The following is a 52,572-nucleotide window of genomic DNA, read 5'->3' as shown; positions in this document are numbered from 1 at the left end:
CCAGCGCATCGTGGTGCGCAACGGGCTGAGCCGCGACCTGGCGGCCAGCCTGCTCGGCGACATCCGGACGGAGATCGCGTTCCTCGACGCGCTCGAGTCGCCCATGCCGGTCGAGGCCGTGAGCAAGGGGTTCCACCACTGAGGTGCGCGTGACCGGAGAGGTCAGGTCGACGCGGGACGCGAGGTAGAACGCGCTGAGCGACGTGGTGCTCGGCGGGTTCTACCTCGCGCAGCACGTTCTACCTCGGGCCGGGTGGGCCGGCCCGCCCGGCCCACCTCACGGGTCAGTCCGCGAAGCGCTCGCCGCGCTCCACGACCCGGCCTGCGCCGCGCCCACCGGCCGCCGCGCGGTCCCACGTGTAGACCTCGGTGCCGGTCACGAACACGTTCTCGGCGCGCGAGGTCACGTCGAGCGGGTCGCCGGACCAGATCACGACGTCGCCGTCGAGCCCGGGGCGCAGCGAGCCGATGCGGTCGTCGAGCCCCAGGAACGCGGCCGGGTTGGTCGTGAGCGCCTGGATCGCGACGTCGCGGTCGAGACCCTCCTTGACCGCGAGCGACGCCTGGTGGACCAGGAAGTTGATGGGCACCACGGGGTGGTCGGTCGTGATCGCGACGCGGACCCCGGCCCGTGCGAGCGCCCCGAGGCTGGCGATGTTCCGGTTGCGCAGCTCGATCTTGGAGCGTGACGTGAACAGCGGGCCGAAGATGACCGGGACGTCGCGCTCGGCGAGGACGTCGGCGACCGCGGCGCCGTCGGTCCCGTGGTTGATGACGAGCTGGTAGCCGAACTCGTCCGCGAGGCGCAGCGCGGTCGCGATGTCGTCGGCGCGGTGCGTGTGCTGGTCCCAGTAGAGCTCGCCCGCGAGCACGCGGCCCAGGGTCTCCTTGGCGAGGTCGCGGTCGAACGGCTCGCCCTTCGCCTCGGCGGCGTCGCGCTTGGCGACGTAGTTCTGCGCGTCGACGAACGCCTTGCGGATCACGTTCGCGACGCCCAGGCGCGTGGACGGGAGCTTCTTCTGGTCGCCGTAGACGCGCTTGGGGTTCTCGCCCAGCGCCGACTTCACCGACACGGCCTCGCGGATGACCTGCTCGTCGACGGTCCGCCCGCCCCAGGTCTTGATCGCGACGGTCTGGCCGCCGATCGGGTTGCCCGAGCCGGGCTTGATGACGGCCGACGTCACGCCGCCCACGAGCGCGTCGCGGAATCCCTCGTCCTCGACGTTGATGGCGTCCAGCGCGCGCAGCGCGGCGCCGTTGGGGTCGGTCATCTCGTTGGTGTCGTTGCCGGCCCAGCCCTCGGCCTCCTCCATGACGCCCATGTGGCCGTGCGACTCGACGAACCCGGGCAGGACCCAGCGGCCCCCGGCGTCGAGCGTGCGGACGCCGTCGGGCACGACGACGTCCTGGCCCACGGCCGTGATGACACCGTCCTCGACGAGGACGGTCGCGTTCTCCAGGGGTGCGGAGGCGACGGGGACGACGTAGCCGTTCGTGATGGCGATGCTGTTGCGTGTGGTCATGCGCTCTATCCTCTCCCCGACCGGGCGGGCCCAGTACTCGGGGACGGGCCGTGCGCCCACCGAAAGCAGGATCAGACGCCGCGTCATGTCCCGCTAGGGTGGTCCCCGTGCTCACCCAGGTCGCCGGTCCGTTGCGCGTCGCGCGCGCCGGTCTCGTCGCGACCCTGGTGCTCGCCCTCGCGGCGCTCGCGCACCGCGTCGGCGGTGGCACGCTCCCGGACCCGCTGATCCTCGCGGCCCTGGCCGCGTTCACGATGGCCGGCGCGACGTTCGCGGCCCGCTTCCGCCTCACGTTCGCTCGACTGGTCGCGGTCCTCGGCACGGGCCAGGTCGCGCTGCACTACGGCCTGGGGTTCGGCGCGGGCGTCACGTGCGCCCCGGCGGCGGGCGCCGCGGCGGGGCACGCGGGGCACGGGGCAGCGGCTCAGGTGTCGGCGTGCGCCGCGGGCGCGCCCCTCCTGCCCGACGGCGTCGCGCACCTCCCGCACGAGACGCCCGCGGGAGCGTGGATGGTCCTGGCGCACGTGCTCGCGACCTTGGTCGTGGCCCTGGTCGTCGCCCACGGCGAGCGGGCGCTCGGCCTGCTGCTGGCGTGGCTCGCCCCGCGGACGGCGCTCACGGACATGCTGCCGGCGCTGCCCGTCGCGCACCGGCTCCCGACCCCGGTCGTGGCGCCGTCCCGCGCGACGACGGTCCACCTGCGGATCCCGACGACGCGCGGGCCACCGCTGCTCGCCCGGCCCGTCGCCCTTCCTTCCTGACCCCGTCCGCGCTCGCGCGCGGACCATCGACGAGGCCGGCCGCCCCTTGGGTACCCCTTGCGCGAGCTCGTGCCGCGCCTCATCGAGAGCCTGTTCCATGCCTTTGCAGACCGACCAGTCCCACCCGTCCACGCCCACTTCACGCCGAGGGCGAGCGGTCGCCCTCGCACGCCCCGCACCCCTCGCCGGCCCGGCCCGTCTCCTGGTGGCGGTCCTCGCCGCCCTCGCGACGCTCGCAGCGACCCTGCTGCTCAGCGTCGGCGGTGCCGTCCCGGCCCAGGCGCACGACCGCATCATCAGCTCCGACCCGGCCGACGGCGCGCAGCTTGCCACGGCCCCCGCGGCACTGACCATGACGTTCAGCACCGAGCCGCTCGCGGTCGAGCCCCAGGTCGTCGTGACCGACTCCGCGGGGACCGTCGTCGCGCAGGGCAGCCCCACGATCGAGGGGACCTCCGCGACGTTCCCGTGGCCCGCCGAGCTGACCGGTGACACGTACACGGTCGCGTGGCGCGTCGTCTCGTCTGACGGCCACCCCATCGAGGGCACGTTCTCGTTCGCGGTCGCGGCGGCTCCCGAGCCTGCCCCGACCACGGCGAGCGAGGAGCCCTCGGCCGTGACGCCGTCGGCCACCGAGGACACGACGACCGAGGCGACCACGTCGGCAGTGCCCGAGGAGACCGGTGACGAGGGCCGCTCGATCGCCCCGCTGCTGATCGGCATCGGGGTGCTCGCGGCCGCGGCCGTCGTCGTCGCGGTGCTGATCGTGCGCCGCCGCCAGCAGGACTGACAGACCCTCCACCCACTTCCCGGCGACTCGTCGCCCGGGCGTTCCCGCGACCCGTCGGTCGTGCGTCCCGTCCTGCCCCGGACCGCGCACGACCCGCGCCGCGGGCCGCCCTCGCGCGCCACGACGCCGGGCCTCTCGAAGGAACCACCATGACTGCACGCACCACCACCCACCCCTCGCCCCGATCCGCTTCCGCCCGCCCGCGGCGTACGGCCCTGCTCGGCGCGGCCGTCACGACGCTCGCGCTGCTCGCGGTCGCGGGATGCTCGACGACCTCGGCCGACACCTCGTCCGGTGCGCCCGCGCCGAGCGCCTCGTCCGGCAGCGCGCCGACGGGCACGGCAGCCGACCACCTGACCGCGACCGACCCCTGGATCAAGGCGGCCGACTCGGGGATGACGGCGGCCTTCGCCGTCCTGCACAACGACAGCGACCAGGACGTCACGGTCGTCGGCGCGACGTCCGACCTGTCCCCGGTCCAGATCCACGAGATGGCGACCGACGACTCGGGCGCCATGGTCATGCGCGAGAAGCAGGGCGGTCTGACGATCCCCGCGGGCGGCGAGCGCGCGTTCGAGCCGGGCGGCGACCACCTCATGCTCATGGAGCTCTCGTCACCGGTCGAGCCCGGGGCCGAGTACGACGTCACGCTCGAGCTGAGCGACGGCTCGACGCTCGTCGTCACGGCTCCGGCCCGCACGTTCGCGGGGGCCAAGGAGGACTACGACGAGGGTCACGAGGGTCACGACATGAGCCACGATGGCTGACCGCGCGTCCCGTACGGGCCTCGGTTCCGCCCCCGATCAGGAACCGACGCCGCCCGCCGACCCCACCCGGCGGGCCAGGGTCTCGCGCCGGGCGTTCCTGGTCGGCGGGGCCGCCGCGGGTGCGGTCGCGGTCGCCGGTGCGGGAGGTGCGTGGGCCGGGAGGGCCACGGCCCCCGCGACGGGAGCGGCGTCGTCGGGCACCGCAGGAGCCCTCGCGCTGCACGGTGACCTGCGCGTGCCCTTCCACGGCCCGCGCCAGGCGGGCGTCGAGACGCCTCCCCAGGCGTACCTGACGCTCGTCGCGCTGAACCTCGCCCCCGGCACCGACCGGGACGCGCTCGTGCGGCTCATGCGGATCTGGACCGACGACGTCGTGCGTCTCACCGAGGGGCGCCCGGGCCTGACCGACACCGAGCCCGAGCTCGCCGAGGTGCCCGCGCGCCTCACGGTCACGGTGGGCTACGGGCCCGCGGTCTTCACGGCCGCGGGCCTCGACGACCGGCGTCCCGCCTGGCTGGGTCCGCTGCCGGCGTTCGCCGTGGACCGGCTCGAGGACCGCTGGAACGACGGTGACCTGGTGCTCCAGGTCTGCGCCGACGACGAGGTCACGGTCTCGCACGCGGTCCGGATGCTGCTCCGCGAGGCGCGGGACTTCGCGTCGGTGCGGTGGCTGCAGAAGGGCTTCCGGCGGTCGGTCGGGAGCGAGCCCGCGGGCCGGACCATGCGCAACCTCATGGGGCAGATCGACGGGACCCGGAACCTGGACCCCGTCGCGGACGCCCCGCTCGTGTGGTCGGACGGCACGGACGGGTGGCTCGCGGGCGGCACGTCGATGGTCGTGCGGCGCATCCGCATGGAGCTCGACACGTGGGACGAGGTCGACCGTTCCACGCGCGAGGCCGTCATGGGGCGTCGCCTCGCCGACGGCGCGCCGCTCACGGGCGAGAAGGAGCACGACGAGCCGGACCTCGAGGCGGTCGGTCCGCACGGGTTGACCGTGATCGGGCCGGCGGCGCACGTGCGGAGGGCGCGGACCAGCGACCCGGCCGAGCGGTTCCTGCGGCGTGCGTACAGCTACGACGACGCACCCGACGTCGCGGCGGACCCTGGCGCGCTCAGCAGCTCGGGCCTGGTGTTCGTGACGTTCCAGGCGGACGTCGACCGGCAGTTCGTGCCGGTCCAGCGGCGGCTCGACGAGGTGGACCTGCTCAACGAGTGGACGACGCCGATCGGTTCCGCGGTCTTCGCGGTGCCGCCGGGCTGCGCCGAGGGCGAGTTCCTGGGACAGGCGCTGCTGGGCTGAGCGCGGCCGACCGGACGGCCCGTGCAGGGCGCCTCGTGGCGCTCGGCACGGGCCGCTCCGCTGCGGATGGTGACACCCGATGTCAGAATGTGATGCGGGTCACGTCGGCGTTCTGTATCAAAGGAGGAGGCCCCTCCTCTGAGTCATGTGAGTGCTCGGTCGTCGATGGGGGTCGTGACGAGCGCGAGGGTCGGAGGCGGCCCGTGGTGTGAGCGCTGCAGGGGGGCGCTCACGCGACGGGCCGCCTCCGGCGCGTCCGGGGTCGGAGGGTGGACCTTCGGCAGAGCGGGCTCGTTTGAGACAGCTGACCTGTGTCGCATTCCTCGGCCAAGCCCCCGTTGGCGATGCCTCGTCGCCACACGATGTCAAAAGGGTGCCACTGGCGGTACCCTTTTGACATGCCGCACGCTCGCGACCGCCTGCTCGAAGGGGCTTTCGACAGCCACGGGTTCGTCCGCCGCGTCGACGCGCTGCGCGAAGGGCACAGCCCGCACGCGCTCAAGCAGCTCGTCGCGCGCGGCTACCTGGAGAAGGTCGCTCATGGCGTCTACCGTGTGACCGTCGTCCCGGTGAGCGAGTACGACGACCTGCATCTGGCAGTGCTGTGGACTGGTGTCGACGAAGCCGCGTTGTCTCACGAGACCGCCCTCGATCTCTACGGGCTCAGCGATGTCAACCCCGACAGGATCCACGTCACCGTGCCCAGGCGTTGCCGAATCCGGCGTGCCGGCGCCGACGGGATCGAGGTCCACCACCAAGACCTCGATACCCGCCAGATCGGATGGTTCGAACAGATCCCGACGGTGACAGCCGCGACAGCGATCGCCCAGTGCATCGACACGGGCACCCCGACCTACCTTCTACGCCAGGCCCTGACGGCGGCCCGCGAGACAGGGCGCGTCACCCCGAGCGAGAGCGCTGACCTGCGAAGGAGACTGGCGAACCGTGACACAGCAGAGCGCTGATCTGCCCCAAGGTCTTGCCGAACTGCCTGCCAAGAACAAGGAACCCGCGTCGGTCACAGTGCTCAACTCTTGGCTCCTGCAGGCCGAGAAGCGCCTGGGGGGCCGCGGCGGCCGCCTGGCCTGGCTCGTTGCATCCACAGTTGTCATCGCGGCGCTACAGCGAGCCCTGGACACAACCGGCCAGCCGCTCTTCCTGCTCAAGGGCGGTACTCTGCTGCAGCATCGGCTTCCCAGCGCGCCCAAGCGCGCGACCAAGGACGTGGACGGGCTCATCCGCGGTGATATCGATGACTTCCTTGCCAAGCTCGATGACGAGTTCGCCGAACCCTGGGGCCCGCTGACGCTGCGACGGGACGCCGTCGAGGTCATCCAAGCTCCTGCCCGCGTCGTCAAGCCGCGCCGCTTCGACGTCGTCGTCGAGCTCCGGGGGAAGACGTGGCGCAGGATCCAGGTTGAGATCGCGCCTGACGAAGGTAGTGCTGGCGCTGAGCCTGAACCGTTCACGCCGCCTACATTGGCAGGCCTCGGGCTTCCGGACCCTACCGCGATGGTGGGCATTGCGATGCGCTACCAGGTCGCGCAGAAGATCCACGCCTGCACTGACCCCCACGACCCGCCGACTGCGGTCAATGACAGGGCACGCGACGTCGTCGACCTGCTGCTGCTTCGCGACCTCGCCGAGATCGGCCAGGACCCCGCCGTCGTGCGCGCAGCCGTCGTCGACCTCTTCGTCGCGCGTGCACGCGATGCCCAGGCCCTGAGTCGCGCTGTGCGTACGTGGCCGTGCGTCGTGGTCGCTCACCCGCACTGGCCGACCGACTACGCGCGCGCCGCGGCCGATGCGCAGATGGACCTTACGCTCGACGAAGCAGTTGCGGAGCTCAACGCGTGGCTGGCGCAGATTGACGCAGCTGTGTCCCCGGCCAACGGTTCGGACGGTGACGACAGCGATGATGACGATGAAGATGACGAAGACGACGAGTGTGGCGACGGGGAACTGAAGGGAGAGCACGCCCAGTAGTCGCGTGCGCCTCACGCGTTGAATCTGAGCCTGTCGTCGCCGACGCAGCCGACATCCAGAGGGCGTACTTGGCCATTCGTTCGATCACCAAGGCCTCGTCCCGCCCATGGCTCAGCGCGGCGGCGCCGTGCTGAGGCGCACCGCGAGCTCTGGCAGCACGACCTCGGGCTCGTGCACCGTCGTCGGGTCCGCGATGAGCGCGATCACGTGCTCGACCGCGAGGCGACCGGTCAGGTGGAACGGCTGGCGGACCGTGGTGAGCGGGGGAGCGCAGTACGCGGCGAGCGCGATGTCGTCCATGCCCACGACCGACACGTCCTCGGGCACGCGCCGACCCATCTCGGTCAGTCCGCGGATCAGCCCGAACGCCATCTCGTCGCTCGCGACGAACACCGCCGTGACCTCGGGCAGGCGGCCCAGGACCAGGCCGTTGCGGTACCCCGACTCGGGGCTCCAGTCGCCGTAGAGGACGGGGGGCTCGGTGCACCCCGCGTCCTCGAGCGCGGCCCGCCACCCGGCCGTGCGTCCGTTGGCGTCGTTCCACGACGCGGGGCCCGCGAGGTGCCACACGGTCTCGTGGCCCAGCTCCAGGAGGTGCTCGGTCGCCGCGCGCCCGGCCGCGACCTGGTCGACCGCGACGACCTCGGTCGCCGACGACTGCATGCCGTCCACGACGACCGTCGGGGTCCCGTGGATGAGGTCGCCGAGCGACTCGTCGTCGCGCACGGGCACGGCGATGACCAGGCCGTCGACGCCCTGGTCGAGGAGCCGCTCGACGGCCTGCGCGATCGACGCGGGCGAGAGCGACGCGGTGCTCGCGGTGCTGACGAAGTAGCCGCCGTCGCGGGCCGCGCGCTGCATGCCGAGCATCATGGCGCTGCCCGAGTAGAAGTCGGTCTCGTGCGTGATGACGCCGATGGTCTTGCTGCGCCCGGTCACGAGCGCGCGAGCGAGGCTGTTGCGGCGGTAGCCGGTCTGCTCGACGGCGGCACGCACCCGGTTGCGGGTGGTCTCGTTGACGTTGGGGTGCCCCGACAGGACGCGCGAGACGGTCTGCGCGGACACGCCTGCGACGCGGGCGACGTCGGCCATGGCGGGGCCGCGGCCTCGCGGGGGAGCGACCGTGGTGGTGCTCTGCGCCGGCTCCGACCGCTCGGACCGTGACGGTGGTTCCACGTGCTCTCCTTCGGGCGTGAGGGCCGCTCGCGGAGCGTCGGGCACCTCGGTGTGCGTGGCCACGGATGTGCTCCGCAGCGTAGTGGACGTCAACACCGCAGGCCTGCCTGGCCCACGTCGCCGTCACCCAACTGTTACCTGTGTTGACCATAACAGTCAGAACATGCAGCGAAAAGTGACGGATTCACGCAGACCGAGCATCCAGATGTTGCAAGGGTTGTGATCCATATCAACGGTGTGTCAGAGTGTGCCCCACGCAGACCGCGGCGCCGTCGCCGCTCCATCCTCAGCACAGTGTGGTCAGAAGGAGAGTCATGAAGTCATCGATCATCAAGGCAGCCGGGGTCGCGTCGATCCTCACCCTCACGGTGGGCGGCCTGACCGCCTGCTCGTCCGACTCGACGTCCGGCAGCGGATCGGCCGAGGGCGACGGCAAGGTCAAGGAGGTCGAGGTCTGGACCTGGGCCGCCGGGTACGACGAGGCCGCGAAGGCGTTCAACGCCGCGCACGACGACATCCAGATCAAGTACACGCAGATCGAGCCCGGCAACAAGGGCGGCTACGACAAGATCCGCAACTCGATCACCGCGGGCAACGCCCCGTGCCTCGCCCAGGTGGGCTTCGAGACCCTCCCCAGCTTCGTCGCCGAGGGCAACGTCGTGGACGTCACCGAGTTCGCCTCGGCCGACAAGGACCTCTATGCCCCCGCAGGCTGGGCCGGCGTCTCGGTGGGCGACAAGATCTACGGCGCCCCGCAGGACCAGGGCCCCATGGTGATGTTCTACAACAAGACCGTCTTCGAGGCGAACGGCGTGGCCGTGCCGACCACGTGGGACGAGTACCAGGCCGCGGGCGAGCAGCTCAAGGCCGCGGGCGTCAAGCTCACGGGCACCTACGAGGACTACGACTACTCGGGCTTCGCCTGGCAGGCCGGCGCCCCTTGGTACGAGATCAAGGACGGCGCCTGGTCCATCACGCCCGACTCGCCCGAGAACCTCGAGGTCGCGAGCTACTGGCAGGGCCTGATCGACGCCGACCTGATCGGTGCGGGCATCTGGAGCGACGAGTGGTCCGCGGGCCTCGGTGACGGCTCGATCGCCACGATCGTGGGCGCGGCCTGGTTCTCCGGCATCCTCAAGGACTCCGCGGCGGCCTCGGCCGGCGACTGGGCCGTGGCCGAGCTCCCGCAGTGGGAGGCCGGCGACGCCAAGACCGGCAACGTGGGCGGCAGCCTCTCCGCGGTCCTCAAGGGCTGCGACGACCCCGAGGCCGCCTGGACCGTGGCCAACTGGCTCAGCACCGACCCGGGCTCGGTCGACTCGCTCATCGAGGGCGGCGGCGTCTACCCGGCCTCGGTCGCGGGCCTCGAGTCCGAGCTCCTCACCTCGGGTGACGACTACTTCGGCGGACAGGTCGTCGCCGACGTCTTCAAGACCGCCTCGGGTCAGGTCAACGAGGACTGGGCCTGGGGCCCCGGCGTCTCGACCCTGGTCGGCACGCTCGCCACGGGCATGAAGCAGGCCTACGCCAAGGAGGGCGGCGCGACCGTCGCGACCGCGCTCACGGGCGCCCGCGAGGCGACCGAGTCCGAGCTCAAGCAGCAGGGCATCGCCGTCAACGAGTGACCTGACGGTCCCGCACGAGCGGTGCGACCCGGTCTCGACGGCCGGGTCGCACCGACCGGCACAGCATCACCCGAGCATCACCGCATCACCGCAGCAGAAGGCCCGACGACGCCACGCACCTCCGAGCACCGGTGCACCCTGGCGCGTGACGTCGTCGGGCACCACGACGCATCCCCCTGAGGAACCCACCATGACCACGAGCCTGACGTCGGCGGCACCGCCGCCGGTGGAGACCAAGCCCACGGCGGCCACGCCGCCCAGGCGGCCGCGCAGCCGGACCAGCCGGTACGCGATCTGGTTCGTCGGACCGTTCGTGGTGCTGTTCGTCGGGATGTACGTCGCACCGATCCTCTTCGCGCTCTACAAGAGCCTGTTCCGGATCCAGCGCGACGCGCTGGGCCTGGGCGGCACGCAGGAGATCTTCGACCCCCTGTTCAACTACGCGTACGCGCTGGGTGACGAGAAGTTCATCAGCTCGATCGGGCGCGTTCTCCTGTTCGGCGTGGTGCAGGTGCCCGTCATGCTGGTCCTCGCGCTCGGGATCGCGCTCCTGATCGACTCGGCCTCGGCCCGGGCCAAGGGGTTCTTCCGGCTCTCGAGCTTCGCGCCCTACGCGGTGCCGACCGTGGTCTCGGCGCTCATGTGGTCGTTCCTCTACTCGCCCACGAACGGTCCCATGGGTCAGGTGCTCGGGTGGTTCGGGATCGAGGTCAACTTCCTCAGCCAGGACCTCGCGCTGTGGGCCGTCGCCAACGTCGTGACGTGGGGCTGGACGGGCTACAACATGATCATCATCTACGCCGCGCTCCAGGGGGTCCCGGGCGAGGTGCTCGAGGCCGCCAAGCTCGACGGGGCCTCGCCGTGGCGCACCGCGTGGAGCATCAAGATCCCGCTCGTGCGGCCCGCGATCCTCCTCACCACGATCTTCTCGATCATCGGCTCGGCGCAGCTCTACAACGAGCCGTTCGTGCTCAAGCAGAGCACCGGGGCGATCGACGCGAGCTACACGCCGATCATGGCCGCGCAGGCCTCGCTCCAGTCGGCCAACTACCCGTACGCCGCAGCCCAGTCGGTGCTCCTCGCCGTCGGCGTGGCCGTGCTGTCCGTCCTCTTCTTCCGTCTGACGTCCAGGAGGTCCTCGTGACCACGAGCAGCGTGCCCGTCGTGGCCGAGAAGACCGCGGGCAACCGCCTGCGCCGCAAGCGCTCCACCCCGAAGGGGACCCCGGACGGCCTGCGCAAGGACTCGATCGAGACCACGGCCACGAGCCGCATCGCGGTCACCGCGGTGCTCGCGCTGACCGCCGTGTACTTCCTGTTCCCGCTGTGGTGGCTGTTCGTCGCGGCGACCAAGGACGCCGGGTTCACGTTCGCGGGCAGCCCCCTGTGGTTCTCGAACTTCGACCTCTTCGGGAACATCCAGGACCTGTTCGCGTACAAGGACGGGATCTTCGCCATCTGGATGGCGAACTCGGCGCTCTACTCGATCGTCGGTGCGGGGCTCGGGACGCTCATCGCGGTCGCGACCGGCTACGCCCTGGCCAAGTACGAATTCCGCGGCAAGGGCCTGCTGTTCGGCGTGGTCCTCGGCGCGGTCCTCATCCCCAAGGTGCTGTTCACGCTCCCGCTGTTCCTCATGTTCTCCGCGACGGGCATCGTCAACACCTACTTCGCGGTGCTCCTGCCGAGCATCGTGAGCCCGTTCGGTGTCTACCTGGGCCGCATCTTCGCTGCGAGCTCGGTGCCCGACGAGGTCATCGAGGCCGCGCGTCTCGACGGCGCGAACGAGGGCCGCATCTTCTTCGGGGTCAGCCTCAAGATGATGGCCCCCGCGCTCGTCACGATCTTCCTCTTCCAGTTCGTCGAGATCTGGAACAACTTCCTGCTCCCCTCGCAGGTCCTCATCTCCGAGAACCTGCGGCCCGTCACGGTCGGGCTGGTGAGCTGGAACGCCCTGGTCCAGGCCGGCCAGATCGAGCGGCACATGGTCATCATCGGCGCGTTCGTGGCGGTCGTCCCGCTCATCGTCGCGTTCCTCTCCCTCCAGCGCTTCTGGCGCTCCGGACTTGCAGCGGGGGCTATCAAGTGAGCCAGCACGACCCAGCCGACCGGGCCTCGAGCCCGGCCGGCGGCCAGACCCTGCGCGCCGACGGCGCGTTCCCGTCGACCCTGCGCGCCGACGGCGCGACCCTCGTGCGCGACGGCGTGCCCCACCGGATGCTCTCGGGCTCGGTCCACTACTTCCGGGTCCACCCGGACCTGTGGGAGGACCGCCTCCTGCGCCTGCGCGCCATGGGCCTCAACACGGTCGACACCTACGTCCCGTGGAACTGGCACGAGGCCGCGCGCGGCACGTTCGACTTCACCGGGTGGCGCGACGTCGAGCGGTTCGTGCGCCTCGCGGGCGACCTGGGACTCGACGTCGTCGTGCGCCCCGGGCCGTACATCTGCGCCGAGTGGGACAACGGCGGCCTGCCCGCGTGGCTCACCGCGACGCCCGGGATCCGGCTCCGGTGCAGCGACGAGGCCTACCTCGCCGCGGTCGCGGCCTGGTTCGACGAGCTGCTGCCGCGCATCGCGGCGCTCCAGGCGAACCGCGGCGGCCCGGTCGTGGCCGTCCAGGTGGAGAACGAGTACGGCAGCTTCGGCGACGACCACGCCTACATGGCGTGGGTCCACGACGCGCTCGTGGAGCGCGGCATCGACGAGCTCCTGTTCACGGCGGACGGCCCCACGGACCTCATGCTCGACGGCGGTTCGCTCCCCGGCGTGCTGGCGGCGGCCACGTTCGGCAGCCGTCCCGGACAGGCGCTCGACAAGCTCACGGCCCGCCGCGGGGAGCAGCCGTTCGTGTGCGCCGAGTTCTGGAACGGCTGGTTCGACCACTGGGGCGACCCGCACCACGTGCGCGGTGCGGACAGCGCCGCGGCCGACGTGCGCGACCTCCTCGACCTCGGCGGCTCCGTGAGCCTCTACATGGCGCACGGTGGCACCAACTTCGGGCTCACGGCCGGAGCGAACCACGACGGGACCCGCCTGCAGCCCACGGTCACGAGCTACGACTCGGACGCCGCGGTGGCCGAGGACGGGAGCGTGACCCCCAAGTTCTTCGCGCTGCGCAAGGTCTTGTCCGAGCACGCCGCGCACGGGACCCGGATCCCCGAGGACGCCCAGGACGACCGGTGGATCGCGCCGTCGCCCAAGCTCGCCGCGCGCGCCCTGCCGCCCGTGAGCACGCGCCCGCTCCTGCCCGCGCTGCGGGCGTCGGGCGCTGCGGTCGTCCGGTCGTCGCCCCTGACGTTCGAGGAGCTCGGACAGAACGCCGGGCTCGTGCTCCACACGGCCACGCCCGTGCTCCCTCCGGGGGACAGCACGCTCTCGGTCCTCGGGCTGCACGACCGCGCGACGGTCTACGTCGACGGCCGGGAGGTCGGCGTGCTGGAGCGCGAGACCTCGCACCGCGGGCTCACGGTCCACGGGGAGGGCGTGCCCGTGCGGCTCGAGATCCTCGTGGAGAACCTCGGCCGCATCAACTACGGCCCCCGGCTCGGTGAGCACAAGGGGATCCTGGGCGACGTCCTGGTCGAGCGCCGGATCGTGCACGGCTGGACCTCGCGGTCGCTGCCGCTCGACCTGCTGCCCGTGGACGGACTGTGGGCGGCGGGTGAGCCCGACGCCGCGGACGCCCCGAGCGTGCCCCGCGACGCCGTCGGGCCCCAGGGCGTCCTGGCCCGGACGGCCCTCGACCTCGACGAGCCCGCCGACACCTTCCTGACCCTGCCCGGCTGGACCAAGGGCTTCGTGTGGGTCAACGACGTGCTGCTCGGCCGCTACTGGGAGCGCGGCCCCCAGCACACCCTCTACGTCCCCGCGCCGCTGCTGCGCGCGGGGAGCAACACCGTCACGGTCCTCGAGCTGCACGCGGTCGGTTCCGACCTCGAGCTGACGGACGAGGCCGTCCTCGGCGAGCCCGAGGAGTACGTCGAAGAGCTGTGACGCCCGTCGGTCGGGGGACGGCCGATGAACTGCTATCGAAGGAGATCAGCACATGGTTCGACATTCCCCTGGCCCTCGGGCCGGTTCCCACCCGGGTGGCGCCTCGCGCCGTGCCCGCAGCCTCGTGGCGCTCGCGACCGCGGTGGTGGTGCCGTTCGCGGCGCTGCCCGCCGCGGCCGCGGCGGTCCACACCCCGGCGAGCAGCGCGACGTCGCTCTCTGCCCTCGGCCTGACGGCCGAGCAGGTCGCGGCCGCGAGCGTCGAGGGCGCGGCCACGCTGCGCTCGGCGCAGCTCGACGTCCAGGTCGCCGCGGACTTCCCGCGGGTCCTGAGCTACACCGACCGCGCGTCGGGTGCCTCGCTCGCGGGCAGCACCGCGACCGTCACGAAGGTGCGCCTCAACGGCACCGACCGGGCCGTCGCTGTCGAGGCGGGCGAGCCCGGCGAGACGAGCCGGGACTACCGCCTGACGTTCCCCGACCTCGCGGGCGTCAGCATCGACACGCGCCTCGAGGTCGAGGGCAGCGCCGTGACGTTCCGCGTCACGGGCGTGACCGACACCGAGGCGTTCCGCGTCGGGACCATCGAGGTCCCGGGCCACGACCTGCTCTCGGTCTCGTCGGCCGACCCGTCGGCCGTGGTCGCCTCGGCGGTCATCAGCCCGGACCGCGGCAAGGTCGGCGACACGTTCACGTCCGTCACGGGGCAGACCCCCGTCAACGCGAACCCGGTCGGGTCCGCGTACGCGATCGTGAGCACGAGCGCGCTGTCGGCCACGATCGTGACCAACAGCGTCTACGACGAGGCCAACGGCAAGGCCGCCGCGGACGGCAACCGCCTGCAGCGCCAGGCGCGCGCGGCCGACGGCGGCGTGCGCGTGGGCGTCTGGAGCGGCGCGTGGACCTACCGGGCCCAGGGCTCGCCGGTCACCGAGGAGCTCCCGTACGCGACCGTCGTCGTGACGGCCGACGCCAACGCCGACGACAAGGTCGACTGGCAGGACGGCGCGATCGCGTTCCGCGCGACCGCCCCCAAGGCGCTCGGCGCCGACCAGGTCGCCGACCGCGTCGTGACCCACATCCCGTTCAACTTTGCCTCGCAGGCCACGCACCCGTTCCTGCGCACGCTCGACGACGTCAAGCGCATCTCGCTCGCGACCGACGGCCTGGGCCAGATGGCGCTGCTCAAGGGCTACGGCTCCGAGGGGCACGACTCCGCGCACCCCGACTACGGCGGAAACTACAACGAGCGCGCGGGCGGCCTCGAGGACATGAACACGCTGCTCGCGCAGGGTGGCGACTGGAACGCCGACTTCGGCGTCCACATCAACGCGACCGAGGCCTACGCCGAGGCGAACGCCTTCTCCGACGAACTCGTCGACCCCTCGGCCAAGGGCTGGAACTGGCTCGGCCAGTCGTACTACATCGACCAGCGTCGCGACGTGAACAGCGGCGACCTGGCCGCGCGCATCGGCCAGCTCGCCGACGAGACCCAGGGCAACCTGGACCTCCTCTACGTCGACGTCTACTACAACTTCGGCTGGCAGGCCCGCGCCCTCGCGGACGCGGCCCGCGCCAACGACCTCCAGATCGCGACCGAGTGGTCCGACAAGTTCGAGGCGAACTCGCTGTGGAGCCACTGGTCCGCCGACGAGAACTACGGCGGCGCCGCGAACAAGGGCCTGAACTCCCAGATCGTGCGCTTCATCGACAACGCCGAGAAGGACACCTGGAACCCGCACCCGCTGCTCGGCAACGCGCGGCTCGTCGAGTTCGAGGGCTGGACCGGGCAGACCGACTGGAACGCGTTCTACAAGAACATCTGGACGACCAACGTCCCGACCAAGTTCCTCCAGCACCAGGAGATCGTGCGCTGGGGCACCGACCGGATCGACTTCAGGGGTGACGTCTCGGCCCGCGGCACGACCGCGGCCGACCGGCAGATCCTCGTCGGGGACGCCGTCGTCGCCCAGGGCGGCACCTACCTCCTGCCGTGGAACGCGTCCGACGCCCCCGGGCTCGAGGGAGAGGCTGCCGAGGGCAGCAAGCTCTACCACTACAACCCGGCCGGCGGCTCGACCACGTGGACCCTCACGGACGAGCTCGCCGGGGCCACGAGCCTGACCATGTACAAGCTCACGACCACGGGCCGCGAGAAGGTCGCGGACGTCCCGGTCACGGGCGGCAAGGTCACGGTCGACGCGACCGCGGGCCAGCCCTACGTGCTGTACCCGCAGGGCGTCGCGACCCCCTCGGCCGAGGACGTCGCGTGGGGCGCCGCGAGCGGCATCGTCGACCCCGGCTTCAACGCCGCGACGCTCGACGCGTACGAGACGACCGGCACCACGGGCATCGAGACGCTCGCCAACGGGCAGCGCGTCGCGACGCTCGGTGCGGGCGCCTCGTCGCTGAGCCAGCAGCTCGGTGAGCTCTCGACCGGGACCTACGCCGTGAGCGCGTGGGTCGAGGTCCAGCCCGGGAAGTCCCGCTCGACCACCCTGTCCGTCTCGGGCGAGGGCGTCGCGCAGAACGCGAGCACCGTCGTCGAGCGCTCGACCGCCAAGAACCTCGTCGCGGCCGACGAGAAGAACAACCGCTACTACCAGCGCGTCCAGGTGCTCGTCGACGTCACGGGCCCGGCCCGCCCGACGCTGACGGTCTCCGCCTCGGCGGGCGACGCCGTCGTGCGGGTCGACGACCTGCGCGTCGTGAGCGCCACGCGCTCGGTGGCCCCGGCCGTCGAGGGTGAGACCGGCACGGTCGTCGCGTTCGAGGACTTCGAGAACGTGCCCCAGGGCTGGGGACCGTTCGTCAAGGGCGACGCGGGCGGCGTGACCGACCCGCGCACGCACATCGCCCAGCGCAACGCGCCCTACACGCAGGCCGGCTGGAACGGGAAGCTCGTCGACGACGCGCTGTCCGGCGACTGGTCGCTCAAGGCGCACGAGGAGAACAAGGGCCTCGTCTACCGCACCGTGCCCAGCACCGTGAAGCTCGAGGCGGGGCGTCAGTACCGCGTGAGCTTCGACTACCAGTCGGGCAACGGCGGCGAGTACCAGTGGGTCACGGGCTACGACTCGGTCGCGAGCGGCGCCCCGGCGTCGGTCGAGACCCACGCGGCCCCGCTGGGGCAGCAGCGCACGACCGCGACGTTCTCCGAGGACGTCGTGGCCAGCGGCTGCGGCGACACCTGGGTGGGGCTGCGCAAGCTCACCGCGGGCGGCAACCAGTCCGACCTGATCCTCGACGACTTCCGCGTCGTGGACCTGGGTCCGGCCGAGGCCACCCCGGCCTGCGCGTCCCTGACGGTGTCCCCCGGACCCGTCGCGTTCGAGCCCGACGTCGCGAGCACCGTCACGACGCGCCTCACGGTCCACGAGCCCGTGGCCGTCGCGGACGTCGCGGTGACGCTCGACGTGCCCGAGGGCTGGGAGGTCGAGGCGACCAACGCCTCGACCGCGGCCACGCTCCCGGCTGGCGGCGTCCTGACCACGACGTGGCAGGTCACCCCGCACGGCAAGATCACCGCCGACGCCTACACGCTCACCTCGGGCGGCTCGTACACGACCACGGCTGCGCCCGTCGGCGAGCGGTCGGTCGAGGCCGGCCAGTCGGTGTGGGTCGTCGTGCCGCCGAACGGTGGCGAGAACTGGGTCAGCGACCTGCCGTTCGTCTCGACGACCAACGGGTGGGGACCGGTCGAGCGCGACCTGTCCAACGGCGAGCAGGGCGAGAAGGACGGCAAGCCGCTCTCGCTGCGCGGCGTCGTGCACGAGAAGGGCCTCGGCACGCACGCGAACTCGTCGGTCCGGGTCTTCCTCGCCGCGCAGTGCGACGCGTTCACGGCGACCGTGGGGGTCGACGACGTCCAGGGCACCAAGGGCACGGTGCAGTTCAAGGTCGTGGGTGACGGCACCCAGCTCGCCCAGACCGAGGTGCTCAAGGGCGGCGGCAAGACCGTCGACCTGGACGTGCCGGTCACGGGGGTCCGCTACCTCGACCTGATCGTGACCGACGGCGGCGACGGCAACGGCAACGACCACGCCGACTGGGGCTCCGCCAAGGTGTCCTGTGCCGACCCGGTCGAGCCCGAGCCCGAGCTCGAGGTCACCACGACGGCCAAGGCCCAGTGCGCGGCCTCGCGCGTCCAGCTCGCGGTCCGCGCGGTCAACGAGGAGGACTTCCCGGTCGACGTGAAGATCTCCACGCCGTTCGGCACCAAGACCTTCCAGCAGGTCCAGCCGGGCAAGAGCGCCAGCCAGACGTTCACGACCCGCAAGGACGCGATCGAGGCGGGCACGGCGACCGTGACGGCGACCGCCACGGTCGACGGCAAGGAGGTCACGACCACGATCGAGAGCGAGTACGCGGCCACGAGCTGCGGCTAGCCCGCGAGGCGTCCGCCGGGGGTGCTCCCGGCGGACGGTCGGCGGCCGGTGCGAGCCGGCCGTCGAGCACCACGAGCAAGGCCCCGGGACCCACGACGGTTCCCGGGGCCTTGCTCGTCGTCAGACGGCGTCGGTGCGCGCCCCGAGCCAGGGAGCGAGCACGTCCTCACGGCCGAGCCAGCGCAGCCCGCCGTCGGCGACCTCCTCGCGCGTCGCGAGGATCTCGGTGAACGCCGCGCGCAGCTCGTCGCGGTCCCCGGCCGAGTCGGCTGCCCCCGTGAAGACCAGCCGGGTCCGGGGCGCGAGGTCCTCCCACGTCCCGACCTCTCCGATGCTCAGCTGCCCGCCCGCGCCGTCCCACGCGCACATCGAGTCGGGCCGGTTGGGGACCCAGAACACGCCGCGGCTGCGCAGGCGCCCGGTCCCGAGGCGCCGGACCTGGTGCAGGAGGCGCTGCGGGTCGAACGGCAGGTCGGAGGACAGCTCGAGGGTCCAGGTCCCGGTCTCCTCGTCCTGCCCGACGACGGCGCGCGTCCCGAACGGGTGGGCGCGGCGCTCGGCGCGGGTCGCGTCGTGCGTCGCCGCGGACAGGTCCGCGAGATGCAGCCCGTCGAGGCTGTCGAGCCGGGTCGAGCCGTCGGCCATGAGCCTGTCGACGAGGCCCGATCCCGTGCGTGCGCTCGCGTGCCGCCTGTCCTGCGCGGCGTGGACCGCAGCGGACGCGCCCGGGTGGGAGGCGCCGTCGGGCAGGGGGCGTCGGGTGGGCGTCCCGGGACCGTCCAGGAGGGCCGGGCAGGGCGCGCCCGTCGTGACCACGAGGTCGGCGTGCTCGACCTGGGCCGCGAGCACCTCGCCGACCGAGCGGTGGTCGGCGGCGGTGAGCGCGAGGCCGCGCTCCTCGAGCAGGTCGTCGTCGAGGAGATCGGTCTCGACCGCGGCGAGGTCGACGACCGTGAGGACCGTGGCGAGCCGCAACCCGTCGAGCGCACCCCCGGGCCGGGTCGCGCCGCCCAGGGCCCGCGCGACCGGCAGCGGCTCGGCCGACACGGGCAGCGCGAGGAGCACCTGGTCCCAGCGTCCGTCGCGTGCGAGGCCGCGCAGCGTGGGGATCGCGTCCTCGCGGACCGCGCACGACAGGCACGCGTGCTCGAGGTCGACGAGCGTGTCCTCGACGACCCCGGTCGCGTCCACGACGAGGCGGCGCAGGGTCCCGTCCTCGGCACGGATGTCGTGGCGCAGGACGACCGACCGCGGGGTGTCGGTCACGAGCCCGAAGACCGTGGTATCGCGCAGCACCGGGTCGATCGTGGCGAGCACGCTGAGCGGGATGCGGCCCGGCGCGTCGCTCGGGTCGGCGGCCGAGCCGCTGCTCGTCGGGGCCGGTGAGGCCGCGCGGCGGCTCGCTGCCGTGCCGGGGGCCCCGGGAATATCTGCGGGCATCTGGACGCTCCACCTCTACAGAGAACGGTTCTCATCAGTCGAGAGCATACCTCTTGACGAGAATGGTTCTCATTAAGTATTCTCGGGTCCCACGACCCACCGAAGGGAAGCTCATGTCCGCCGTCTGCCAGGTGCTCGGCACCTCGCCGGGGTTCGGCCGCTCGATCTCGCACTCGCACGTGCGGACCAGGCGTCGCTTCGACCCCAACATCCAGCACAAGCGCTACTGGGTGCCGTCACTGGGCCGGCATGTCAGGCTGAGAGTGAGCGCCCAGGGGATCAGGACGATCGACCGTCGAGGGATCGACGCGGTCGTCGCACGCATCATCGCTCGAGGGGAGAAGGTCTGATGGCAGCACGCACCGAGCTGCGACCCGTGGTCAGGCTGCGCTCGACCGCAGGGACCGGGTACACGTACGTGACCCGCAAGAACCGTCGGAACGACCCGGACCGGCTGACCCTGCTCAAGTACGACCCGGTCGCCCGGGCACACGTCGCGTTCCGCGAGGAACGGTAAGGGGAGCCGCATGGCCAAGAAGTCCAAGATCGCGCGCAACGAGCAGCGCGAGGTGGTCGTCGCCCGGTACGCCGAGCGGCGCGCCGAGCTCAAGAGGATCATCGCGTCGCCCAGCGCCTCGGACGCCGAGAAGGAGGCGGCCGCGACCGAGCTGCGCAAGCAGCCCCGCGACGCGAGCGCGACCCGCCTGCGCAACCGCGACGTGGTCGACGGTCGTCCGCGCGCGTACAACCGGCGTTTCGGCCTCTCCCGCATCCGGCTGCGCGACATGGCGCACCGCGGGGAGCTGCCGGGCGTCACCAAGTCCAGCTGGTAGTCGACACCCGTCGAGAGCCCAGCAGTCGAGAGTCGTAGAGGAGCACCCATGAAGAAGGACATCCACCCCGAGTACGGACCGGTCGTGTTCCGCGACATCTCGGCCGACTTCGCGTTCCTGACGCGGTCCACCCTCGCGGGGACCAGCGCGTCGGGTCCTGGCCGTCCGGACAAGACGATCGTGTGGACCGACGGCAACACCTACCCGGTCGTCGACGTCGACATCTCGAGCGCGAGCCACCCGTTCTACACGGGTACCGCGCGCGTCGTGGACACCGCCGGCCGCGTCGAGAAGTTCCGTCAGCGCTACGGCAAGGGCGCCACGGGAGGTGCCGCGAAGAGCGAGGGCCGCTGAGCCGTCGCTCGTCGTCGGGCCGCGGTCGCCAGCTCGTGGCCAGGAGAGCCGCCCACCCCTCTGGGTGGGCGGCTCCGTGCGTACCGGGGCGTGCTGCAGCCTGCCGAGAGACGGCGAACGGGGCTGTGGGCGCGTCGTCGGGGCGTCGCTCGCGTGTGCGGATCTTGTGCGCGTGGAGCTCCTCCGGGGGCCCCGGGGGCGCCAAGTAGGTCACATTCAGGGCAAAACGGGCAAGATTCCGCGTTCAGAGAAACACGTTCGGCGCGGAAACGCGCGGAAACCCCCGTAGATTCCTTAGTGTTGTCCACGAAGTCCCGCCTCACGGCTGGCAAACTGAGACCTCAACGTCGCGCGGTGCCCACCGCGAGGCGTGAACCGATGAAGGGATCCGCATGTCGCTCAACAAGTCTGAGCTCGTCTCGGCCATCGCCGCAAAGTCCGACCTGACCAAGGCTCAGGCCGAGAACGCCCTCAACGCGTTCCAGGAAGTCCTCGTCGAGTCGCTCGGCAACGGCGAGGCCGTCAAGGTCACCGGCCTGCTCTCGGTCGAGCGCGTCGAGCGTGCCGCTCGCACGGGCCGCAACCCCCGCACCGGCGAGGAGATCCAGATCCCCGCCGGCTTCGGTGTCAAGATCAGCGCCGGCAGCCTCCTGAAGAAGGCCGTCACCAAGTGATCCTCGCGGCGCGCTGAGGCGTGCCGCACCGCGGGGCCGTGCCCCGCACCACTGACACAGGCCCGGGTGCCCGACGACGTCGGGCACCCGGGCCTGTGTCGTGCCCTGGGTGCGTGGCGGTCGGGCGTGGAGCGCTAGCGATAACTGTTCTCATTCTCTAAGGTGGGCGGGTCCAGGGCGTGCGCCCGACCCCGACCGAAGGGCACCATGAGCGTCCCGCAGCACCCGACGAGGCGAGCACGGCGAGCACGGAGCAGTCCTGACCGTGGCGGGCCCGCCCACGCGCACGCGCACGGCGACGGCCCGACGCCCCCTGCGAGCAGACGGGTCCGGCTCGTGCTCGCGGCGATCCTGGTCCCCGCGCTGGTGCTGACGATCGTCGGGCTCGTCGCGCTCTGGCCCCGCGGTGCCGACGTGCCGGACCAGATCCCGGTGACCGCCCAGGGCGCGTTCGTGGTGTTCGGCGAGGTGACCGGTGAGGCTGAGGTCGAGACCGGTCTGGTCCCCGTACGTCTCGACGACGGCACCGAGGTCGAGGTGGTCGCACCACCCGAGTACGTCCACCACGGCTTCGAGGTCGGCGACAGGCTCCGCCTCCTCCACATCGAGCAGGCTGCGGGCGACGGGGGGACCCCCTACGTCTTCCTGGACTTCGAGCGCGGCATCCCGATCGCCCTGCTCGCGATCGCCTACGCGGTCCTCGTGCTCGCGGTCGCCCGGTTGCGCGGGCTCGCGGCGCTCGCGGGGCTCGCCGTCGCGCTCGTCGTGATCGGGCAGTTCACGCTGCCCGCCCTGCTCTCGGGCCAGAGCTCCCTCTACGTGGCCCTCGTGACGTCGTCGGCCGTGATGTTCGTGGTGCTCTACGTGGCCCACGGGTTCACGGCCCGGACGTCGACCGCCATGGTCGGCACGCTCGTCGGCCTGGCGCTGACGGCCGTCCTGGCCGCGTGGGGCGCCCGGACCTCGCACATCACCGGGCTCACGTCCGAGGAGGCGCTCTGGCTCCCGTCCTACGCCCCCGCGATCGACCTCCAGGGCATCGCGATCTGCGGGATCGTCCTCGCCGGGATGGGCGTGCTCAACGACGTCACGATCACCCAGGCGTCGACCGTGTGGGAGCTGCGCGCGCTCGCGCCGGGCGCCTCACGGCGCGAGCTCTTCTCCCGGGCCATGCGGATCGGCCGCGACCACATCGCCTCGACCGTCTACACCATCGCGTTCGCCTACGTGGGGGCGGCCCTGCCGCTGCTCATGGCGGTCTGGCTGTCCGACCAGGCGCTCGGCGTGAGCCTGACCTCGGGGGAGATCGCCGAGGAGGTCGTCCGGACGCTCGTCGGGTCGATCGGGCTCGTGCTCGCGATCCCGCTCACGACCGCGATCGCTGCCGTGACGGTGCCGACGGGCGCGCTGGGCACCGTCGATGCCGCAGGCACCGTGGTTCGCGCGGACGCCTCGGGCGGGACGGTGGACCCGGACCGCGACGACGACCTGGCCCGGAGCACCCCCTTCACCTGATCGACACCGACACCCCACGGGACGGGCCGATGCCTGACCTGGGAGTTCGCCATGATGTGCGCATGAGCGAACAGTGGGTCGAGGTCGCGACGGAGCGGCTGCGCGACCAGCACGCGTGCCCCGGGTGCGGGGCCGTCCTCACGTCGACCCGCTGCGAGGCGTGCGGCCTCGCCCTGTCGGGGCCGTGGGCGGTCGAGGTGCTGCGCGCGTCGCGCGACGCGGCCGCCGCGCTCGACCGGCGAGCCGCCGGTCTGCGCGCCCTGCGGTCCGCGGACGAGCGGCTCCGCGCCCAGGGGGCCCCAGCCCGCCCCCAGCCCCCCGTGCCCGTGGCGGGCGCAGCGCGCCGACCGGTGTACACCGCTCCCGCGGCACCGGCACCGGCACCGGCACCGACCCGGTCGAGCGTCGGCCTCCAGCCCATCCTCGCGAGCGCAGGGGCCGGGCTGCTCGCGGTCGCGACGATCGTGTTCGTCTTCTTCACGCTCGCGGACGACCTCGCGGTCCGGGCGCTCGTCACGGGCGTCGTCACGCTCCTCGCGCTCGGGGCCGCCGTGTTCCTGCGCCTGCGGGGCATGGGCGCCTCGGCCGAGTCGATCGGTGCGCTCGGCGTCGTCCTGCTGCTCGTCGACGTCGAGCTGCTCCTGAGCGCCGGGCTGCTCGGTGGCACGGACCCGGCGCTCGCGCGCGGCATGCTGCTGCTCCTCGTCTCGGCGGGTCTGCTGGTGGCCGGGCACCTGGTGCGCATGCGGACCTGGAGCGCCGCCGGGCTGATCCTCGCCCCGGTGGTTCCCGTGGTCCTCGCGGGAGCGGTCGCCGGGGGCGCGTCCGGGGACCTCGGGACGGAGTCCGGGGTGTACGCGGTCGGCATGCTCGCGGCCTGCCTCGTGACCCTCCTGGAGCTGCCGGTCGCGCGCGTCTCGGGGGCCAGGCTCGGATCCCGTCTGGTCGCGGAGACGACCGTGCTCCAGGTCGCGCGCTACCTCGTGTACCCGACCGCGCTCCTCGTCGGACTGGCCGTCCCGCCGGTCTCGTGGCTGCCCGGGTGGAGCGGCGCGGCCCTGGTCATGGTCGGGGGTGCTGCGACGGCCGCGATCCTTGCGCGGTGCACGGGGCAGCGGCTCTGGTGGTGGGTCACGGGCGCGGTGGCGGTCCTCGCGGCGGTGCTGCTCGGCGTCGGGCACTGGCCGTGGTCGATCGGCCTGGCCCCCGTCGCCGGGCTCGCGGCCGGCGCCGTCCTGGTCGCGGCCGCGACGGCCGCGCGGGCCACGGCACGCTCCCGGGAGGCGCTCGTGACGGGCGCGCTCGTGGTCTTCGCGACGGCGACCCTCCCGGCGGTCGGGTACCTGGCCGCGCGCGTGCTGGTCGCGCTGACATCGGTCCGGGCGGCAGGTCCGCAGTGGTCGTTCACGGACGTCCCGCTCGCCCAGGACGGCGTGTTCGACGACGCGACGACGACGGCCGCGCTCGTCGGGGTCGGTGCCCTCGCCCTGGCGCTCCTCGGCCTGAGCGTGCTCCGCCTCGGGACGTGGCTCGGCTCGGGTGCCCGGGCCGGCCTGCCGTGGGTCGTGCTCTTCCTGCTCACCGGGATCGCGCTGCACCCGGCGTGGGCTGCGCTCACGTCGTTCGGGCTGCTCGCGGCCCTGGCTCTCGTGGCCCTGGTGCTCACCGACCAGTTGTCAGAAGCACGCCGGTCCGGGGACCGGCCCAGTTCTGACACCGGATCTCCGACGGTCGTCGTCCCCGAGGCCCTCCCGAGGTCCGTGAGGTCGGAACGTGCCCGCTGGGCCATGGCCGCCCTCGCGGGCACGTTCGCCCTGACGGGCATGGCGGCCGTCGTCTCCTGGGCGGCGCGCCCGACCGCGGTCCTGGGCAGCGCCGTCGTGCTGGGGCTCCTGCTGCTCGCCCGACGGGTCGTGCCCGCGGGGGTCCGCCCGTACCTCGTGGGCCTCGGCTACGGGTATGCGCTCCTGGTTCTGGGCATGACGCTCGGGTGGGCGGGCCTCGCAGGGGTCGAGGCGCTCGCGGTCGTGTCGGTCACGGCCTCGGTCGTGGCGATCGTCGTGACGCGCCTGCGGGCCGTCGACCGTCCCTCGTGGTGGGCCGTCCTGGTCACGACGTCGGTGCCGTTCGTCCTGGGCGTGGCCTCGGTCCTCGAGGAGCGCAGCTACTGGTCGGCCGTGGCCGCCGCGACCATGCTCGCGCTCGAGGCCGTCCTGGTCCTGACGCGACGCCCCGGGATGACGCGCGCCGTGCGGGTCGCGGCGGCCGGGCTCCTGCTCCCGACGGCCTCGGTCGTGCTCGTGTGCCTGGGCGCGGAGCTCGTCCCGGGCAGCGGGTCGCCCGTCGTGCTCCCGCTCGTCGCGATCCTCACGGCCGGCGCGGCCGTGGCCGTCCCGCAGGCCCTCGCGTTCCTCGGCGCGCGCGGGCTCCCGGACGTGCACACCGAGCCGGTCGGCCGGGCGGTCGAGGTCAGCACGCTCGTCACGGCCGCGGTCGCGGTCCTGCTCTCGCTGGTGCGCGTCTCGGCGGGGCCCGAGACCGCGATGATCGTGCTCCTGGTCCTGGGGACCGGCGCCGCGGTCGTCGCGGGTCGACCCGCCCGCCGCTGGACGTGGTGGCTCGCGGCCGTGCTGTGGGTCGGGGCGCTGTGGTCCTTGCTGAGCCTGCTCGGGGTCGGTCTCGTCGAGGCGTACACCGCGCCGCCCGCGCTCGCGGCGGTCGTGGTCGGCGGGATCCTCGCGCGTCGCGGACCGGGTGGTCGACGCCTGGTCGCGGGGGGCCTCGAACTGCTCGTGGTGCCGTCGCTGCTCGTCTCGATCCTCCTGCCCGACGCGGGTCCGTGGCGCAACCCCGTGCTCCTCGCCCTGGGGCTCGTGCTCGTCGTCGGTGGTGAGGTCGCCCGCCGGCTCGCGGCCCGCGGCACCCGCGTCAGCACCTCGTGGGCGAGGGATGCCGCGACGTACCTGTCGCTCGCCGCGGTGCTCGCGTCGGTCGGCGGCCTGGCCGCCGCGCTGCGGTTCGTCGCAGCCTCGGGGGGCGCCGGGGACGACCCGACGGCGACCTACCTCGGGGCGCTCGCCTGGTCCGCGGCCGGGGCCGCGCTCGCGGCGCTCGCGGGACACCGGGTGGTGTCGGCGGCGTCCACGGGGCCAGGGGCGACGGGCGCCGGGCCCGACGACGTCGCCCACCTCCGGCTCGCCCCCACGGCCCGGCGGTGGTGGGCCGCGCCCGCGATGGTGCTCGCCGTCGTCGGGCCCGTGGCCGCGGTCGGCGAGAGCTGGACCGCGATCGTCCTGACCTGGTCGCTCGAGGTCGCGCTCCTGGTGCTCGTCGTGCACACCGTGCGCCAGGCGCTGCGCACGACGGCGCCCGAGGACCTGCGCTGGCCTCCGGCGTGGTTCGTGTGGGGGCTCGCGCTCGTCACCGCGATCGGCGCTTGGTCCCCGCGCGAGCTGCGTGTCGAGGTCTTCTCCCTGCCCCTCGGGGCGGGCCTGCTGGTCGCGGGATACCTGGCGTTCGTGGCGTCGTCGGGTCCCGCGCCCGCGCCGGGACGAGCGCCGGTGGCGCGGCTCGCGGACTGGCCCGTCGGGTTCGTGGGCTCGTGGCGCACGCTCGCGGTCGGGATCGCCGCGACGCTGGGCCCCTCGGTCCTCGCGACCTACACCGACGCCCGGACCTGGCGGGCCGTGCTCGTGGTCGGGCTCGCGCTCGCGGCCGTGCTGGTCGGGACGCGCCTGCACCTCGCGGCACCGTTCGTCCTGGGCGTCGTGGTGCTCCCGGTCGAGATCCTCGTGGTGTTCGTGAGCCAGCTCGGGACGGCCATCTCGGCCGGGCCGTGGATGCTCACGCTGACCGCCGCGGGCGGGCTGCTGCTGATCCTCGCGGTCTACTACGAGCGGCGCATGGCCGCGTTCGACGGCGCTGCGGCGTACCTGCGCGACCTGCGGTGAGGACGGGGGAAGTGGTTGCCCCCGCTGACCCGGCCCACGCCGGGTCCGGGGGCTTGTGTCGGGGCTGTTCGGCTGACCAGGAGCGGCTCCTGCTCAGCGAACGCCGTTCCTGCCCAGCCGAACCTGCTCGTCGAGGGCTCCGCCCCCGGGCGCTGCCCCCCCGCCGCGGGCCCTCAGTCGCTGATCACTCCGCCGTCGACCCCTCTGCCGCTGACTCCGGCCCACGCCCTCGTCAGAGGGTCTTGCGCGCCCGCTCGATCAGCGGCCGCACCCGGTAGGGGATGAGCTCGCCCATCGAGAGCGAGGTCTCGGTGCGCTCGACACCGTCGATCGCGAGGATCGCGGCGTCGATGCGGAACAGGTGGTCCGTGGTGCGGCACGCGACCAGTACCCGCAGGTCCGACGTGCCCGAGCGGCCGTGGGCCTGGAGGACCTCGGGGATCTCCGCGAGCGTCGCCACGATGCGGCTCAGCTCCTTCTGCTTGACCTCGACCTCGATGAACGCCGTCAGCGGGTGCCCCAGGAACTCCGGGTCGATGCGCCGGTCGAAGTCGAGGAACGCACCGGCCTCCTCGAGGTGGGCCATGCGTGCGTGCACCGTGTTCCGCGAGAGCCGCAGGCGCTCGGCGAGCGCGACGATCGTGCCGCGCGGGTCCTTCGCGAGCGCGACGAGGAGATCGAGGTCGACGGCATCGTAGCTGCGCACAGTGTTCAGCCTATCCCTGTGACGCGCAGCACACTGCCCAGCCTTTCCGTGATGACTGGAGCCATGTGCGGGGTGGGGTTACGTTCGCGGTATCCGGTGCTCGACGAGGAGCGCCGGGGTGCTCGACGGTGAGCACGGGAGCAGACGCGAGGTGACGCGATGACGCCCAGCCAGGTGGACAGCCGGGTAGTGCGGGGAACGGGGCTGGACGCCGTCCAGCTGCTCGACGAGACCGGTGCACGACACGGATCGACGCAGTACGACCGATGGCTCGAAGGGCTCGACGCGGACCCCGCGCTCGCGCTGCGCCTCTACGAGGACATGATCGTGGTGCGGCGCCTCGATGCCGAGGCCACGGCCCTCCAACGCCAGGGTGAGCTCGCGCTGTGGCCCCCGCTGCTGGGCCAGGAGGCCGCGCAGATCGGGTCGGGCCGGGCGCTGCACGCCGACGACTTCGTGTTCTCGAGCTATCGCGAGCACGCCGTGGCGTACACGCGGGGTGTCGCGCTCGTCGAGCTCGTGCGGGTGTGGCGCGGCGTGACGGCGTCGGGCTGGGACCCGTACGCGGTCAACATGGCGACGCCTCAGGTCATCATCGGCGCCCAGACCCTGCACGCGACGGGCTACGCCATGGGCGTCCAGAACGACGGTGCCGACGCCGTCGCGGTCGCCTACCTGGGCGACGGCGCCATGAGCCAGGGCGACGTCAACGAGGCGTTCGTCTTCGCCGCGACCTACGGCGCCCCCGTGGTGTTCTTCTGCCAGAACAACCAGTGGGCGATCTCGGAGCCCGTAACAATCCAGTCGACCGTGCCGCTCGTCGACCGCGCCGCGGGGTTCGGGCTCCCGGGCGTGCGCGTCGACGGCAACGACGTCCTCGCGGTCCTCGCCGTCATGCACGAGGCCCTCGACAGGGCCCGCACGGGCGGCGGCGCCACGTTCGTCGAGGCCGTGACCTACCGCATGGGCCCGCACACCACGGCCGACGACCCCACGCGCTACCGCGACCCCGCGGAGCTCGAGACCTGGGCGGGCCGCGACCCGATCTCCCGCTACCGGACCTACCTCACGGGGCTCGGCCTGCTGACCGCCGACGAGGAGGCCCGCGTCCAGGGCGTCGCCGACCGGGCCGCGGCCGAGCTGCGGGCCGGGTGCATCGCGCTCGAGGACCCGCCCGCGCTCACGATCTTCGACCACGTCTACGCCGAGCCGCACGCGGCGCTCGCGGCCGAGCGCGCCGCGTACGCGCAGTACCTCGAGGGGTTCGCCGACGGTGCGGACGGCGACGGGCCCGCCGACCCCGCCGCCGGCACCACCGACCCGGCCACCGGCACCGACGCACCGACCGGAGGCGCCCGATGACCACCCTGACGCTCGCCAAGGCCCTCAACGCGGGGTTGCGCAGGTCGCTCGCGAACGACGACAAGGTCGTCGTCATGGGTGAGGACGTGGGCCGGCTCGGTGGCGTGTACCGCGTGACCGACGGGCTGCAGAAGGAGTTCGGGCCGCGCCGCGTGCTCGACACCCCGCTCGCCGAGTCGGGCATCCTGGGCACGGCCGTGGGCCTCGCGTACCGCGGCTACCGGCCCGTGTGCGAGATCCAGTTCGACGGGTTCGTGTACGTCGCGTTTGACCAGATCGTGTCCCAGCTCGCCAAGATGCACGCCCGCACGGGCGGGGCCGTGCGCCTGCCGATCACGATCCGCATCCCCGTGGGCGGGGGGCTCGGTGCCGCCGAGCACCACTCGGAGTCGCCCGAGGCGTACTTCGCGCACACCGCGGGACTGCGCGTCGTGACCGTCTCGGACCCGCAGGACGCGTACACCGTGCTCCAGCAGGCCATCGCGTGCGACGACCCGGTCGTGTTCTTCGAGCCCAAGCGTCGCTACCACCTCAAGGGCGAGGTCAACGAGGCGGCCGACCTCCGCTCGGCACCGCCCATGGACGCAGCGCGCGTCGTGGTGCCGGGCACCGACGTCACGCTGGTGACGTTCGGGTCGCTCGTGACGACGGCCCGGGACGCGGCCGTCGCCGCCGCCGACGAGGGTGTGTCGGTCGAGGTCGTGGACCTGCGCTCGCTCTCGCCCATCGACCACGCGACCGTGGCGGCGTCGGTCCGCAAGACGGGCCACCTGGTCGTCGCGCACGAGGCGCCGCACCAGGCGGGCCTGGGCGCCGAGATCGCCGCGGCGGCGACCGAGCGCTGCTTCGAGCATCTCGAGGCCGCGCCCTTCCGCGTCACGGGGCACGACGTCCCGTACCCGCCCGCCAAGCTCGAGCAGCACCAGGTCCCCGACCTCGACCGCCTGCTCGACGGCGTGGACCGCGTCCTGGGGCGCGGGGCGTACGACGAGTCCGACAGCCCGGCGTTCGAGGGGGCGGCACGGTGATGAGCACGCGCGAGTTCCGCCTGCCCGACCTCGGCGAGGGCCTCACCGAGTCCGACCTCGTGAGCTGGCACGTCGCCGCGGGCGACACGGTCGAGCTGAACCAGGTCATCGCGGAGGTCGAGACCGCCAAGGCGCTCGTCGACCTCCCGTCGCCCTACGCCGGGGTCGTCACGGTGCTGCACGCCGAGCCGGGGCAGACGGTCAACGTCGGGGAACCCCTCGTGACGTTCGAGGTCCCCGACGAGGGCGAGGCGCCGGGAGGCACGTCCTCGTCAGGCGGTTCCGCGGGCACGCGGCCCGACGGCGGTGCGTCCGTGGGGAGGGCGTCCGGCAAGGGTCAGGCGGGTCGAGCGCCCGACGGCGGTGCGTCCGCGGGCAGTTCGGCGGGCGCTGGTACGGCGGTTCGGGTGCCCGACGGCGCGGCTTCCGCGGGGGACTCGGCCGGCGGCGACGCGGAGGTCGCCGAGGAGGCGCCTCAGCCGAACCTCGTCGGGTACGGGGCGCGGCCGGAGCGGTCGGGCCGACCCGCGCGACGTGCCCGACGTGCTCCTGCTCGCGCCGCGATCGAGAACGGCCGCACGGGGGTCGAAGGCCCGGTCGGAACCCCCACCAGCCCGATCTCGACGGACGAGCCGGCGCCCGGCCAGCGTCCCGGCACCGGTACGGGGACCATCGCGGGTGCGGGTGAGGCCGTCCCGGCCGAGCGACCGCGCTCGACGCCGCCCGTGCGCCGGCTCGCCAAGCTGCTCGGGGTCCACCTCGAACGGGTCGTCGGGACGGGGGCCCGCGGGCTCGTGACCCGCGAGGACGTCCTGTCGGCCGTGAGCTGCGCGCAGGCCGGGGCCAGGGACGGCACGGCAGCCGGGGCCGAACAGGCGACGGGCCACCGGACCGGGACAGGGACCGGCGCCCCGGCCGGTCGAGGAGCGGGGACGGGGCGCGAGCGCAACGGCGTCCACGGCCTGCCGAGCACGGCCGCCGCGGGCCCGCTGTCCCGAGGGTTCGTGACCGGCGACGTCGCCGACCGCGGCACAGCGGGCCACGACACCACCGGGACGGACGCCGACGGGGACGAGACCGCGCTCCGCACGACGGGGCGCTTCGCGCCGACCTCGTTGCGCGACATCCTCGGCCAGTCCGGGCTGGCCCGCGCGGCAGCCCGTCGTGCCGGCAGCTTCCCCCCGCCCGACGAGGACCGTGTGCCGGCCGCGCCCGACCATGGGGCGGGAGCGACGCCGTCGGGCCTGCGCGCCGACGGGACCCCCGGCCGCCGGACGGGCGACCCGGCCACCCGCGAGACGCGCACCCCCGTGCGCGGCGTGCGCAAGCACACCGCCGCCGCGATGGTCGCGAGCGCGTTCACCGCTCCCCAGGCGACCGTCTTCCTCACGGTCGACGTCACGCCCAGCACCGAGCTCCTCGACCGGCTCCGGAGCCACCCGCTCGCCCGCGGGACGCGCATCACGGTCCTGGCGCTCGTGGCGCGGGCGCTGTGCGTCGTGCTGCCGCGGCACCCCTCGCTCGCCAGCCGGTGGGAGGACCTGCCGGACGGGAGCGCGGAGATCGTCCACAGCCCGCGCGTGCACCTGGGGATAGCGGTCGCGACCGAGCGAGGGCTCGTCGTGCCGCACGTGCCCGACGCGCACACGCTCGGGCTCACGGGCCTCGCCGAGGCGCTCGCGGACCTCACTGCGACGGCCCGCAGCGGACGCACCGCGCCCGAGCGGCTGACGGGCGGGACCATCACGATCACCAACGTCGGGGTGTTCGGCGTCGACGCCGGGACGCCGATCCTGGTCCCGGGGGAGGCCGCGATCCTGGGCGTCGGGGCCGTGCGCCGCCGCCCGTGGGAGCACGAGGGCCAGGTCGCGCTGCGCGACGTCGTGACGCTGAGCCTGTCGTTCGACCACCGTGTGGTCGACGGCGAGCAGGGCGCCCGCTTCCTCGCCGAGCTTGGTGCGCTGCTCGCCGACCCGGCGCTCGCCCTGCTGCTCGCGGGCGACCCGGGCGACCCGGGCGACCCGGCTGCCCCTGACGAGCAGGCCGCTCGCCGGACGGGGGGCACGTCGTGACCGCGACCCTGCCGAGCACGCGCGCGCCGGGCGTCGGCGACGTCCTGGGGACGACCGTCGACCCGGCCTCCGCCACGGCCCTGGCCAACGATGCGGCCCAGCGAGCGCTCGTCGCGGGGCTGCGCGAGCGCTCGGCCCGTGCCGCGCTCGGCGGCCCCGAGCAGGCGCGCACCCGGCACGTCGCGCGCGGCAAGCTGCTGCCCCGCGAGCGCGTCGAGCACCTGCTCGACGAGGGCAGCCCGTTCCTGGAGATCGCGCCGCTCGCGGCCGAGGGGATGCTGGGCGGCGAGTGGCCCGGCGCGGGCGTGATCGCGGGGATCGGCCTGGTCGAGGGCCGCCAGGTGCTGGTCGTGTGCAACGACGCGACGGTCAAGGGCGGCACCTACCACCCGCTCACGGTCAAGAAGCACCTGCGGGCCCAGGAGATCGCGCTCGAGAACCGGCTGCCGTGCATCTACCTGGTCGACTCGGGCGGCGCGTTCCTGCCGCTCCAGGCCGAGGTCTTCCCCGACCGTGACCACTTCGGCCGGATCTTCTACCACCAGGCCCGGCTCTCGGCCGCGGGCATCCCGCAGATCGCGGCGGTCCTGGGCTCGTGCACCGCGGGCGGCGCGTACGTGCCTGCGATGAGCGACGAGACCGTGATCGTGCGGAACCAGGGCACGATCTTCCTGGGCGGGCCGCCGCTCGTGAAGGCCGCGATCGGCGAGGTCGTCACGGCCGAGGAGCTGGGCGGCGGCGACCTGCACGCGCGTCGCTCGGGCGTCACGGACCACCTCGCGGAGGACGACGAGCACGCGCTCGCGATCGTGCGCCGCATCGTCTCGACGCTCCCGCCGGACCCTGCGCCCGCGTGGGCCGTGCACGAGAGCGTCCCGCCCGCCGTCGGGCAGGACGAGCCCGGCGGGCCGGGCGAGAGCCTGTACGGCGCGGTCCCGGTCGACGTCCAGGCGCCCTACGACGCGCGCGAGATCGTCGCGCGGCTCGTCGACGGCAGCGTGTTCCACGAGTTCAAGCGCGAGTACGGCGACACCCTGGTCTCGGGGTTCGCGCACCTGCACGGGCACCCCGTGGGGATCGTCGCGAACAACGGGGTCCTGTTCAGCCCGTCGGCGCTCAAGGGCGCGCACTTCGTCGAGCTGTGCGACCAGCGCGGCATCCCGCTCGTGTTCCTGCAGAACATCTCGGGGTTCATGGTCGGCACGGACGCCGAGGCCGGGGGGATCGCCAAGGACGGCGCCAAGATGGTCACGGCCGTCGCGACGACGCGCGTGCCCAGGCTGACGGTCGTGGTCGGCGGGTCGTTCGGGGCGGGCAACTACTCGATGTGCGGGCGCGCGTACTCGCCGCGCTTCCTGTGGTCGTGGCCCGCGAGCCGGATCTCGGTCATGGGCGGCCCGCAGGCCGCGTCGGTGCTCGCGACGGTCAAGGCCGACCAGCTCGCGGCGCGGGGCGAGCAGTGGGCGCCCGACGACGAGGCCGCCTTCCGCGAGGACATCCGCTCGCGCTACGAGGAGCAGGGCGACCCGTACTACGCGACGGCCCGGCTCTGGGACGACGGCATCATCGACCCCGCCGACACGCGCCGCGTGCTGGGACTCGCGCTCGACGTGTGCGCCCGCACGCCTCTGGCCCCGACCGAGGGCCCGCGGTTCGGGCTCTTCAGGATGTGAGGGCCATGCTCCCGCAGCACACCGACCAGGTGTCAGAAGCGAGCCGGGCTATGCCCCGGCCCAGCTCTGACAACTCGTCCGCGGGGCGGCGCCCCTTCGGCTCGGTCCTCGTCGCCAACCGCGGCGAGATCGCGTGCCGCATCATCGCCACGCTGCGGCGCCTCGGCATCCGCTCGGTCGCGGTCCACAGCGACGCCGACGCCGGCGCGCGCCACGTGTCCCTCGCCGACGCCGCGGTGCGGATCGGCCCGGCCCCCGCGACCGAGTCGTACCTGAGCGTGCCCGCGATCATCGACGCGGCCCGCGCCACGGGCGCCGACGCGGTCCACCCCGGCTACGGCTTCCTGTCGGAGAACCCCGAGCTCGCGCGGGCCTGCGCGGACGCGGGCATCGTGTTCGTCGGGCCCAGCGTCGCGGCGCTCGAGGCCATGGCCGACAAGATCACGGCCAAGGAGATCGTCGCGGCGCGCGGGGTCCCGGTCGTGCCGGGCAGCACGGGCCGCGACCCCGTGACGGGCAGAGCGCTCGACGACGAGGCGCTCGCGCGGGCCGCGCGCGACGTCGGCTTCCCGCTGCTGGTCAAGCCCTCTGCGGGGGGCGGCGGCAAGGGCATGCAGGTCGTGACGTCGGCCGACGACCTCCCGGCTGCGCTCACGAGCGCCCGACGCGTCGCGACCCGGTCGTTCGGCGACGGCACGCTGCTCGTCGAGCGCCTGGTCGCCCGGCCGCGCCACATCGAGGTGCAGGTGCTCGCGGACTCGCGCGGCGCCGTCGTGCACCTGGGGGAGCGCGAGTGCTCGCTCCAGCGCCGCCACCAGAAGGTGGTCGAGGAGGCGCCGTCGCCGCTGCTCGACGCCGCGACCCGTGCCCGGATCGGGGCCGCCGCGTGCGAGGTCGCGCGCAGCGTGGACTACGAGGGCGCCGGGACGGTCGAGTTCCTCGTGCCCGCCGACGACCCGACCACGTTCTTCTTCATCGAGATGAACACGCGCCTGCAGGTCGAGCACCCCGTGACCGAGATGGTCACGGGCCTCGACCTGGTCGAGGCCCAGCTGCGCGTCGCGGCGGGGGAGGCGCTGGGGTTCGCGCAGGAGGACGTCGTGCTGCGGGGCCATGCGATCGAGGCCCGCGTCTACGCCGAGTCCCCGGCCCGCGGGTTCCTGCCCGCGACGGGCGAGGTCCTCGCGCTCACCGAGCCCGACGGCGAGGGATGGCGTCTCGACAGCAGCCTCACCGAGGGGCTGCGCGTCGGGGGCGACTACGACCCGCTGCTCGCGAAGGCCGTCGCGCACGGCGCCGACCGCGCCCAGGCGCTCGACCGGCTCGACCGCCTGCTCGCGGAGACGCTCGTCCTGGGGGTCGACACCAACATCGGCTTCCTGCGGGCGCTCCTCGGGGACCCGGACGTCCGGTCCGGCGACCTCGACACGGGGCTGATCGAGCGGTTCGTGGCGGCGGGGGGAGTGCCCCCGGGGACCGCGACCGAGGACGACCTCGTGGCCGTCGCACTGTACTCGCTCGGGGCGCGCGCTCCCGGCTCCCGGGGCGCGACGCCGCACGCCACCGGCCCGTGGGGAGCCGACGACGGCTGGCGTCTCAACGCCGCGCCGCGCCCACGCAGGGTCACCCTGGTCGACACGGCGCCCGGCACGACGACCCCGACGCGTGCACCCCGCGAGGTGACCGTGACGGGAGAGACGAGCGACGCCGTCGTGCACGTGGACGGGGACCCACGGCCGGGGGCAGCCCGGCGGACCGCGCTGACCCCCGTCGCGGGGAGCGCGCACGCGTGGCGCTACGTCGTGGACGGGGTGGGAGAGACCGTGGACCTGGCGGCCGACCCCAGGGACGCGAGCGTGTGGCTCGCGCGCGGGGGCCGGGTGGTCCAGGTCGCGGTCCCGACGCGCGCCGAGCTCCTCGCCCTCCGCGCCGCCGCCCGCGGTGCCTACGCCGACGGCGCCGACGTTCTCACGAGCCCCGAGGTCCGCGCGGGCATGCCCGGCACGGTCGTGACGGTCGCGGTCGCGGACGGCGAGACCGTCGCCGCGGGCGCGGTCCTCGTCACGGTCGAGGCCATGAAGATGGAGCACGCGCTGAGGGCCCCGCACGCGGGCGTCGTGCGGCTCACGATCCGCCCGGGAGACCTGGTGCGCCGCGACGAGGTGGTCGCGCGCGTCGACCAGGTGCCCGACGACGTCGCTCCCGCCCCGGCGGACGAGCCCGCCCCCGCGGTGGTCACGCCGTCCTCGAACGTCCCCTCCCAGGCCGGTACCCCGGCCGTCCCCGTCCCCTCCCACACCCCAGGAGCGCCATGAACACCGAGCTCACCGACGAGCAGCGCAAGCTCAGCGACACCGTGCGCGAGTTCGCGGACACCGTCGTCGCGCCCGCGGCGTACACGTACGACACCGAGCGCCGCCTGCCGCTCGACATCATCCGCGAGATGGGCGACCTGGGGCTGTTCGGCCTGCCCTTCGCCGTCGAGCACGGCGGCCAGGGCAAGGACTACCTGTCGCTGTGCCTCGCGGTCGAGGCGCTCGCGCGCGTCGACCAGAGCATCGCGGTCACGCTCGAGGCCGGCGTCGGGCTCGGCATCATGCCGATCGTCCGGCACGGGACCGCCGCGCAGCGCGAGCGGTGGCTGCCGGACCTGGTCACGGGACGGGCTCTCGCGGCGTTCGGGCTGACCGAGGCCGAGGCGGGCTCCGACGCGGGCGCGACGCGCACGACGGCACAGATCGAGACCGGGCCCGACGGCGGCGCCGGGGTGTGGGTCATCGACGGCAGCAAGCAGTTCATCACCAACTCCGGGACGCCCATCACGAGCGTCGTCACCGTCACCGCGGTCACGGGCGAGGAGACCCGGGCCGACGGGACCGTGAAGAAGGAGCTGTCGAGCATCCTCGTGCCGTCGGGGACGAAGGGGTTCACGGTCGGGCCGGCGTACGACAAGGTCGGGTGGCACACGTCCGACACCCACCCGTTGACCTTCGAGGACGTCCGGGTCCCCGAGGCGAACCTGCTGGGCGAGCAGGGGCGCGGGTACGCGAACTTCCTGCGCGTGCTCGACGAGGGCCGCGTCGCGTTCGCGGCGCTCGCCACGGGGGCTGCCCAAGGGTGCTTGGAGGAGGCGCTGCGGTACGCGCGGACGCGCAACGTGTTCGGCCGCGACATCGGCTCGAACCAGCACATCGCGTTCACGCTCTCGCGCATGGCTGCCCGCGTCCACCAGGCACGGCTCTGCTACTACGACGCGGCGTCGAAGCTCGCGAACGACGCGCCGTTCAAGGTCGAGGCGTCGATCGCGAAGCTCGTGGGCAGCGAGGCGGCCATGGCCAACGCGCGCGACGCCGCGCAGATCTTCGGCGGCTACGGGTTCCTCAACGAGAACCCTGTGGCCCGCCACTACCGGGACTCCAAGGTGCTCGAGATCGGGGAGGGGACGACCGAGGTGCAGCTCATGATCATCGCGCGCGGGCTGGGGCTCACGGCCTGAGCCGCGGTCGAGAACGAGGTCGTGGTCGGTATGTCGGCCAGAACGACCGCAACCTCGTTCTCGGCACCCGGGACACACATCAGACCAGCAGGAAGGAGCGCAGGATGCGGGAGATCGAGCAGCGCGGGCTCTACTACGACGAGCTCGAGACCGAGGTCCGCTACGTCCACCGCCCGGGGCGCACGCTGACCGAGGCCGACAACGTCCTGTTCACGACGCTGACCATGAACACCCAGTCGCTCCACCTCGATGCCGCGTGGGCCGCGACCCAGCCGTTCGGGCAGCGCCTCGTGAACTCGATGCTCACGCTCTCGACGCTCGTCGGGGCCTCGGTCGCGCAGCTCACGCAGGGCACGATCGTCGCCAACCTCGGGTTCGCCGAGGTCGCGTTCCCGCACCCGGTGTTCCACGGCGACACCCTGTACTCCTCGACCGTGGTGCTCGAGAAGCGGCCCTCCGCCTCGCGGCCCGGGCAGGGCGTCGTGACGTTCGAGCACCGCGGGCACAACCAGGACGGCGTGCTCGTGGCCCGGGCCGTGCGGTCGACGCTCGTGTGGACGCGCGCCGCGCACGAGACGGCCGTCGCGACCACCACGGAGGGTGGGCCGGGCGCGGGGGCGCGTGACGCCGTCGGGCAGGAGGGCGATCCCTCGTGACGACCTTCGACCTGGGGCCCGCGCTCCTCTTCTGCCCCGCCGACCGGCCGGACCGGTACCGCAAGGCGCTCGATCGCGCCGACGCCGTGATCCTCGACCTCGAGGACGCGGTCGCGCCGGACCGCAAGGCCGCTGCCCGCGACGCGCTGCTCGCCGAACCCCTCGACCCGGCGCGGACGATCGTGCGGGTCAACGCGGTCGGGACCCCGGAGCACCTCGCCGACCTGGCTGCGCTCGCCCGCACCGCCTACCGGACCGTCATGGTGCCCAAGGCCGACGAGCGGCTGCCGCTCGACCTCGGCGGGCTGCGCGTGGTCGCGCTGTGCGAGACGGCCGCGGGCGTGCTGGCTGCGCCCGAGCTGGCCCGCCGGCCCGGCGTCGTGGCCCTCATGTGGGGGGCCGACGACCTGGTCGCCTCGCTCGGCGGGACGTCGAGCCGGTTCCCCGACGGGGGCTACCGGGACGTCGCGCGCGCCGCGCGCTCCGCGGTGCTGCTCGCCGCGGGGGCCGCGGGCGTCGCCGCGATCGACGCGGTGCACCTCGCGATCGAGGACCTCGACGGTCTGCGCGACGAGGCGCTCGACGCCGCGGCCGTCGGCTTCGCCGCGACCGCGTGCATCCACCCGTCGCACGTCTCCGTGATCCGGGCCGCGTACGCGCCCCCGCGCTCCGCGGTCGAGGGCGCCCGCACGCTGCTGGCCGCCGCACGCGGGCACGACGGCGTGTTCGTGCACGACGGCGTGATGATCGACGGCCCCTCGCTCAAGCACGCCGAGGCCGTGCTGCGGCGGGCCGACGCGGCCGGGCAGGCCGACGAGGCAGGCGCGGCCCGGTCGGCACGGACCGCGGGATCGTTCGAGACCCCGGACACCACCGGGCGCACGGCCCCGGACGCCCTCCGCACAGGAAGCAGGCCGACATGACGACCGACGGAACCCGGCCGGTGAGCGACGATGCCCCGGCCCGACGCGACGCGAGGAGCGACCCGCAGGGCGCCAAGGGCTACCCCGACGCGGCCACCGCCCTCGACGGGCTGCTGCGCGACGGGATGACGATCGCCGTAGGCGGGTTCGGGCTGTGCGGCATCCCGGCCGACCTCATCGAGGCCGTGCGCGACTCGGGCGTGCGGGGCCTGACCGTGGTGTCCAACAACATGGGCGTCGACGGCAAGGGGCTCGGGCTGCTGCTCGAGAGCGACCAGGTCGACAAGGTCCTGTCCTCCTACGTGGGGGAGAACAAGCTGTTCGCGCAGCGGTACCTCGACGGCGACCTCGAGGTCGAGTTCGTGCCGCAGGGCACGCTCGCCGAGCGCCTGCGCGCCGGCGGAGCAGGCATCCCCGCGTTCTACACGGCCACGGGCGTCGGGACACCGGTCGCGGAGGGCAAACCCGTCGAGGAGTTCGACGGGCGTCGCTACGTCCTCGAGCGCGGCATCGTCGCCGACCTCGCCCTGGTGCACGCGCACCGGGCAGACGCCTACGGCAACCTCACCTACCGGTTCACGGCGCGCAACTTCAACCCGCTCGTCGCGACGGCCGGCCGCGTCACGGTGGTCGAGGCCGAGATCCTGGCCGACGAGCCCCTCGATCCCGACGTCGTGGTCACGCCCGGGATCTTCGTCGACCGACTCGTGCCCGCGCGGCCGCGGGTCAAGGACATCGAGCAGCGCACCGTGCGGGCTCGTGGGGCGGCGCCGAGGGCTGCCGCGCCCGCGGCGGGCGGGGACGGCGCGGGACCGAGCACGGGTGCCGAGGCCGCCGCCCCGGTGCCCGCCGCAGGAAAGGAGTCCTGACATGCCCTGGGACCGGGACCAGATGGCCGCGATCGCCGCGGCCGAGCTGCACGACGGCGACTACGTGAACCTCGGGATCGGCATCCCCACGCTCGTCGCGAACCATCTGCCGCCCGGAGTCTCGATCACGCTGCAGAGCGAGAACGGGATGCTGGGGATCGGGCCGTTCCCGCTCGACGGCGAGGAGGACGCCGACCTCATCAACGCCGGCAAGCAGACCGTCACGGCGCTGCCGGGCGCGAGCTACTTCGACTCCGCGACGTCGTTCGCCATGATCCGGGGCGGGCACGTCGACATCGCGATCCTCGGTGCGCTCGAGGTCTCCGAGACGGGCGACCTCGCCAACTGGACCGTGCCCGGGAAGCTCGTCAAGGGCATGGGCGGGGCCATGGACCTCGTCGCGGGCACGCCGCGCATCGTCGTCCTCATGGACCACGTGGCGCGCGACGGGTCGCCCAAGCTCCGGCACGTGTGCGGGCTGCCGCTCACGGGGCAGGCCGTGGTGGACCGGATCATCACGGACCGCGCGGTCTTCGACGTCGTCGACCTCGCGCCGCCCGCATCCCCCGGGGTCCCGACCGCCACGGACTCGTTGTCAGAACGTGGCCGGGGTATTCCCCGGCCACCTTCTGACAACTCATCGGGGGCGGGTCTCGGAGCTGGGACCGGTGCAGTACCGGCAGCACCCGGGGCCTCGCGCCGCGGCCTCGTGCTCCGCGCCGTCGCGCCCGGCGTGACCCTCGACGAGGTGCGCGACGCGACCGAGGCGAGCTACGCCGTCGGGCTGGAGGAACCGCGGCCCGCGGCCGGGGCGACCACCCGCACCCAGACCCGCCCAGGACACCAGGAGGAAGCATGACCGTCATCGTGGGGTACGCGCGCACCCCCTTCGTGCGTTTCAACGGCGCCTTCGCGGCCGTGCCCGCCGCGACGCTCGGGGCGCACGCGCTGGGCGCGGCGCTCGCGGACGCAGGACTGGTGCCCGACGACGTCGAGCTCGTCCTCGCCGGACAGGTGCTCCAGGGCGGGGCCGGTCAGAACCCGGCACGGCAGGCCGCGGTCGGCGCGGGCGTGCCGTACTCGGTGCCCGCGATGACGCTCAACGCGGTGTGCTTGTCCGGCATGGAGGCCGTGGTGCAGGCGCACCGGCTCATCACCGCGGGCGAGGCCCAGGTCGTCGTGGCCGTGGGGCAGGAGTCCATGAGCCTCGCACCGCACGCGTGGGTCGGGTCGCGGGCGGGCCAGAAGCTCGGCGACGTGACCCTCGTGGACACGCTCGCGCACGACGGGCTGCGCGACGCGTTCGAGCGGGACTCGATGGGGCTCAGCACCGAGCGCCACGGCGAGGGGCTCGGGATCAGCAGAGCGGCCCAGGACGCGTTCGCGGCGTCGTCGCACGCGCGGGCAGCCGCGGCGGCCGACTTCCTGCGGGGCGAGATCGCGCCGTTCCAGACGCCCGGGCGGGGCGGGCGCCTGGTCGAGGCCGACGACGGCGTGCGCGTCGACACCACGGCCGAGGTCCTGGCGCGGCTGCGTCCCGCCTTCCGCGAGGACGGCACCATCACGGCAGGGAACGCCTCGCAGATCTCCGACGGCGCCGCAGCGCTCGTGCTCGTGAGCGACGAGGAGGCGGACCGGCGTGGGCTGACCGGCGCCCGGGTCCTGGGTCACGCGCTCGTGGCCGGTCCCGACGTCTCGCTGCACGCGCAGCCCGCCAACGCGATCCGCGCGGCCTGCGCCCGGGCCGGGCTGGAGGTCGGCGAGCTGTCCGCGGTCGAGATCAACGAGGCGTTCGCGGTGGTGGCCCTCGCGTCGACGGAGCTGCTGGGCGTCGACCCCGCGATCGTCGACGCCAACGGCGGCGCCATCGCGCTCGGGCACCCCATCGGGGCGTCGGGCGCGCGCATCGTCGGTCACCTGGCGCGGCGGCTCGCGGCTCTCGGCGGCGACACCGTGGGGGCGGCCGCGCTGTGCGGCGGCGGGGGACAGGGCTCGGCGGTGGTGCTGCAGGGGTAGGTGATCCGGAGCGGCTGCGGGAGCTCGCGCGCTAGAGGTCGCCCTTGCGCTGCAGGAAGCGCATCGCGGCCCAGCCGATGGGGATGCGGGCCCAGTAGGTCGCGACACGGAACAGGATCGTGGCCGAGGTGGCGACCGCGTACGGGATGCCCGCGGCGGTCAGGCCGGCGGTCAGGGCGATCTCGATCGTGCCCAGGCCGCCGGGGGTCGGGACCGCCGCGCCCGCGGCGTTGCCGACCAGGTAGATCACGGCCACGTCGACGAGCGCGAGCTCCTGGCCGAACGCCGCGAGGGCCGCGTCGAACGCGAGCACGTAGCCGAGCGTCATGATGATGTTCCCGCCGAAGCCGAGGGCCAGGCGTCCCGGCTGGCTGAGCATCTCCGACAGTCGCGGCCAGACCTGCTGGACCGTGGGCCGGATCTTGGCGAGCACCCAGCGCCGGACGGCCGGGACCAGCAGCGTCGCGATCACGGCGAGCGCGACGCCCGTGATCGCGAGCAGCACGGTGGTCGAGGGAAGCTTGATCAGACCGCCCGACCGGGCCGTCATCGACAGGACGACCAGCAGCAGGATCGTGATGACGAACTGCGACACCTGGACCAGGGCCACGGTCGCGACGGCCATGGGGGTCGACACGTTCCGCTTGGTGAGCATGCGCAGGTTGAGCGCCGCAGGGCCGATCCCGGCCGGTGCCGCGAGGGCCACGAACGACCCGGCCATCTGGGTCAGCGTCGCGCGGATCATGGGCAGCTTCACGGGCGAGAACGCCACGAACGTCAGGGCGGCGCCGAACCAGGTGAGGATGCCCAGCGCGAACGAGATGACGGCCCACCAAGGGTTGGCCTGGGAGACGGCCTCGGTGATCTGCTGGAAGTTCATGGTCGTGACGACCACGGTCACCGCGACGATCGTCAGGGTCAGCGTGATGATCGTCCGGGCCCCGAAGCGCGTGATGCGCTGGGGCTCGACGTCCGTCTCCGGCAGGCGCTCGACGAGAGCGGCCCGCAGGTCCTTGAAGAGCTCCTTGTTGGCGCGCATCTCCTCGCGCGTGCTCACGGGCAGCGCGATCGACTGGAGGAGCGGCCCGATCGCCGCGATGTCCTCGTTGGGCAGCACGTTCACGGCCGAGGCCACGGCGCGCTGCGCGCCCACGCGCAGCGCGAGGAGCGCGACCATCTGCGTGAGGTCCATGCGGCGCGACAGCTCGGACGACGCGATGTCTCCCTGCTCCCACCCGGTCAGCCAGACCTTGACCTCGGAGTCGTCGGGGCCGGCCTCGGCGCCCTCGGGGCGGAGGTCGACGGTCGCCGACGCGGGGTCCGTGCCCGTCCCCGCCGGGTGCGTCGAGGCGCCCCCCGGCTCTCCCCGGCTCACGAGCATGACGTCGGAGGTCAGTGCGCGGTGCGAGAGCCCGGCGTCGTGCGCGAGCTGGATCTGGTGCCAGGCCTCGGTGAGGACGGCGTCGGTGACCTCGTCGTCGGGCAGGTCGCGCAGCGAGACCGCGCCGACCGCGTGCTCCTGGACCAGGATCATCGAGTCGTCGGCCTCGGCCACGCCCAGCAGGCGCGGCGTCCGGACCCCTGCGGCGCGGGCCGCGTAGGCGAGCAGCGCGGTGCGCTCGGCGACGGCCTTGAGGGAGATCGCGGCGCGCCCCTCGATGCCTCGCAGGCGCAGCGAGCGCCAGAACCGCGTGATGAAGCCGACGACCTGCCGGTCGCCGTCGAGCACCACGACGTCGCGCCGCACCCCGTCCTCGGTGAACATCGCGTAGACGCGGTTGTCACCGGAGCGGGTCAGCGCGATGGCCGCGGGGTCCGACGGGGCCTCGGCGGGCTCGCTGACCCCGTCGCCCAGGGCGCCGGACAGGTGGTCGCCCGTGATGCGCGCGTCCGCGGTGAGCGCCGAGTCCTCGTCCGTGCCGGCGATGCGCACGACGCCGACGTGCACCTCACCCGTGATCTCGCCGTCGGCGTTGACCTCGGTGATGGGGTCCTCTGCCGCCTCGGCGAGCTCCGCGGGCTGGGACACGTCGCGCACGCGGACGAGGGCGGTGGGCGAGTACCCGGCCCGCCGGACGCCGTCGACCAGGTGCGGTCCGTAGGCTCGCTCGCTGCGCACCCCGGACACCCACCGGACGGCGTTGCCGGCGATCCGGCCGAGCAGGAGCGTGATGATCGCGCCCGGCAGCGAGACCTGGGCCGTGATGAGGACGACGCCGAGCGCGATGAACAGCAGGTTCCAGGACCAGGCGACCGTGCGGCGCCGGGTGCGGGGGCCGGCCGCGGTGAGCAGTCCGCTGATCGCGGCGACGTAGCCGGGGATGCTGAGCTGCCACTCGCCGCGGATGCGGACCGACAGGCCCTGGATCAGGTCGGCCGACCCGAACGTCAGCACCGAGTAGGTCATGGCGATGCCCAGGAGCATGCCGATCGCGGCCGCGGCGATCGACTCGACGACCTGGCGTCCGAGCTTGCGGATGCCGAGCTCGATGAGGACGGCCGTGGGGATCGCGAGCGTCACGAGGCCCTCGAGGACCGCGACCGGGATGAAGAGGATCCTCGCGAGGAGGTCGGAGAACCCCTGGACGTCCTCGGCGACGCCTGCCGTGGTGCCGTGCGCGTACACGGACATGAACATGACGAGCGCGACGCCCAGGGCGCACAGCACGATCCCGACGAGGTCGCTCGGGTGGCGCACGCGCGCCTCGGGGGTGTCGACGATCTGGACCGTGGGGTCCGTCCCGTCGCCGACGGCGCGCGGGGTCGCGAGGAACGCACGGAACGAGCGGGGGTCCGGGGCCTCGTGCTCGGTCGTCTCGAACGACCCGACCTCGTGGACCTGGGGGCGTGGCTCGGCCGTCGCCGGAGGACCGGCCGGGTCGTGAGCACGCGCAGACATGCTTGCGAGTCTAGGGCGGGAGGTCCCGAGAGGCGCGGTATTACGCCACTTTCTGCCGGGTGATTTGCCCGCTTGCTCCCGTTGTCCGACGTGCTTCGCCGGGCGAGTGTGACCAACCTCCAGCAGGATGAACGCAGGTAGCGCTCCCATTCTGGCAGGCGCGCCGAGGGCGATCGCCCTGGGCGCGGGGCAGGGTGCACGGCGCACGACGAACGGTGGTGGCGCATGGTCCGGAGCAGGCGCAGAGGGCGGGACACGGTCGAGATCCCCGAACCGCTCAACGCGTTCAAGAACGTCTGGTGGCTCCCCGTGGTGCGCGGGCTGCTCCTGGTCGTGCTCGGGCTGCTGCTCATGATCCAGCCGCTCGAGGCGTTCGAGACGCTGCGCTGGGTCTTCGGGATCTTCCTCGTGGCCGACGCGGTCCTCGTCGCGGTCCAGGGCCTGGCGCACCGCAAGCAGGTCGGGTGGACCTGGTGGCTCGCGCAGGCCGTCGTCAACCTTCTCTTCGGCGCCGCGGTCATGTTCTGGCCGGACCTCAGCGTGACCGCGCTCTACTACGTCCTGGTCGTGTGGGTCCTGGTCCTGGGGGTCACGGCGATCGTGGGTGCGGCCGGGCTCGTGCGCAACAGGGACCTGGGGTGGCCGTGGCTGCTGACGTTCGGCATCGTCTCGACGCTGTTCGGCCTGCTGCTCGTCACGCGCCCCGTCGACGCCGACGACGTCCTGAGCCTGACGGTCGTCGTGTTCGGCCTGTACGCGTTCGTCGCGGGGGCGATCCACGTGGTCTCGGGCTTCGGGGTCCGGTCGGTCGCGCGCGAGCTGGCTGACCTGCGTGCGCAGGCGGTCGCGGCGGGCGTGGTCGTCACGGGCGGGTCGGTGCTGGGCGCGGGGGCCACGGCCCCGGTGGTCGCGGAGGCCGCGGCGACGCCCGCTCCGGAGGGCGTACCGGCGTCGGGCCCGACGGCGGAGCTCACCGCGGGCGGTGAGGTCGCCGGGACGGTGGACGGGTCGGGCGGGCTGGCCGGGTCGGGCGGCGAGCCGTCGCCGGCTCGCCCGGTCGAGGAGCTCGGTGGCGCCGGCGCCGGGAGCGTGCCCGACGTCCCTGCGGAGGAGCGCCTGCCGACCCCCGCTCCCGTCGAGGTGACCGGGCCGCGCGAGCCCGGCTCCGACGTCGGGCAGGAGACGCCCGGGCGCTGAGCGTGCGCAGCCGGTGACAGCGCTGGCGGTCCCGAGCGGGCGAACCCGCACGGCGGCGGTCCAGCGCCACGAAATGGCCGTGACGCACCGGAACGTACTCCTCGGTAACTTCACGACTGTGATCCGTCTCACCATGTGGCGGCGGGGGTTACGACCCGGTAACAAGATGCTCGGAACCGCCGTGCTGAGCCGTTCCAGGGTGCTTGACCGAAACAACAGTGTGTTAGACATCACGGACCTTGGTCGCAGAACCAGGCCGTGGGAGCGCCACCGCGCACCCACCTCATGACCCCGAAGAAGAGGTGTGACGGATGACGACCGTTTCGAGGAAGCGGCTCCTCGCCGCAACGGCAGGCATCGCCGTCGTGACGTTCACGCTCACGGCGTGCGGCAGCGGCAGCGGGACGAACGAGGACGGCGGCAGCAGCAACGCGAGCGCAGGAGGCGCGCTGACGATCGGCACGACCGACAAGGTCACGACGCTCGACCCGGCCGGCTCCTACGACAACGGGTCGTTCGCGGTCATGAACCAGGTGTTCCCGTTCCTGCTCAACACCCCCTACGGGAGCCCGGACGTCGAGCCCGACATCGCGGAGTCCGCCGAGTTCACGGCGCCGACCGAGTACACCGTCAAGCTCAAGCCGGGCCTGAAGTTCGCCAACGGCCACGACCTCACGTCCTCCGACGTGAAGTTCACGTTCGACCGGCAGGTCGCCATCAACGACGAGAACGGCCCGGCCTCGCTGCTCTACAACCTGGAGAGCGTCGCGACGCCCGACGACACGACCGTCGTCTTCACGCTCAAGTCGCCCGACGACCAGGTCTTCCCGCAGATCCTGTCGAGCCCCGCCGGACCCATCGTCGACGAGGAGGTGTTCGCGGCCGACGCGCTCACGCCCGACGCCGACATCGTCGCGGGCAAGGCGTTCGCCGGGCAGTACTCGATCGCCAAGTACGACTTCAACAACCTGATCTCCTACGAGGCCAACCCCGACTACCAGGGCGTGCTCGGCGAGGCCAAGACGGCGAAGGTCAACACCAAGTACTACACCGACGCCTCCAACCTGAAGCTCGACATCCAGGAGGGCAACATCGACGTCGCCTTCCGCAGCCTGTCCGCGACCGACATCGACGACCTCCGGGGCAACGACAAGGTCAAGGTCGTCGACGGCCCGGGCGGAGAGATCCGCTACATCACGTTCAACTTCGACTCCCAGCCCTACGGCGCCAAGGCCGAGGGCGCGGACCCGGCCAAGGCCCTCGCCGTCCGCCAGGCCGTCGCGGACCTGATCGACCGCGAGGAGATCGCTACCCAGGTCTACAAGGGCACCTACACGCCGCTGTACTCGTACGTCCCCGCGGGGCTGACCGGCGCGGTCGAGCCGCTCAAGGAGCTCTACGGCGACGGGCAGGGCGGGGCCGACGCCGACAAGGCCAAGGCCACGCTCGAGGCCGCCGGGGTCACCGTCCCCGTGGTGCTCGACCTGCAGTACAGCAACGACCACTACGGGCCGTCCTCCGGTGAGGAGTACGCGCTCATCAAGGACCAGCTCGAGAAGAGCGGCCTGTTCACGGTCAACCTGCAGACCACCGAGTGGGTCCAGTACGCCAAGGACCGCACGGCCGACGTCTACCCCGCCTACCAGCTCGGCTGGTTCCCGGACTACTCGGACGCCGACAACTACCTCACGCCGTTCTTCCTCCAGGAGAACTTCCTCGCGAACCACTACGACAACCAGGAGGTCAACGACCTGATCCTCCAGCAGGCCGCCACGCCCGACGCGGCAGCCCGCACGGCCCTCATCGAGGAGATCCAGGAGAAGGTCGCCGCCGACCTCTCGACCGTCCCGTACCTCCAGGGCGCACAGGTCGCGGTCGTCGGCACGGGCGTCGACGGGACCGAGGACACGCTCGACGCGTCGTTCAAGTTCCGCTACGGGGCGCTCTCGAAGAGCTGATCCCCGAGGACGCGGGGTGGCCCGACCGGCGACGGCCGGGCCGCCCCGCCCCGACGGCTCTCGGCGGGCCGTGCGAGCGACCTCCGCCGAGCGCCCGCAGCACCGCAGGCAACCGAGCAGCGTGGCTCGGACCACGACGAACGGACGACATGACCACGACGACCGACCAGGTGACCACGGCCGACCCGCCAGGCGCCAGGACCCCACGCCCCACCACCCCGCGGCCCAGGACGTCCGGAGGAGGTGGGCTCGGGCGGTACGTCCTGGTCCGGTTCCTCCTCATCATCCCGACCGTCTTCATCCTCGTGACGACCGTCTTCTTCGTCATGCGCGCGACGGGCGACCCCATCACCGCGGCGCTCGGCGGCAGGCTCCGGGCCGACCAGCTCGCCGAGCGCATCCACGCGGCCGGCTACGACCGCCCCATCATCGTCCAGTACCTCGAGTACCTGGGCGGGATCCTGCGCGGCGACTTCGGCACCACGATCAGCGACAACCGCCCGGTCTCCGAGATCCTCACGACCTACGGCGCGGCGACGCTCGAGCTCGCGGTCTACGCGCTGATCATCGCGTTCCTGGTCGGCATCCCGCTCGGGCTGCTCGCAGCCCACCACCGCGACCGGGTCCCCGACGCGTTCCTGCGCGTCTTCGCGATCCTCTGCTACGCGACCCCCGTGTTCTTCGCGGGCCTCCTGCTCAAGCTGATCTTCTCGGTCGGCCTCGGCTGGTTCCCCGTCGCGGGCCGCGCCTCGACGGGGGCCGAGCTGCAGATGCTCTCGCTCCCGGACCCGTCGGGCTTCTACGTCGTGGACGCGATCCGCACGGGCGACCCCGCCGTCCTGGGCGACGTCCTGATGCACGCGGTCCTGCCCGGGGTCGCCCTGGGGCTCCTGACCGCCGGGGTGTTCCTGCGCCTCGTCCGGACCAACGTGATCGGGACGCTCGCGACCGACTACGTCGACGCGGCCCGCTCGCGCGGCGTCTCGGAGCGTCGTCTCGTCCGCACGCACGCGTGGCGGCCGGCGCTCATCCCGATCATCACGGTCATGGGCATGCAGATCGCGATGCTCCTGGCCGGGGCGGTCCTGACCGAGACGACCTTCGAGTGGAAGGGCCTCGGCTTCATGCTCTCCCAGTACCTCCAGGCCCGTGACTTCGTCGCGGTCCAGGGGATCGTCGTCCTGCTGGCCGTGATCGTCGCGATCACGAACTTCCTCGTGGACGTCCTCGCGGCGCTCATCGACCCGAGGGTGAGGTACTGACATGGCACGACGACTCTCCTGGGGACGCCTGCCCGTGGTCCACCAGCTCCGCCAGAGCGTCGGGCTCCAGCGCGGCATGCTCGTCGCGGGCCTGATCATCACGGGGCTCTTCCTCCTCACGGCCCTGGCCGCGCCGCTGCTCGCGCCCTACGGGTACAGCCAGCTCCGCAACGCGGACGGGGCGTTCGGCGCGCAGCAGCCGCCGTCGGCCGAGCACCTGCTCGGCACGACCGTGGGCGGCTACGACGTCCTGTCGCGCGTGATCTGGGGTGCGCAGACCGCGGCCCTGGTGATCGTGGTCGCGATCGCGGCGTCGATCGTGATCGGCATCCTGCTGGGCCTGGTCTCGGGGTACTTCGGCGGCTGGCTCGACCGCGTGCTCGTGGTCCTGTGCGACGCGATCTACGCGTTCCCGTCGCTGCTCCTCGCGATCCTCCTCGCGATCGTCATCAGCGGGGGCCAGTCCAAGCTGTGGGGCGGCATCCTCGCGGCCGCGCTCTCGATCACCGTGGTCTTCATCCCGCAGTACTTCCGCGTGATCCGCGCCGAGACCGTGCGGATCAAGGCCGAGGCGTACATCGACTCGGCGCGCGTGATCGGCACGCCGCACCGCCGGATCATGGGTCGGCACGTGCTGCGCAACGCGACGCGCACGCTCCCGCTCATCGTGACGCTCAACGCGTCGGAGGCGATCCTCACGCTCGCGGGGCTCGGGTTCCTGGGCTTCGGGATCGAGCCGACGGCCGCGGCCGAGTGGGGCTACGACCTCAACAAGTCGTTGTCCGACGTGACGAGCGGCATCTGGTGGACCGCGCTCTTCCCGGGCCTCGCGATCGTGCTCGCGGTCCTGGGCATCACGCTCGTGGGCGAGAGCCTCAACGACCTGGCCGACCCCCGCCTGCGCAGCCGCCGGGCGGCGGCCGTCGGTGCGGGCGAGGTCGCGGAGACGTCGGTCGTGCCGGGAGGCTCGCTCGTGGCCGGCCCGGCGGGCCTGGGTGGTCTGGAAGGTTCGGGGACGCTGGGCGACGAGGGAATCGAGGTGCGCCCGTGAGCGCGCAGCAGGCAGCAGGCGAAGGCCCGACGACGTTGCGCGAGCAGGGCGCGGTCGTCACCATCCGGGACCTCACGGTCTCGTTCGCGACTGACGCCGGACCGATCCTGGCGGTCGACGGGGTCGATCTCGAGGTCGCCCCGGGGGAGGTGCTCGCGGTCGTCGGCGAGAGCGGCAGCGGCAAGACCGTGACGGCCAAGACGATCCTCGGTCTGCTGCCGGAGACCGCGACGGCGCGTGGCGCCGTCGTGCTGTCGAACAAGGAGGGGACGAGCGGGTCCGACGTCGTGAGCCTGACCCGGTCCCAGCTCCGGGCCGTGCGCGGCACGGACGTCGCGATGGTCTTCCAGGAGCCGTCGGCCGCGCTCAACCCCGTCTTCACCGTGGGGTGGCAGATCGTCGAGGGGCTGCGCGCGCACCGGCGCGTGCGCCGTGCGGAAGGGCGCCGGCAGGCGGTCGACGTGCTGCGCAGGGTCGGGATCCCCGACCCCGAGACGGCGGTCGACAAGTACCCGCACCAGTTCTCGGGCGGGCAGAAGCAGCGCATCGTCATCGCGATGGCGCTCGTGCTCGACCCCGGGCTCATCGTCGCGGACGAGCCGACGACCGCGCTCGACGTGACCGTCCAGGCCGAGATCCTCGACCTGCTGCGGCGCTGCCGCGACGAGTTCGGGACCGCGATCGTGCTCATCACGCACAACATGGGCGTGGTCGCGGACCTCGCGGACCGCGTGGCCGTGATGTACCAGGGCAAGGTCGTCGAGCAGGCCGACGTGCGGTCGCTGTTCGAGGACCCGCAGGCCGAGTACACGCGCGCCCTACTGGACGCCGTGCCCCGCGTCGGCGGGGGCGTGGTCAACGCGGCGGCCCGGGTCGAGGCCCGCGCCGACGGCTGGGCCGAGGGGGAACCCGTGGTCGTGGCCCAGGGGCTGCGGATCGAGTACCCGGGGCGGTTCCGCAAGCCCGCGTTCGTCGCGGTCGACGGGGTGGACCTGTCGATCCGCCCCGGCGAGGTGCTGGGGCTCGTGGGCGAGTCGGGCTCGGGCAAGACGACGATCGGCCGGGCCATCGGCGGTCTCACGCCCGTGACGGGCGGGTCGCTGTCGGTGCTGGGCGTCGAGATGCGGGGCGCGCGCGAGCGCGACGTGCGGCCCGTGCGCCCGCGCATCGGCTTCGTGTTCCAGGACCCGGCGTCGAGCTTCAACCCCTTGCTCACGATCGCCGAGTGCGTGGCCGAGCCGCTCGTGGTGCACGGGCGGGCCGCCGACGCGGGGGACGCCCGTGGCCGCGTCGACGAGCTCCTCGAGTCGGTCCAGCTCCCGCGCGCGTACGGCGACCGCTACCCGCACGAGCTGAGCGGCGGCCAGCGTCAGCGCGCGAGCCTGGCCCGCGCGCTCGCGCTCGATCCCGAGCTGCTCGTCGCGGACGAGCCGACGTCTGCGCTCGACGTGTCGGTCCAGGCGCGCGTGCTCGAGCTGTTCGCAGAGCTCCAGCGCGAGCTGGGGTTCGCGTGCCTGTTCATCAGCCACGACCTCGCGGTCGTGGACCTGCTCGCCGACCGGATCGCGGTGCTCTACCGGGGCCGGCTCGTCGAGGAGGGCACGTCGGCCGAGGTGCTGGGCGCGCCGCAGCACACGTACACCAAGCAGCTCCTGGCCTCGCTGCCCGTGCCGGACCCGGTGCTCCAGGCCGAGCGCCGGGAGGAGCTGGCGGCGCTGCGGGTCTGAGTTCCGCTGCGGGTCTGACGGTCCGCTGAGTGCGGAGTTCTTGCGCGACACGCCGGGCGTGTCGCGCAAGAGCTCCGCACTCAGCGATGTGCCACGGGGCTGAGGTCCGGCGACTCAGCCGACGCCCAGCGCCTCGAGCCACTCGCGCGGCAGCAGGGCGTAGCCCACGAACGCGACCACGTCGAGGATCGTGTGGGCGATTACGAGCGGGACCACGCGGTGCCGCCCCCACCTGCTCGTGTAGAACCACGAGAACACGACGCCCATGACCACGTTCCCGACGAACGGCCCGATGCCCTGGTACAGGTGGTACGAGCCGCGCAGCAGCGAGCTCCACACGACGAACTTCACGCGTCCCCAGCCCAGGTCCTTGGTGCGCTCGAACAGGTACGCGACCGCGATGACCTCCTCGAGCAGGCCGTTCTGGAGGGCCGCGAGGATCAGGATCGGCACGGTCCACCAGTAGTCCGCGAGGTTGGCGGGGTTGACCTCGACCGTGATCCCCAGGGCTCGCCCGGCGACGTACAGCCCCAGGCCCGGGATGCCGATGACCGCGGCGAGCGCGACGCCCCAGCCCGTGTCGCGCCACGGCCGGCTG

Annotated in this window: 40 protein-coding genes (1 of these 40 cut by a window edge); 34 read left to right on the top strand and 6 right to left on the bottom strand. The window is 73.1% G+C overall.

What is annotated here, in order from left to right:
• Positions 1-284 precede the first annotated feature (284 nt).
• On the bottom strand, positions 285-1,523 hold the full coding sequence (locus ASE15_RS03100) for an amidohydrolase (protein ID WP_056644399.1): 1,239 nt from the start codon (positions 1,521-1,523) through the stop codon (positions 285-287).
• A gap of 107 nt (positions 1,524-1,630) precedes the next feature.
• On the opposite strand from ASE15_RS03100, the gene ASE15_RS03095 reads away from it, so the two are divergent.
• The 6 genes from ASE15_RS03095 to ASE15_RS03070 all read left to right on the top strand — a co-directional run bounded on the left by ASE15_RS03095 (position 1,631) and on the right by ASE15_RS03070 (position 7,130).
• On the top strand, positions 1,631-2,284 hold the full coding sequence (locus ASE15_RS03095) for a hypothetical protein (RefSeq protein WP_157257322.1): 654 nt from the start codon (positions 1,631-1,633) through the stop codon (positions 2,282-2,284).
• A gap of 97 nt (positions 2,285-2,381) precedes the next feature.
• The gene (locus ASE15_RS03090; RefSeq protein ID WP_082618135.1) at positions 2,382-3,074 is read left to right on the top strand and encodes a copper resistance CopC family protein; all 693 of its coding nucleotides are present in this window, start codon (positions 2,382-2,384) and stop codon (positions 3,072-3,074) included.
• A 149-nt stretch (positions 3,075-3,223) separates the two neighbouring features.
• Positions 3,224-3,841 (top strand): copper chaperone PCu(A)C, encoded by a 618-nt coding sequence (locus ASE15_RS03085; RefSeq protein WP_056761105.1) that lies wholly within the window; start codon positions 3,224-3,226, stop codon positions 3,839-3,841.
• Positions 3,834-5,144, top strand: a complete 1,311-nt coding sequence (locus tag ASE15_RS03080) for a Dyp-type peroxidase (RefSeq protein ID WP_082608330.1) — start codon at positions 3,834-3,836, stop codon at positions 5,142-5,144. Before ASE15_RS03085 ends, ASE15_RS03080 begins: the two co-directional genes overlap by 8 nt.
• A gap of 398 nt (positions 5,145-5,542) precedes the next feature.
• Positions 5,543-6,109 carry a type IV toxin-antitoxin system AbiEi family antitoxin domain-containing protein gene (locus ASE15_RS03075; protein ID WP_082608331.1) on the top strand — a complete coding sequence of 189 codons (567 nt, stop codon included), beginning with the start codon at positions 5,543-5,545 and terminating at the stop codon, positions 6,107-6,109.
• On the top strand, positions 6,090-7,130 hold the full coding sequence (locus tag ASE15_RS03070; protein WP_082608332.1) for a nucleotidyl transferase AbiEii/AbiGii toxin family protein: 1,041 nt from the start codon (positions 6,090-6,092) through the stop codon (positions 7,128-7,130). The genes ASE15_RS03075 and ASE15_RS03070 overlap by 20 nt, the downstream gene beginning before the upstream one ends.
• A gap of 111 nt (positions 7,131-7,241) precedes the next feature.
• Here the strand turns inward: ASE15_RS03070 and ASE15_RS03065 are convergent, their stop codons facing one another.
• Entirely contained in the window at positions 7,242-8,306 is a 1,065-nt protein-coding gene (locus tag ASE15_RS03065) for a LacI family DNA-binding transcriptional regulator (protein ID WP_235534099.1), read from the bottom strand.
• A 314-nt stretch (positions 8,307-8,620) separates the two neighbouring features.
• Here ASE15_RS03065 and ASE15_RS03060 point away from each other — a divergent pair, with 314 nt between their 5' ends.
• The 5 genes from ASE15_RS03060 to ASE15_RS03040 all read left to right on the top strand — a co-directional run bounded on the left by ASE15_RS03060 (position 8,621) and on the right by ASE15_RS03040 (position 18,313).
• Complete coding sequence (locus tag ASE15_RS03060) at positions 8,621-9,931, top strand: ABC transporter substrate-binding protein (protein WP_056644416.1); 1,311 nt, start codon at positions 8,621-8,623, stop codon at positions 9,929-9,931.
• Between the two features lie 190 nt (positions 9,932-10,121).
• Positions 10,122-11,075 carry a carbohydrate ABC transporter permease gene (locus ASE15_RS03055; RefSeq protein WP_056761102.1) on the top strand — a complete coding sequence of 318 codons (954 nt, stop codon included), beginning with the start codon at positions 10,122-10,124 and terminating at the stop codon, positions 11,073-11,075.
• A complete protein-coding gene (locus tag ASE15_RS03050; protein ID WP_235534097.1) occupies positions 11,072-12,019 on the top strand; it encodes a carbohydrate ABC transporter permease in 948 nt (315 codons plus the stop codon). The genes ASE15_RS03055 and ASE15_RS03050 overlap by 4 nt, the downstream gene beginning before the upstream one ends.
• Positions 12,016-13,926, top strand: a complete 1,911-nt coding sequence (locus ASE15_RS03045; protein WP_235534095.1) for a beta-galactosidase — start codon at positions 12,016-12,018, stop codon at positions 13,924-13,926. Before ASE15_RS03050 ends, ASE15_RS03045 begins: the two co-directional genes overlap by 4 nt.
• A gap of 52 nt (positions 13,927-13,978) precedes the next feature.
• Positions 13,979-18,313: an endo-alpha-N-acetylgalactosaminidase family protein gene (locus tag ASE15_RS03040; protein ID WP_082618134.1), complete on the top strand. Its 4,335-nt coding sequence runs from the start codon at positions 13,979-13,981 to the stop codon at positions 18,311-18,313.
• Between the two features lie 120 nt (positions 18,314-18,433).
• On the opposite strand, the gene ASE15_RS03035 is transcribed toward ASE15_RS03040, so the two are convergent.
• Positions 18,434-19,753 carry a GTP-binding protein gene (locus tag ASE15_RS03035; RefSeq protein ID WP_082618133.1) on the bottom strand — a complete coding sequence of 440 codons (1,320 nt, stop codon included), beginning with the start codon at positions 19,751-19,753 and terminating at the stop codon, positions 18,434-18,436.
• 113 nt (positions 19,754-19,866) lie between these two features.
• On the opposite strand from ASE15_RS03035, the gene rpmB reads away from it, so the two are divergent.
• From rpmB to ASE15_RS03000, 7 genes are all read left to right on the top strand, one after another.
• Positions 19,867-20,103: a 50S ribosomal protein L28 gene (gene rpmB / locus ASE15_RS03030; RefSeq protein WP_056644422.1), complete on the top strand. Its 237-nt coding sequence runs from the start codon at positions 19,867-19,869 to the stop codon at positions 20,101-20,103.
• Positions 20,103-20,270 (top strand): 50S ribosomal protein L33, encoded by a 168-nt coding sequence (gene rpmG / locus ASE15_RS03025; protein ID WP_056761099.1) that lies wholly within the window; start codon positions 20,103-20,105, stop codon positions 20,268-20,270. The genes rpmB and rpmG overlap by 1 nt, the downstream gene beginning before the upstream one ends.
• Before the next feature lie 10 nt (positions 20,271-20,280).
• Complete coding sequence (gene rpsN / locus ASE15_RS03020) at positions 20,281-20,586, top strand: 30S ribosomal protein S14 (RefSeq protein ID WP_056761096.1); 306 nt, start codon at positions 20,281-20,283, stop codon at positions 20,584-20,586.
• A 48-nt stretch (positions 20,587-20,634) separates the two neighbouring features.
• Positions 20,635-20,940, top strand: coding sequence for a type B 50S ribosomal protein L31 (locus tag ASE15_RS03015; protein ID WP_056644431.1), 306 nt, complete (start codon positions 20,635-20,637; stop codon positions 20,938-20,940).
• A gap of 392 nt (positions 20,941-21,332) precedes the next feature.
• Complete coding sequence (locus ASE15_RS03010) at positions 21,333-21,614, top strand: HU family DNA-binding protein (protein WP_056644436.1); 282 nt, start codon at positions 21,333-21,335, stop codon at positions 21,612-21,614.
• A gap of 207 nt (positions 21,615-21,821) precedes the next feature.
• The gene (locus ASE15_RS03005) at positions 21,822-23,129 is read left to right on the top strand and encodes a YibE/F family protein (protein WP_082618132.1); all 1,308 of its coding nucleotides are present in this window, start codon (positions 21,822-21,824) and stop codon (positions 23,127-23,129) included.
• A gap of 62 nt (positions 23,130-23,191) precedes the next feature.
• Positions 23,192-27,079, top strand: a complete 3,888-nt coding sequence (locus ASE15_RS03000; protein ID WP_056761093.1) for an SCO7613 C-terminal domain-containing membrane protein — start codon at positions 23,192-23,194, stop codon at positions 27,077-27,079.
• A 232-nt stretch (positions 27,080-27,311) separates the two neighbouring features.
• Here ASE15_RS03000 and ASE15_RS02995 read toward each other — a convergent pair whose 3' ends face one another.
• Entirely contained in the window at positions 27,312-27,785 is a 474-nt protein-coding gene (locus ASE15_RS02995; protein WP_056644442.1) for an Lrp/AsnC family transcriptional regulator, read from the bottom strand.
• A 159-nt stretch (positions 27,786-27,944) separates the two neighbouring features.
• Here ASE15_RS02995 and pdhA point away from each other — a divergent pair, with 159 nt between their 5' ends.
• The 11 genes from pdhA (at position 27,945) to ASE15_RS02940 (ending at position 41,880) form a co-directional block, all read left to right on the top strand.
• Entirely contained in the window at positions 27,945-29,147 is a 1,203-nt protein-coding gene (gene pdhA / locus ASE15_RS02990; RefSeq protein ID WP_056644445.1) for a pyruvate dehydrogenase (acetyl-transferring) E1 component subunit alpha, read from the top strand.
• A complete protein-coding gene (locus ASE15_RS02985) occupies positions 29,144-30,175 on the top strand; it encodes an alpha-ketoacid dehydrogenase subunit beta (protein WP_056644448.1) in 1,032 nt (343 codons plus the stop codon). Before pdhA ends, ASE15_RS02985 begins: the two co-directional genes overlap by 4 nt.
• Positions 30,175-32,247 carry a dihydrolipoamide acetyltransferase family protein gene (locus ASE15_RS21395; protein WP_235534094.1) on the top strand — a complete coding sequence of 691 codons (2,073 nt, stop codon included), beginning with the start codon at positions 30,175-30,177 and terminating at the stop codon, positions 32,245-32,247. Before ASE15_RS02985 ends, ASE15_RS21395 begins: the two co-directional genes overlap by 1 nt.
• 44 nt (positions 32,248-32,291) lie before the next feature.
• Positions 32,292-33,920, top strand: a complete 1,629-nt coding sequence (locus tag ASE15_RS02975; protein WP_200960504.1) for a carboxyl transferase domain-containing protein — start codon at positions 32,292-32,294, stop codon at positions 33,918-33,920.
• 50 nt (positions 33,921-33,970) lie between these two features.
• On the top strand, positions 33,971-36,235 hold the full coding sequence (locus tag ASE15_RS02970; RefSeq protein ID WP_056761091.1) for a biotin carboxylase N-terminal domain-containing protein: 2,265 nt from the start codon (positions 33,971-33,973) through the stop codon (positions 36,233-36,235).
• Positions 36,232-37,416: an acyl-CoA dehydrogenase family protein gene (locus tag ASE15_RS02965; protein WP_056761088.1), complete on the top strand. Its 1,185-nt coding sequence runs from the start codon at positions 36,232-36,234 to the stop codon at positions 37,414-37,416. Before ASE15_RS02970 ends, ASE15_RS02965 begins: the two co-directional genes overlap by 4 nt.
• 104 nt (positions 37,417-37,520) lie before the next feature.
• Complete coding sequence (locus tag ASE15_RS02960) at positions 37,521-38,072, top strand: MaoC family dehydratase (protein ID WP_082608336.1); 552 nt, start codon at positions 37,521-37,523, stop codon at positions 38,070-38,072.
• On the top strand, positions 38,069-38,995 hold the full coding sequence (locus tag ASE15_RS02955) for a CoA ester lyase (protein ID WP_082618131.1): 927 nt from the start codon (positions 38,069-38,071) through the stop codon (positions 38,993-38,995). Before ASE15_RS02960 ends, ASE15_RS02955 begins: the two co-directional genes overlap by 4 nt.
• Complete coding sequence (locus ASE15_RS02950; protein WP_082618130.1) at positions 38,992-39,864, top strand: CoA transferase subunit A; 873 nt, start codon at positions 38,992-38,994, stop codon at positions 39,862-39,864. The genes ASE15_RS02955 and ASE15_RS02950 overlap by 4 nt, the downstream gene beginning before the upstream one ends.
• Before the next feature lies 1 nt (position 39,865).
• Positions 39,866-40,723 carry a 3-oxoacid CoA-transferase subunit B gene (locus tag ASE15_RS21800; RefSeq protein ID WP_056761085.1) on the top strand — a complete coding sequence of 286 codons (858 nt, stop codon included), beginning with the start codon at positions 39,866-39,868 and terminating at the stop codon, positions 40,721-40,723.
• Positions 40,720-41,880 carry an acetyl-CoA C-acyltransferase gene (locus ASE15_RS02940; protein ID WP_056761083.1) on the top strand — a complete coding sequence of 387 codons (1,161 nt, stop codon included), beginning with the start codon at positions 40,720-40,722 and terminating at the stop codon, positions 41,878-41,880. Before ASE15_RS21800 ends, ASE15_RS02940 begins: the two co-directional genes overlap by 4 nt.
• Before the next feature lie 31 nt (positions 41,881-41,911).
• Here the strand turns inward: ASE15_RS02940 and ASE15_RS02935 are convergent, their stop codons facing one another.
• On the bottom strand, positions 41,912-44,779 hold the full coding sequence (locus tag ASE15_RS02935; RefSeq protein ID WP_082618129.1) for a lysylphosphatidylglycerol synthase transmembrane domain-containing protein: 2,868 nt from the start codon (positions 44,777-44,779) through the stop codon (positions 41,912-41,914).
• 225 nt (positions 44,780-45,004) lie between these two features.
• Between ASE15_RS02935 and ASE15_RS02930 the strand changes: the two genes are divergently transcribed.
• The 5 genes from ASE15_RS02930 (at position 45,005) to ASE15_RS02910 (ending at position 51,974) form a co-directional block, all read left to right on the top strand.
• A complete protein-coding gene (locus ASE15_RS02930) occupies positions 45,005-45,976 on the top strand; it encodes an HdeD family acid-resistance protein (RefSeq protein WP_056761081.1) in 972 nt (323 codons plus the stop codon).
• 311 nt (positions 45,977-46,287) lie between these two features.
• Positions 46,288-47,934, top strand: a complete 1,647-nt coding sequence (locus tag ASE15_RS02925; protein ID WP_056761078.1) for an ABC transporter substrate-binding protein — start codon at positions 46,288-46,290, stop codon at positions 47,932-47,934.
• A 149-nt stretch (positions 47,935-48,083) separates the two neighbouring features.
• Positions 48,084-49,196 carry an ABC transporter permease gene (locus ASE15_RS02920; protein WP_082618128.1) on the top strand — a complete coding sequence of 371 codons (1,113 nt, stop codon included), beginning with the start codon at positions 48,084-48,086 and terminating at the stop codon, positions 49,194-49,196.
• A gap of 1 nt (position 49,197) precedes the next feature.
• Entirely contained in the window at positions 49,198-50,247 is a 1,050-nt protein-coding gene (locus ASE15_RS02915) for an ABC transporter permease (RefSeq protein WP_056644471.1), read from the top strand.
• On the top strand, positions 50,244-51,974 hold the full coding sequence (locus tag ASE15_RS02910; protein ID WP_235534092.1) for an ABC transporter ATP-binding protein: 1,731 nt from the start codon (positions 50,244-50,246) through the stop codon (positions 51,972-51,974). Before ASE15_RS02915 ends, ASE15_RS02910 begins: the two co-directional genes overlap by 4 nt.
• Before the next feature lie 114 nt (positions 51,975-52,088).
• On the opposite strand, the gene ASE15_RS02905 is transcribed toward ASE15_RS02910, so the two are convergent.
• Positions 52,089-52,572, bottom strand: the 3' portion of a protein-coding gene (locus ASE15_RS02905) for a CPBP family intramembrane glutamic endopeptidase (RefSeq protein ID WP_369800540.1). 350 nt of this gene lie beyond the right edge of the window; 484 of the gene's 834 nt are visible here — the last part of the coding sequence; the start codon falls outside the window, past its right edge; the stop codon is at positions 52,089-52,091.

Source organism: Oerskovia sp. Root22, from assembly GCF_001429135.1.
Lineage (GTDB): Bacteria > Actinomycetota > Actinomycetes > Actinomycetales > Cellulomonadaceae > Oerskovia > Oerskovia enterophila.
This window is presented reverse-complemented; position numbering and strand designations above follow the sequence as displayed.

Coding starts and splice junctions, on each gene's coding strand:
- ASE15_RS03010 (WP_056644436.1), top strand. CDS start 21,333: ATGTCGCTCAACAAGTCTGAGCTCGTCTCGGCCATCGCCGCAAAGTCC.
- ASE15_RS03040 (WP_082618134.1), top strand. CDS start 13,979: ATGGTTCGACATTCCCCTGGCCCTCGGGCCGGTTCCCACCCGGGTGGC.
- ASE15_RS02965 (WP_056761088.1), top strand. CDS start 36,232: ATGAACACCGAGCTCACCGACGAGCAGCGCAAGCTCAGCGACACCGTG.
- ASE15_RS02970 (WP_056761091.1), top strand. CDS start 33,971: ATGCCCCGGCCCAGCTCTGACAACTCGTCCGCGGGGCGGCGCCCCTTC.
- ASE15_RS03000 (WP_056761093.1), top strand. CDS start 23,192: ATGAGCGAACAGTGGGTCGAGGTCGCGACGGAGCGGCTGCGCGACCAG.
- ASE15_RS03035 (WP_082618133.1), bottom strand. CDS start 19,753: ATGCCCGCAGATATTCCCGGGGCCCCCGGCACGGCAGCGAGCCGCCGC.
- ASE15_RS02935 (WP_082618129.1), bottom strand. CDS start 44,779: ATGTCTGCGCGTGCTCACGACCCGGCCGGTCCTCCGGCGACGGCCGAG.
- ASE15_RS02950 (WP_082618130.1), top strand. CDS start 38,992: ATGACGACCGACGGAACCCGGCCGGTGAGCGACGATGCCCCGGCCCGA.
- ASE15_RS03015 (WP_056644431.1), top strand. CDS start 20,635: ATGAAGAAGGACATCCACCCCGAGTACGGACCGGTCGTGTTCCGCGAC.
- rpmB (WP_056644422.1), top strand. CDS start 19,867: ATGTCCGCCGTCTGCCAGGTGCTCGGCACCTCGCCGGGGTTCGGCCGC.
- ASE15_RS02920 (WP_082618128.1), top strand. CDS start 48,084: ATGACCACGACGACCGACCAGGTGACCACGGCCGACCCGCCAGGCGCC.
- ASE15_RS02930 (WP_056761081.1), top strand. CDS start 45,005: ATGGTCCGGAGCAGGCGCAGAGGGCGGGACACGGTCGAGATCCCCGAA.
- ASE15_RS02960 (WP_082608336.1), top strand. CDS start 37,521: ATGCGGGAGATCGAGCAGCGCGGGCTCTACTACGACGAGCTCGAGACC.
- rpmG (WP_056761099.1), top strand. CDS start 20,103: ATGGCAGCACGCACCGAGCTGCGACCCGTGGTCAGGCTGCGCTCGACC.
- ASE15_RS03100 (WP_056644399.1), bottom strand. CDS start 1,523: ATGACCACACGCAACAGCATCGCCATCACGAACGGCTACGTCGTCCCC.
- ASE15_RS03080 (WP_082608330.1), top strand. CDS start 3,834: ATGGCTGACCGCGCGTCCCGTACGGGCCTCGGTTCCGCCCCCGATCAG.
- pdhA (WP_056644445.1), top strand. CDS start 27,945: ATGACGCCCAGCCAGGTGGACAGCCGGGTAGTGCGGGGAACGGGGCTG.
- ASE15_RS21395 (WP_235534094.1), top strand. CDS start 30,175: ATGAGCACGCGCGAGTTCCGCCTGCCCGACCTCGGCGAGGGCCTCACC.
- ASE15_RS02985 (WP_056644448.1), top strand. CDS start 29,144: ATGACCACCCTGACGCTCGCCAAGGCCCTCAACGCGGGGTTGCGCAGG.
- ASE15_RS02915 (WP_056644471.1), top strand. CDS start 49,198: ATGGCACGACGACTCTCCTGGGGACGCCTGCCCGTGGTCCACCAGCTC.
- ASE15_RS02925 (WP_056761078.1), top strand. CDS start 46,288: ATGACGACCGTTTCGAGGAAGCGGCTCCTCGCCGCAACGGCAGGCATC.
- rpsN (WP_056761096.1), top strand. CDS start 20,281: ATGGCCAAGAAGTCCAAGATCGCGCGCAACGAGCAGCGCGAGGTGGTC.
- ASE15_RS02940 (WP_056761083.1), top strand. CDS start 40,720: ATGACCGTCATCGTGGGGTACGCGCGCACCCCCTTCGTGCGTTTCAAC.
- ASE15_RS21800 (WP_056761085.1), top strand. CDS start 39,866: ATGCCCTGGGACCGGGACCAGATGGCCGCGATCGCCGCGGCCGAGCTG.
- ASE15_RS03085 (WP_056761105.1), top strand. CDS start 3,224: ATGACTGCACGCACCACCACCCACCCCTCGCCCCGATCCGCTTCCGCC.
- ASE15_RS03075 (WP_082608331.1), top strand. CDS start 5,543: ATGCCGCACGCTCGCGACCGCCTGCTCGAAGGGGCTTTCGACAGCCAC.
- ASE15_RS03005 (WP_082618132.1), top strand. CDS start 21,822: ATGAGCGTCCCGCAGCACCCGACGAGGCGAGCACGGCGAGCACGGAGC.
- ASE15_RS03060 (WP_056644416.1), top strand. CDS start 8,621: ATGAAGTCATCGATCATCAAGGCAGCCGGGGTCGCGTCGATCCTCACC.
- ASE15_RS03090 (WP_082618135.1), top strand. CDS start 2,382: ATGCCTTTGCAGACCGACCAGTCCCACCCGTCCACGCCCACTTCACGC.
- ASE15_RS03055 (WP_056761102.1), top strand. CDS start 10,122: ATGACCACGAGCCTGACGTCGGCGGCACCGCCGCCGGTGGAGACCAAG.